Here is a 56,398-nt window from a genome sequence, read left to right on the forward strand (position 1 = left end):
CGCGGTGGAAAACGTGTTGAGGCAGATCTTCTGGCTGGTGCCGGCGGTGAGCCGCGTCGAGCCGGCGAGCGCCTCCGGCCCGGTGTCGAGCAGGACCGGACAGTCGGCCGCCTCCAGCAGCGGCGCGCCTGGATTGTTGGCGATGCCGATGGTGGTGGCGCCGGCCGCACGCGCGGTGGCCATCGCCTGCAAAACGAAGGGCGTGGTTCCGCTCGCGGCCAGCCCGATCACGACATCGCGCGCACTCACGTCGAGAGCGGCGAGTTCGCGCGCGGCCGCGGCGGCGTCGTCCTCCGCGCCTTCCTGCGCCTCGCCCAGGCTCTGCACGCCGCCGGCCAGGAGGACATGCACCCGCTCGTTCGGCCAGTTGAAGGTGGGATGCAGCTCGACCGCGTCGAGCAGGGCGACGCGGCCCGAGGTGCCGGCGCCGCAATAGATCAGGCGGGAGTCCGGCGCCCGCAACACGGCGAGGGCCGCGGCAATCGCGCGCTCCAGGTCGGGCAGCGCCTTGCGCATGGCGACGAGCGCGCCGGCCTGGCTGTCCACGAGCGCGGCAGCGAGGTCGCCGAGCGCGAGGTCTTCAAGATTGCGGAACGCGGCACCGAGCGCTTCCGTTTGCGGGCGCTGCGCCCCAGAGGCTTCCATTGATCGTGGACTCCCGAATTCCCAGTCTGTTATACAGACCAGAATACTACCAATCTTCACAGGCGTCTTTCAAGGACCCGCGCGAAACAACTTTGCCTTTCCACCAGCCCGTGCACTCAAAAGCCACAGCTTTGGCCTGCGCGGCGGCGCGAACCTTGCCATGACGACGCAAAGTGGACGATAATTGGCTTTATTGAGCCGGGATCGCCACACAGACCGACGGACGTGCCGATGGACAAGCTCGTTATCCAGGGCGGACACCCGTTTTCGGGCTCGGTGCAGATCGCCGGCGCGAAGAACGCCGCGCTGCCCATCCTCGCCGCCTCGCTGCTCGGCGGCGCGCAAGTGTCGCTCGCCAATGTGCCCCATGTGTCCGATGTGATGTCGATGCTGGAGCTCTTGCGCGGTCTTGGCGCGGAGGCCGGCCCCTTGCGCAACGGCCGGCTTTCGCTCTCCACGGCAGATGTCGTCAGCTCCGAGACCACCTATGACATCGTGCGGCGCATGCGCGCCTCCTTCCTGGTGCTGGCGCCGCTGGTCGGGCGGTTCGGCCATGCCCGGATCTCGCGGCCCGGCGGCTGCGCCATCGGCACCCGCCCGGTCGACCTGCATCTGGAGGCATTGCAGCAGCTCGGCGCCGAGGTGCGCACCGAGGGCGGGGTCATCGACGTGACCGCGCACGGCGGCCTCAGGGGCGAGCGCATCGTCTTTCCCGCCCCCTCCGTGGGGGCGACCCACACGGCGATGATGGCGGCGGCGAGCGCCAGCGGCGAGAGCGAGATCGTCAATTGCGCGCGCGAGCCGGAAATCGCCGACACAGCCGCCTTCCTGACCGCCATGGGCGCGACCATCGAGGGGGCCGGCACGCACCGCATGCTGGTACAGGGGCCGACGAGTTGGCGCGCGGCGCATCACACGATCCTGCCCGACCGCATCGAGGCGGCGAGCTATCTGGTCGCCGCCGGCCTGACCGGCGGGCGCCTCGAGGTGATCGGCGGGCGGCTGGAGCATCTGGGCGCGGCCTGCCACCTGCTTGAAGCCGCGGGCCTGTCGATCTTTCCAAGCGACCGCGGGCTGATCGCCGAGCGGCGCGGCGCGCTGCACAGCGTCGACATGGCGACCGAGGCCTTTCCCGGATTTCCGACCGACCTGCAGGCGCAATTCATGACGCTGATGTGCCTGGCGGACGGCGTCTCGGTCATCCGCGAGCGGATCTTCGAACAGCGCTTCATGCATGTGCCGGAATTGCAGCGCATGGGCGCCGACATCACCCTGTCCGGCGCCGCCGCCACGGTGCGCGGCGTGCCGCGGCTGCAGGGCGCGGAGGTGATGGCCACCGACCTCAGGGCCTCCATGTCGCTGGTCCTTGCCGGGCTGGTGGCGGAGGGGGAGACGGTGGTGCACCGGGTCTATCACCTCGACCGCGGCTATGAGGACATCGACGGCAAGCTGACGCGCTGCGGCGCCCATATCGAGCGGGTGCGGCAATGACGCAGGACGCGCTGTACCTTTCCGTCGACGGCGGCGGCACGGGCTGCCGCGCCCGGCTGGAGCAGGCCGACGGCACCATCCTGGGCCGCGGGCTTGCCGGCCCCGCCGCCACCCGTTTCGGCATTGACGCCTCCTGGGCCGCCATCGAGACCGCCTTTTCCAACGCGCTCGCAGAGGCCGGCATTTCCGATCCGCATGCGCAGCCGATCCGGGCCGGGGTCGGCGTTGCCGGCCTGTCGCGCGCCGGTGCGCTGGAGGCGCTTCAGGCGAAGCCGCATCCCTTCGCCTCCATCGTCTTTGCCAGCGACGGGACGATCGCCTGCCTCGGCGCGCATAATGGCGGCGACGGCGGCATCGTGATCGTCGGCACCGGCAGTTGCGGCATCGCGCGGGTTGCGGGAGCGGACATCAAGATCGGCGGCTACGGCTTTCCGATCTCCGACGAGGGGAGCGGTGCCTATCTCGGCCTCCGGGCGATCCGCCTCGCGATGCTCGCCCATGACGGACGCGCCGAACCGACGGCACTTCTCAACGAGATCCTCGTGCATTTCGGCCGCGATCCGCGCGAAGTTGTCGCCTGGATGGACAAGGCGACGGCGACCGACTACGCCACCTTCGCCCCCGCAGTGGTGCGCCATGCGGACGAAGGCGACACGGCCGCGCGCCGCCTCATGCAGGATGCCGCGGCCAAGATCGACGGCATCTGCCGCGCGCTGCGCGACAGGGGCGCGCCGCGCCTGACGCTGATCGGCGGCCTGGGCAGCGTCATGGAAAGCTGGCTGGCGCCGGATCTTCGAAAAAAGCTCAGTCCGCCGCTCGGCGACGCACTCGACGGCGCCGCGATCCTGGCGGGACGAAGACCGCTCGATCTGCAGCGCTGCTAGCCGGATGTCGCCATGATCTCCTCATTCCCATCCCGAACCCGACCGCCCGGCGCAAGACCGGGGTTCACGCCTCACAAGAAACACGGAAAAAGAAAATGAGCGCCACTGAAAGCCTGTTTCTCGATCAGGAGCCGATCGACACCAGCAACCCGACGCCGCGCTACATCCAGCTTGCCAACCGCCTGCGCGACATGATCCGCAACGGCTCGCTGAAACCGGGCGATGCGCTGCCGTCGGAACGCTCCATCGTCACGGCGACCAGCCTGTCGCGCGTCACCATCCGCAAGGCGCTGGAACTGCTGGTGCGCGAGGGGCTGCTGCACCAGAGGCACGGATCGGGCACTTATGTCAGCGAGGAGCCGGGGCGCATCGAACAGTCGCTCGGCGTCCTGACCGGCTTCAGCGAGGACATGGTGTCGCTCGGACATGTGCCCTCCGCCCGCTGGCTGCAGCGCAGCTACGCCCTGCCTTCTACCCAGGAGGCGATGACCCTCGGCCTGTCCCCGGGCGAGAAGGTGCTGCGCCTGCACCGGCTCAGGCTCGCCGACGACCTGCCGCTGGCGGTGGAGCTTGCGGTCGTCCCGGCCAGCCTGCTGCCCTCGATCGACCGGATCGGCGATTCGCTCTACGAGGCGCTCGCCGCCGCCGGAGCCCTGCCGGAAAAGGCCTTGCAACGCATGCACGCCTGCCGCCTGCCCGCCTTCGAGGCGGAGCTTCTCGGCGGCAAGGAAGGCGAGACCGCGCTCTACATCGAGCGCCTGTCGCGCACCGGCTCCGGCCGGACGGTGGAATTCACCCGCTCCTACTACAAGGGCGACCGCTACGACTTCGTCGTCGAGCTGACGCTTCCCAGACCGCAGATGGACATGTGATGACAGGCACCGCCACCACCCGGCTGAGACAGGAAACCGGCGAGATCCCGGACCGGGTCGCAGCACAGGTCGCGCAGCGCCGGGACGACTTCGCGCAGGCCGGCGCCGCCTTGAGGCGCCACGACCCGCAGATGCTGGTCACCGTGGCGCGGGGCTCCTCCGATCATGCCGCAACCTATTTCAAGTATCTCAGCGAGATGACGGCCGGGCGCCCCGTCGCCTCCATCGGCCCGTCGATCTCCTCGGTCTACAAACGGACCCTGCACCTCGGCGGCGCGGCCTGCCTCAGCGTCTCGCAATCGGGGCGCAGCCCGGATCTCACCGCGTTTCAGGACATGGCCCGCCACGCCGGCGCGCTGACCCTTGCGCTGGTGAACACCGTCCCCTCGCCGCTTTCGCAGGGCGCGGATCTCGCCATCGACATCGGCGCCGGCCCGGAGCAGGCGGTCGCCGCCTCCAAGTCCTACGTGTGTTCGCTGTCGGCGATGGCCGGGCTCGTCGGCGCCTGGACGCAAAGCCAGGCGCTGGAAACGGCCCTTTCCGCCACGCCGGACCGGCTCGGCGAGGCGCTTTCCTGCGACTGGTCGGCGCTGGTTCCCGCCGCCTGCCATGCCCGCTCGATCTATGTGATCGGCCGCGGTCCGGGCTTCGCGATTGCCCAGGAGGCAGCGCTGAAGTTCAAGGAAACCTGCCAGATCCATGCGGAAAGCTACAGTTCCGCCGAGGTGATGCACGGACCGATCCAGCTGGCCGCCAACGGCCTCGTCGCGCTTGTCTTTCTAAGTCGCGACGAAGCGCGCGCCGGGCTTCTGGACGCGGTGGCAAGGCTTGCCGCCTCCGGCGCGCGCGTCTTCGTCGCCGATCCGCTTGGCGAGGTGCAAGCCGAGCGCCAGGCGATCGCCCCGCTGCCCTGCGTCGCCGCACCCGATCCCCTGCTCGATCCGCTGTGCCAGATCACCTCGTTCTACCGCTTTGTCGAACATCTTGCCGGCGCGCTCGGCTTCGACCCGGATGCGCCGCAACTGCTGAAAAAGGTCACGGAAACACTATGACGGGGGCATCATGAGCGGAGGAACCGCGCTTCTCGCGCGCGCCATTTTCGACGGGGACCGACTGGTCCCCGACAGCGCCCTGCTGATCGAGGAGGGGCGCGTGCGCGCGATCGTTCCCGTTTCGGAAATCCCCTGCGACGCGGAGCGCATGGACACGCAGGCCGCGCTCCTGTGCCCGGGCTTCGTCGACTGGCAGGTCAACGGCGGCGGCGGCGTGCTGTTCAATGAAACCCCGACCCGGGAGGGCATTCGCGCAATCGCCGCCGCCCATGCCCGCTTCGGCACGACGACCCTCCTGCCCACGGTGATCACGGATGCGCCCGAGGTCTCGGCCGCCGCCGCGCAAGCCGTCGCCGAGGCGATCGCCGACGGCGACCCGGCGGTCGTCGGGGTCCATTTCGAGGGACCGCATATCTCGCTGGAGAAATGCGGCGTTCACGACCGAGGTTTCATCCGCCCGCTCACGCGCGAGGATCATGACCGGCTGGCCCGCGCCGATCTCGGCACCGTGGTTGCCACGGTCGCACCGGAAAACGCGTCGCTCGAGGACATTCGCACGCTGTCCCGGGCGGGCGTGCATGTCAGCCTGGGGCACAGCAACGCCGATTTTGCCACGGCGAACGCCGCTTTCAGGGCGGGCGCCCAGTCGGTCACCCATCTCTTCAATGCCATGAGCGGACTGCATCATCGCGATCCCGGACTGGCGGGCGCGGCGCTGTCCAGCGCGCATGTCTATTGCGGACTGATCCCGGACGGCCACCATGTGCATCCGGCAATGCTCGATCTCGCCCTGCGCGCGGCCGGGCACCGCCGGATCACGCTCGTCACCGACGCGATGTCGTCGGTCGGCCACGCGGACGACCGCTTCGAGCTGAACGGGCGCACCGTGGTCCGGGAGAACGGTCGCCTCACCATTGCCGACGGCACGCTCGCCGGCTCCGATCTCGATATGATGTCCGGCGTGCGGATCATGGCCGATGCCTGCGGCGCGCCGTTTCACGACGTGCTGCGCATGGCGTCGCGCTGTCCCGCCCAGATGCTCGGCCTGCACGATCGCGGCCACCTGCGCCCCGGCGCGCGCGCCGACATCCTCGCGCTCGACGCGGAGCGAACCCTGATATCGGTGTGGATTGCCGGCGACCGACAGGAGCGCTGACAGGCGGGCGTGCCTGGCGGGCTTTTTGCGGGGACTTGCCTGGCGGGGGCGCGGGTCAGCCCGCGCCGGACGCTTCGGTAAGGTCCTCGCCGGCGAAATGGCAGGCGCACAGCCGGCCATTGCCTTGCGCGCCCGTTCCTCCTGTTCCCGGCGCCGGCGCAAGCAGCGGCTCCTCATGGCGGCATTTGTCGCGCACGGCGTAGCAACGCGGATGAAACAGGCAGCCCTCGGGCCGGAAGGCGAGATTGGGCACATCGCCCGTGAGCACGATGCGCCGCGCGGAGCCCGGGGCGGCGGCCGCGCTGCCGGGGAGTTTCGGGATCGCCGACATCAGCGCGCGGGTATAGGGGTGCATCGGCGCGCGGAAGAGATCCTCGGCCGGAGCGGTTTCGACGAACTTGCCGAAATACATCACCGCGATACGGTCGCTGACATGGCGCACCACCGACAGGTCGTGGCTGATGAAGATCATCGACAGGCCGAGCTCGCGGCGCAGCTCCGCGAAGAGATTGATGATCTGCGACTGGATCGACACGTCGAGCGCGGAGACCGCCTCGTCGGCGACGAGAATGCGCGGCGACAGGGCGAGCGCGCGGGCGATGGCGATGCGCTGCCGCTGCCCGCCGGAGAATTCATGCGGAAGACGCGAGGCCGCCGTCTGCGGCAGGCCGACGAGATCGAGCAGCTCGCGCACCCGCGCCGCGCGGTCCGGCCGGCCATGCACGACCAGCGGCTCGCCGACGATGGTCGCCACGCTGTGGCGCGGGTTGAGCGAGCCGAAGGGATCCTGGAACACCATCTGGATCTCGGCGCGCGCGGCCTTGAGCGCCTTGCCCTTGAGCCCGGCGAGATCCGTGCCGCGAAAGCGGATTTCGCCGGACGTCGGGCGCGCAAGCCGCATGATGGTGCGCCCCAGCGTGCTCTTGCCGCAGCCCGATTCCCCGACAACGCCAAGCACCTCGCCCTCCGCCAGGTCGAAGCTGATGCCGTCGAGCGCCAGCACATTTCCGGCCGCACCCGCAGGGTAATGCTTGACCAGATCGACGACGGACAGAAGCGGGGTCATGAGGCCGGGTTCCAGCACATGGCGAAATGGTCTCCCGTGCCGGCGCGCGGCGGTTTTGCCCCGGCGCAATCGGGCAGCGCGGCCGAACAGCGTTTGGCGAAGGCACAGCCCGGCGGGCGCTCGCCGGGCGGCGGCACGGTGCCGGTGATCGCGGGAAGCAGCGCGCCCGGCGCGTTGGCGGCCGGGATCGTGCGCAAAAGCGCCTCGGTGTAGCGGTGACGCGGGGTGCGGAACACATCCGTGACCGGCCCCTGCTCGACGATGCGTCCGGCATACATCACCGCCACCGTGTCGCAGGTCTCGGCGACGACCCCGAGATCGTGGGTCACGAGAATGCAGGCCATGCCGAAGCGGGCGCGCATCTCGCCGATCAGGTCGAGGATCTGCGCCTGGATGGTGACGTCGAGCGCCGTGGTCGGCTCGTCCGCGATCAGAAGCGACGGCTCGCAGGCGAGCGCCATGGCGATCATCACCCGCTGGCGCTGCCCGCCCGACAACTGGTGCGGATACTTGCGGCGCTGGTCCCTGCCGCCCGCCAGACCCACGAGCGCAAGCAGTCGGTCGACCTCGTCGGCCTGCTCCGCGCCGTCCAGGCCGCGGTGAAGCGACAGGCCCTCGCCGATCTGGTCGCCGATGGTCATCACCGGATTGAGCGAGGTCATCGGCTCCTGAAAGATCATCGAGATGTCGTTGCCACGCACCGCGTTCATCTCGTCATCGCCGAGACGGGCGATGTCGCGGCCGTTGAACAGGATCCGCCCGCGGGTGACGCGCACGGCCTGGCTCGGCAGGAGACCCAGGACCGAAAGCGCGGTGATCGTCTTGCCGCAGCCGGATTCGCCCACAAGGCCCAGCATCTCGCCGTCGCCGACGGCAAGGTCGATGCCGTCGACCAGAACGCCGGCCCCCGCCTCCAGACACAAGTCCTCGATCCTCAGCACGCGCGCCCCCCGAAACGCCGGGGCCGCAGCCCACCACACGGCACAGCCTGCGCAGGCAATGGCGCGCTCCGCAACCGGAGTGTCACGCCCCGCGATTTTGTCTGATAGGATCGATTTGCTGCGATTGCCGACACGCCGGACTTGTCCTTTACTGGTACCCTCGAAACCGCGAACATCTTGTAAATGGTATTCAGGTGGACTAGCATAACAGCCTAAGCTCGACACCGGCAAGGCGGGCATTCCAGAATTGTATCTAGAGGGGAGTTTGGGGTTCATGGACAGTCTGCGCAAATCCTTCATCGCATCCAGCACCGCGCTCGCGTTCGGCCTGTCCGTCGCGGCGCACGCGGCCCCGCTGGAGGTCGCCGTCGACAGCTCGCCGTCCGGTCTCGATCCGCATATCGTGACCGCCTTCTCCTCCTTCCAGATCATCGATGGAACGATCTACGAGGGGCTGACGGCGCTCGACCCGGACCTCAACATCGTGCCCGGCCTTGCCAGCGCCTGGGAGATTTCCGAGGACAAGAAGACCTACACGTTCACCCTGCGCGAGGGCGTGACCTTCCACAGTGGCGGGGCGATGACCTCCGCCGACGTGGCCGCCAGCCTCAAACGCGTGATGGATGAAGCAACCGGCTCGCCGCTCGCAAGCCGCCTTGCCGCGATCGACACCATCGAGACACCGGACGACAAAACCGTCGTCGTCAAGCTGACGGCGCCGTCGGCACCGCTTCTGTCCTCGCTGACCACCATCGCCATCGTCCCGGCGAAATACGCCGGCGACACCGAGACGCTGCAGCGCGCGCCGGACGGAACCGGCGCGTTCAAATTCGTCGAATGGCAGCCGAATGTCGCCATCCGCCTGGAGGCGAACGACGGCTACTGGCAGGACGGCCTGCCGAAGCTCGAGGGCGTCAACTTCAACATCGTGCCGGAAGCGGCGACCCGCCAGGTCGGCCTGACGAGCGGGCAATACCACATGCTGCCCAACACCGACGCGGTGACGGCGCTGCAGATGCAGTCGCAGCCGAACATCAAACTGCAGGACACGCTGGAGCTGGCCTATTCGCTGACCGGCCTGAATGTCACCCGGCCGCCGCTCGACAATGCCAAGGTGCGCGAGGCGCTGAACTACGCGATCAACCGCGACGACCTGGTGCAGGCCGCGCTCTTCGGCGCGGGCGTGCCCGGCGGACCGCTGTCGCCGGCGCTCAAGGGCTTCGCGACCCCGACCAACGAGCTGGCCTGTTTCACCCCCGACCCGGAAAAGGCCAAGGCACTGCTCGCCGAGGCCGGGGTGACCACCCCGGTCGAGCTTGAGCTGCTGGTCCTGCCGCGCGACGACACCAAGGCGATGGCACAGGTCATCCAGCAGCAGCTCGCCGCGATCGGCGTCAACCTGACGCTGGACATTCCCGAGATCGGCCAGTTCGTGCAGGACTGGCGCAATTCCGAGTTCGACATGTTCGTGTCGCTGAACTCGGGAACGATCGAGCCGGACGACTATTTCTACCGCACCTTCCGCACCGGCGGCTCGACCAATGTGTTCAAATATTCCAACCCCGAGCTCGACGCGCTGCTCGACGCGGGACGCGAGGAAACCGCCGTCGAGGGACGTCGCGACATCTACAAGAAGGTGCAGGCGACGCTCGCCTGCGACGGGCCGGTGCTGTTCCTCGCCTACGGGCAGCTCTACACCGCGATGCGCGAGGCGGTGGAGGGATACCAGATCTATCCCAATCGCTCGCTCGGATCGCTGAAGTCCGTCACGCTCGGCAACTGACCGATCTGAAACCGCGGATCCGGCGGCGGCAGCCGCCGCCGGTCTCCCGCGCCGAACGGATTGCCCGGCCATGGTGTTTCTCAGACGGCTTCGCGGACGCCTCATCGACCTCGCCTTCGTGATCGCGGGCGTCTCGGTGCTGGTCTTCGGCTTCATCCGGATGATCCCGGGCGACGCCGTGGCGATCATGCTGGGCGCCAATGCGGAAGTGACGCCCGAGCGGATCGCGGCGGTGCGCACCCGCCTCGGGCTCGACCTTCCGATCCACGAACAATATGTCGCCTGGCTGTCGGACGTGCTGCGCGGCGACTTCGGCGTCTCGATCTGGACCGGCAAGCCGGTGATCGACGAGATCGCCGCCCATGTCTGGCCGACGCTTCAGCTGACGCTGCTGGCGCTTGCCACTGCCGTGATCCTCGCCATTCCGCTCGGCATCCTGATGGCCCGGCTGCGCGGACGGCGCGGCGAGGCGCTGGTGCAGGCCGGCTCTGTGGTCGGCCTCACCGTCCCGCCGTTCTGGCTCGGCATCATTATGATCCTGACGCTGTCGGCCGTCGCGCCGGGTGTGCAGATGCTCGGCTATGTGCCGTTCTCGCAGGATCCGCTCGGCAATCTGGCGCGGCTGATCCTGCCGGCCATCGCGCTCAGCCTGCCGATCATGGCGAACCTTGCCCGCCTGCTGCGCTCCACCCTGCTGGAGGCAATGCAGCAGGACTATATCCGCACCGCGCGGGCCAAGGGCGTGCCGGCCCGGCGGGTGCTCTACCGCCACGCCTTGCGCAATGCGCTGATCCCCTTCATCACCAGCGTCGGCATCATGGCCGGCTACCTGCTCGGCGGCGCCATCGTGATCGAGCAGGTCTTCGCCATTCCCGGCCTCGGCCGGCTGATCCTCGGCGCCATCGCGGAGCGCAACTATCCGCTGATCCAGGCGACGATCCTGCTGGTGACCTGCAGCTTCGTCTTCGTCAACTTCGCCGTCGACGTCGTCTATGCACTGATCGACCCGAGGATTTCGGAATGAGCGCCCCGGCAAGCCCCCCGCAAGCGCAGGCCCGCAGCAAACGCAGACCTCTCCTGTCGCTCTATTCCGTCGCGCTGACGATGATCGTCATCCTCGTTCTGGTCGCGCTCGCCGCACCGCTGATCGCGCCCTACGATCCGCTGGGGCAGGACATCCTGCAGCGGCTCAAGGGACCGTCTTCCGCCCATTGGCTCGGCACCGACCAACTCGGCCGCGACGTTCTCTCGCGGATCATCTACGGCTTGCGCTCCTCGCTCTCGATTTCGGCGAGCGCCGTCTTCGTCGCCTTTCTCGGCGGCAGCGTGCTCGGCCTGCTGGCGGCCTACTACCGGGGCTGGACCGAACGGATCATCATGCGGCTGATGGACGTGCTCTTCGCCTTTCCGGTGATGCTGCTCGCCATTGGCGTCATCGCGGTGATGGGCCCAGGCGCGGTGCCCACGGCGGCTGCCATCGCCATCGTCTACACGCCGATCTTCGCCCGCCTGTTGCGCGGTCCGGCGCTTGTCGTGGCCGAGAGCGATTTCGTTCTGAGCGCGCGTTCCATCGGCGCCTCGGACCTGCGCATCATCCTGCACCACATCCTGCCCAATCTGGTCAGCGTCATCCTGGTGCAGTTCAGCCTGCTGTTGTCGTCGGCGATCCTGGTGGAGGCGTCGCTGTCGTTTCTGGGCCTCGGCACCCAGCCGCCGACGCCGTCGCTCGGCATGATGCTGTCGGAAGGCCGCAATTTCCTGTTTCTCGCCCCCTGGGCTGCGATTTTTTCCGGCGTGGCAATCCTGATCGTCGCCTTCGCGCTGAACCTTTTCGGCGATGCGCTGCGCGACGATCTCGACCCGAGGCTGCGCCAATCCTGACCGACGCCCGAGCCTGCCCCGGGGCCGGACGAACAGGGAGAGCTTGCGATGGACGACAGACGCGAAATCACCATCAACCGCCGCCGCTTCGACCGGGACGACGGCGTCGAGCCGACGATGACCGCCGACGATCTCGCCGCACTTGCCGGGATCCCGGCGCAAAACGCCATCGTCGAGCGGGAGACCGGACCGCGCACCTATGAAGCGCTCGAGCGGGGCGCAGCACTTCCCATGCGCTCGGGCATGCATTTCCTCGTGACCCGCAAGTTCGTCATGGGCGGCTAGCCCGCCGCATCCGCACTGGAGGCCCGAATGCACCCCCGCGACGAGACCGCCAGGACCCTGCTGCGCCTTGGCAAGACCGAGTTCGACATGCTCAGCGCCGACGCGCTGCCCGATTCCCCGGCGCACGACTGGACGGCGACGCTTGCCGTGACGCGCGCGCAGGACGCAAGCGTGTGGACGCTGCGCCCGCTCCATCTTGGACTGCCCGACGCGGCAGAGGGGACCAGAGCCGAAATCCGCACACTGGCAATCGACAGCGAAGACGCCTTTCGCGCCGCCCTCGACGCGTGGAGCGATGCAGCGGATGCCGACGACGGCGGCGTCGGGGTTCGCCTGCTGATCGGCATCGCGCTGCAGGGGCCGCCGGAAATCGCCGCGCGCTGGCGCACGTCCGACGGCTGGCGCGCAATCGACCGCGTGTTCCTCGAGGGCCAGCCCGGCGCGCGCCTTTGGAAGGATGGCACGCCACCGCCGCCGGACGACCTGCCCCCCGAGCGGGTCGCGCGATTCACCAGTTCCTTCGGCGTCGAGGCCTATCAGCGCCTGCGGCGATCCACCGCTGTCGTGATCGGCGCCGGCGGCACCGGATCGGTCGCGATCCCGATGCTGGCGCGGGCCGGCGTCGGCAAGATCGTCATCGTCGATTCCGATCTGATCAGTCCGTCGAACCTGGAGCGCACCCACGCAAGCTTCCCAGAACACATCGAAACGCCGACGTTGAAGGCGGCCCTTGCCCGCGACCACGTGCGCCGCATCGATCCGGACATCGAGGTGATCGCCTTCGACGGACGGCTGCCGCAACGCGCCATCGTGGAGGAAGTCGCGCAGGCGGACGTGCTGCTCGGCTGCACCGACCAGCACACCAGCCGGCTGGTGGTCAGCGACATGGCGCGCCGCTATCTGGTGCCGGCCATCGACTGCGGCGGGCTGATCGAAGGGGCGAACGGCCTCGTCACCGGGCAGATCATCCAGCTGGTGCTGTTTCGTTCCCACGACCCCTGCCCGCGCTGCCGGGGCATGGTCGATGATATGCGCATGCGCCAGGAGCTGATGTCGCCCGAGGAGCGACAGGCACTGCTGGAGGCGGCCGGCGACCAAGCGCCGCCACCGGAAGCGCATGAGATCCCGCAGATCGACACGGTCGGCTATATCACCACGGTGAGCGGCACGCTGGCGGCGGGCTATGCCATCGGCTGGCTGACCGGGCGATTCGAGCCGCCGTTCGAACGCATGCAGATGAACCTCATCGCCGAGTGTCTCGACGTGACCGACCGGCCGCAGCCGGTGGACGAGGCCTGCAGTTGCCAGGACGAACGCGGGCTGGGAGATTCCGGAGAACTGCCCTTCGCCATCCCGGCGCATTGGGGCGCGGCGCGCCGCCTGTAAGCGGACCGCCGATCAGTCCGCCTCGAAGCAGCTGCGCAGATATTGCAGGGAGCGCGCCTGCGCCCGGTTGTCGCGATGGCTTTCGCCCGCGCCCGGCTCGACTTCGAGCACGAGGCCGGTGACGGCTGTGCTGCCCAGCGCATCGGGGAAGCGGTCCCAGGGCAAATTGCCGGTGCCGACCTCAAGGCCTTCGGTCACCAGCGCGTCGAGCGGGATTTCTGGCGGACATGCGGCGGCGTCGGGATAGAAAAGACTGTCGCTGACATGCAGCCACGGCATCTCGCCATCGACGAAATCGAAGGGATGAAGCCGCTCGCAGCGCTCAAGGTCCTCCTCAAGCACGGCGGAAAACCGGGGATCGTCCTTCGTCGCTGCCGGATGCGCCCGGCGCCAGTTGAACAGATTGGACGACAGCGTCGCATGGGCGGTGTCGACGAAGGGCGCGACATTGGCCAGCCCCTCTCGGGTGACAAAAGCGCGAAACTCCGCGATCTCCCAGGGGAAGAAATGATCGAGCGGGCCGGCGAGAAACGACCGGCCGTCGCGCGGCAGCAGCGAATAGTGGCCTACGTTTTCCACCAAAAGCAGGATGTCGGGGGCCAGACGGGCCAGACGCGCGATTTCCGCGTTGAAGCCGGCGGTTGCCTCGGGCCGGTTCGCCCGTTGCGGAGCGTCACCGTAGACAAGCCCCCAGTAGCGATGGATCACGACGCGGCCCGCCCCCGCCTCGGCGGCAAACCGCAGGGCATCCTCCACCTGATCGGCGTCGAAGTCCTGCTCCGTCACCCTTGCGACCTTCTGCAAGGGCACATGTACGGTGAGATCGAGCGGGCCGTGGACCTGGCGCAGCCGGTCGAGATTTTCCAAGCACACCCGCCTCGCCGCCGCGTCCTCCAGATCGCGCGGGCCGAAGGTGTGCAGTTCAAGCACGACCGGAAGTCCGGCCGCCCGCAGCGCAATCGCCCGGTCGGCAAGCTGGGCTGCGTCCATCACGGCGGCCTTCAAGGCGTAGTGCGGCATGAGGGCGGGTCTCCAGTGGGCGCGCCTCCCGCTTGGGCGGGGGGCCTCAGTCTCTCTATACTGAGGCACTGCGCGTCACAGACAATGCGTTTCCTGGATGGCGGCAAATTCCTCGTCGCCGATGCCGAGCCAGTCGCCCAGAACCTCGCGGGTATGCGCGCCCAGCGCCGGCGGGCCGCGATGAACGCCGGGCGGCGTTGCCGACATCTTGATCGCCGAGGCCGGCACGGGGACCGTGCCGCCGGCTGGATGGGGCACATCGACGATCTGTCCGCGGTGGGCGAGATGAGGATTTTCCACGACATCGGCAATGCTTGCCACCGGCTCGCAGGGGACGCCGACCGCATGCAGCACGGCGAGGATCGATTGCGCGTCATGTTCCAGGCCCCAGGCGTCGATGATCGCCTCGAGCTCGGCGACATTGGCGTTGCGGGCGAAGAAGGTCGAGAAGCGGTCGTCGCCCGAAAGCTCGGGCCTGCCCATCGCCTCGCAGAAGCGCACGAAATGATGATCGTTGCCGGCGACGACATAGACCCATTTGTCGTCGCGGCTCTTGAAGCAATGCGAGGGCGAGAGATAGCGGTCGCGGTTGCCGAGCCGCGTCTGCTCGGTCCCGAAGAGCTTCGATTCGCCGATGGCCGTCGTCAGCATCGACAAGGCACTGTCCATCAGCGTCGCCTCGACCACCTGCCCCTTGCCGGTTTCGTGCCGCGCCTGCAGAGCCGCGAGCGCCGCGATGCTCGCGTAAAGCGCGGTTGAATAATCCGACACGAAAACGCCGGCCATGGTCGGCGCGCCGTCGGCCGGGCCGGTCAGCGTCATGATGCCGCTATGCGCTTGGGCGGCCCCATCAAAACAGGGATGGGAGGCCATCGGCCCGTCCTGACCGAAGCCGGAAATGCGCACGAGGATGAGCCCCGGATTTTCCGCCGACAGGACATCGTAGCCGCAGCCCATCTTCTCCAGCGTGCCGGGGCGAAAATTCTCGATCAGGATGTCGGCCTTGGCCGCAAGCCGGCGCAATAGCGCCTGACCGTCGGGATTGCGGAAGTCGAGGGTCAGGCTGCGCTTGTTGCGATTCGCCCCCATGAAGAACAACGTCTCGCCGGCGACCATCTCGCCGACCCTGCGCCCCTCCTCGCCGCCGTCGGCACGCTCCACCTTCACAACATCCGCACCAAGATCTCCAAAGACCTGACCACAGAAAGGCCCAGCAATATACCTGGATAAATCAAGTACTTTTATATTATTCAGAGATTTATTTTGCATATCGCTGTTTTCTTTCATCGGACATTCAAGTACAATTCCCCGAAATTCAGGAGGATTTGCGATGAAGGTTAAATTCCATACGTGGCTCAAGACCAAGACCGGCTGTGCCGAGGAAGAGATCGACCCGCCCGCGCATGTGCGCACCATCGCGGACCTGACCGCGTTTCTCTCCGAACGCCATCGGGAAGCGGCGCCGCTCTTCGCGATGCCGCAGGCGCTGCGCTATGTGGTCGACCGGCGCTATGTCGATGCGGACCATGAGCTGTCCCCCTCGCAGGTCGTTGAAATCTATCCGCCGGTGACCGGCGGCTGAGCCATGGCGCCTTCGTCCGGCACGGGTGCCGCCCCGCCGCAGCAGGGACAGCCCGCGCGGCGGGCGAGCGGTATTTCGCTGAATCCGGCGGACAGGCCGTCGTAGAGGACGATCCGCCCGCTGAGACCGTCTCCGACGCCGAGGATCTCCTTCACCACCTCCATCGCCTGCAGGCCGCCGATCACCGTAAGCACCGGACCGGCCACACCCACCATCGAACAGGTCGGCGTCACCTCCGGCGGGAGCGGGCTGGGGTAGAGACAGCGGAAGCACGGGTTGGCGCCGCCCCGGAAGGCAGCGAAAGTGGTGACCGTGCCCTCCGTCATTTGCGCCGCGCCGCTCACCAGGGTCCGGCCCAGCGCGAAACAGGCCGCGTGCAGGACATCGCGGGTGGCGAAATTGTCGGTGCAATCGGCGACGATGTCGTAGCCGGCGACAAGATCCGCCGCATTCGCCTCGGTGACGGGAAACATGTGCTCCACCACCTCGATATGCGGATTGCCGCGCCGCAGCCGTGCTGCCGCACTCGCGGTCTTCGGCATGTCGAGATCGTCCATGGTGTGAATGACCTGGCGGTGCAGGTTGGAGACCTCGACGAAATCGCCGTCCGCCACGCCGATAAGGCCAACGCCCGCCGCCCCAAGATACTGCAGGACCGGCGCGCCGAGGCCGCCGGCGCCGACAACGAGCACGCGCGCCGCCTTGAGGCGAAGCTGGCCGGCCTCCCCCCATTCGGGCAGCACCATCTGGCGCTGGTAGTAGGCCTGTTCCTCGATTTCCAGGGCGGTCGCGCTCATGACAGCTCCGCCCGCTCCGCGGCGAGCGCCGCGCCATAGCCGTGTATGTGCTTCAGGAGGCGGTGAAAGCCGTTGGCGCGGCTTGGCGCCAACAGCTCGATCAGCCCCGCCTCGCGCAGCCGGTCCGGCGGGGTCGCGGCGACCTCGCCAAAACTTCGCCCGTCGTAGAGACTGACGGCGATCGACAGAAGGCCGCGCATGATGCGGGCGTCGGAATCAGCGGCGACGCGAACCGTCCCGGTGTCTTGGTCGGCCCTCAGGTCCAGCCAGACACGGGACTGACAGCCGTGAAACAGCGTATCATCGGTCTTGAGCGCCGGGTCCATGGCCGGCAGATCGCCGGCCATCTCCATCAGGGCAATCACCGGTCCGCCGGATCCGCTCCCCGGCCGGAGCCGGTCTGCAAGGCTTGCCATATAGTCCTCGATCGAGGTCATCCTGCGTGTCCATCTGCCGTGCCAGTCGGGGCGAACGGTCAGGCCGTCGCGCGCGCCTGCGCGAGGACCCCGCCGCCAAGCGGCGCCTTCACGCCCGTGGTGAGCGGAAAGCTGAGCGGCAGGCCGCGCTTGGAGCGCATTGCCAGAAAGGCGAAACACTCCGCCTCCACCGCATCGCCGCGGAAGCCGACGCTTTCGGCCGGCACCACCTCCGCGCCGGTGCGTTTCGCGATCTCGCGCATCATCACCGGGTTCTTGCGTCCGCCGCCGCATACGACGATGCGCCGCGGGCGCGACGGCAACAGGTCGAGCGCCTTTCCGACCGACCCGGCCGTGAAGGCGGTGAGAAGGGCCGCCCCGTCCTCCAGGCTCTCCCCGTCCGCCATGGAGGCGGAGAAATCGAAGCGGTCGAGCGACTTGGGATAGGGCGCGGCGAGGAAGGGGTGCTCGAGCAGCGTGCGAAGCTTCGCCTCGTCGACGGTGCCGCGCGCGGCAATCGCGCCGTCCTCGTCCATGTCGCCGCCACTGTGCGCGAAGATCCAGTCGTTCACCGGCGCGTTCGCCGGACCGGTGTCGAAGGCGACCATGTGATCGCCGTCGCACCAGGTGAGATTGGCGACGCCGCCGAGATTGAGCACCGCCGTGTCGCTGCCGGCGTTGATCTTCCTCAGCGCCGCCTTGTGATAGATCGCCGACAGCGGCGCGCCGTGTCCGCCCGCGTCCATGTCGGCGGAGCGGAAGTCGTAGACGACATCGGTGCCGACGATGTCCGCCATCATCGCGCCGTCGCCGAGCTGCCGCGTGTACCCGCGCCGCCCGCCCTCAGGCGCCTGATGCAGGACCGTCTGCCCGTGGAAGCCGACGGCGGAGATGTCGGAAGCCGCATAGCCGTGCCTCTCGAGAAAGCCCTTGACCGCAAGCGATTGCGCCTCGGTGAGAGCCTGTTCCGCCTCGCGGAAGATCTCCGGTTCCGGCCCCTTGAACTGCCACGCGAGCGCCGCCTGGAAGGTGCGTCCGAGAAGCTCGCGGATGTCGACCGGATAGGGCGCGAGCTCCCACGGCCCGAAGGCATCGATCGTCTCGCCGTCGGTCTTGATCATGGCGATGTCGATGTATCCGTCGAGGACGGTTCCGGTCATCAGTCCGATTGCCCAGGCAGGCTTCATGTCGTCATGCTCCTTGTGCGCCGCCTCAGGCTGCGGCCGCGCGTTTGTTCTGGATGTGCTGCGGGAAGATGCGGCCCGCCGGCTTGCGGCAGTCCTTGCAGTGGGACACGGCGGCGCGCCCGTGGTCGGCAAGCCGGCAGCGGAAGGCGAGCGCGCCGGCAAGCACCCGGTCGACGCCGTCGCGCAGGAGATTGCCGACGATCCCGGCCTGGCCGTGGCTGATCACGCAGATCGAGACGTCGCCGTTGGGCGCGACGCAAAAGACGTGGCCCGCCCAGAAGCAGGGCAGCTGCGGAACGGGAAGATGCGGCAGCACCTCCTCCGACAGCATGCGGTCGAGCGTGCCGTCGCTTTCCAGGCTCTCGATCTTGTCGATGGCCTGTTCCGCGCCGCCGGGCAGGAGCGGCTTGACCTTCTCGTACTGGTCGACGCGTTCAAGCAGCTTGAGAAAGCGCGGATCATAGTCCTCGATCGGCTCGTCCAGATCGATCTGGTAGACGCCGACGCGCAAGCCCGGCCGATCCCTGGCGCGGTCGAGCAGGATTTCCAGCCCGCGCAGGGACTTCTCGAAGTTGCCCTCGCCCCGGTTGAGGTCGTGCGACAGGCGGTTGCCGCCATCGAGCGAGACGAAGATCTTGTGGTCGAAATCGACCGAGACGATCTCCTCGACCCGCTTCTCGGTCAGCATCGTGCCGTTGGTGTGCCACTGAAGCGGAATGGTCGGCATGACCTCGCCGACGGTCGCGAGCAGCTCCGCGAAACGCGGGTTCATCAAGGGCTCGCCGCGCCAGTTGAGATGGATGGTCTGCACATCGACCGAGGCGCTGTCGCGCAGGTCGCAGAGCATGCGCCGGAGATCCTCCGGCGTCATGTCGTCCTTGCCGTGGCTAAGCTTGGTGTAGCACAGCCGGCAGGCGAGATTGCAGCGGGTGGTGGGGTCGAGCCAGAGCCAGACGGGCGATCCGTCGATGGCGGAACTCTCGGCGCGCGGAGTGTGATCGGTCATGCAAGCTCCCTGGTCACCTACCGCCAGGGCGCCCCTGGCCGGGCAAAATCAGTTGATCATACAATATCCGACAAGACAATACCTTTTAAGGACCATTATAAGGCCAGATTAAGACGATGCACGCGGATAATGGATCGGCACGCACCAATGGTTGGCGGCCACCCAATCGGTGTTCGGCAGCTCCACCGGGTGCTTCATGATGCGGTGGCAGGGCAGCTCGTAGACCTTGCCGGCCCCGCCCTCGATCGGATCGAACACGATGTATTTGTAGAAGCCGCTCTCCATGCCGTCGGGCAGGCGCAGCCGGTTTGGGTAGGCGGGATCGAGAGTGTCGCGCGCATAGGCGCGCTTCCAGGACACGATGTCCTTCAGTCGCCGGGTCTGCACCACCCCCATGGCAGCGGTGAATTCGTCGATCCGGTGGTTCATCCCTTCGATCCGGTAGCCGGACCCGCGACCGTAATCGCGGAACGAGCGGGCGTGGCGGGCAAGCTCCGGGTTCGCGGTGACCAGCATGCCGCCTTCGCCCGTGGAGATCGTCTTGGTGGGATAGAAGGAATAGATGCCGGCATCGCCGAAACTGCCGGCGGCGCGCCCGTTCCAGCGGGCGCCATGGGCATGGGCGCAATCCTCGATCAGCCAGATGCCCTTGTCCCGGCAATAGGCCGCGATCTTCTCGATGTCGAAGGCGATATGCCCGCCGACATGAACGATCCAGGCCGCCTTGGGCCGATGGCGCTCGGCCGTCTCCACAAAGTCGGCGAAAGACCCACAAAGATCCTCCCGGTTGCAGTCGTAGAAGATGACGGACGCGCCGGACCATTGCGCCGAGCGCGGCGTGGCCAGAAAGGTGTTGGAGGGCGACAGCACCGTCTCGCCGGTCACGCCGATGAAGTCGAGGGCCGCCAGCGCGCCGCCGGCCCAATTGTTGAAGGCCACCGCCTCGAGCCCGGTTTCATCCGCCCAGGCCGCCTCGAAGGCCCGCGTGTGCACGCCGTCGCTCCAGCGGTTGGAGCGCAGGATATCGCGCCACAGACCGAGGAGTTCCTCCTCGTCGCGCGGATCGAAGGCGATGGAAAACGGCAACGGCGCAGGCCGTTCGATCCCGGTGTCCACAGCCTGTGCCTGCGGCTCGCTCATAGCAGCATGTCCTCCTGGCCTTGCCCGAAAAGCGCAGCGCCGTCGTTTCGGGCGTGAAGTTCGTACTGGTTGGCCGCATGCTGGCGCGCCGCGAGCATGTCGTTGAAAAACCGAAGCAAGGGCGATCCGCGATAAAGCGCGGACGCCCCGGCGGCGCGCAGAAGATCGGCCGCGTGCTGGAAGCAGCGGTCCGCGACGCGGGTCGCGTTCAGGCGAAACACGCGCCGCCGCGACACGGCCACCGCCTCGCCGCGCTCGGCGGCCTCGGTCATCTCGGCCAGATCGCCCTCGAGCACGCGCCACATCGCCGCGACGTCGGCATCGACCGTCGCGCAGAGATCCTGCACATGCGGGTCCTCGGCGATGCGCTGCGCCATCATCGAGGTGCGGCCGGCGTTTGCCGCGAGATACGCCGACAGCATGCCGCGCAGCCCGCCGAGCGATGCGGTCGAGATCGAGCGGAACAGCAATTGCGGCAGCGGCAGGCGATAGAGCGGTCCGGTGTTGACCTGCGTTCCCGGCGTGCGGCCGTGGAAGCGGTCTTCATGGGCCAGAAAACGGTGGGCGGGGACAGAGGCCTCCGCGACCTCCACCGCATGGCTGCCGGTTCCGCGCAGGCCGGCGACGTCCCAGTCGGCCACAATCTGCACATCGGTGCGCGGCACGACGCAGGCGCCGGCCTGAGGCGCGCCATCCCCCTCCCGCAAGGCGCCAAGCATGAGCCAGTCGGCGTGGTCGACGCCACTGGAGAAGCGCCAGCGCCCCGACAGCCGATAGCCGCCGCCCGGCTCCGGCCGCAGGCGGCCGCCCGGCATGTTGCTCGACGACAGGATGGCGTCGGCATCCGCCCCCCACACATCCGCCTGCGCCTGGGGGGAAAACAGCGCCAGATGAAAGGAAACAACCCCCATGTTGGCCAGCACCCAGCCGGCCGACATATCCGCCTCGGCAAGAACCGCCTGCAAGCGAAAGAGGGTGATCGCCGGACGTTCGAGACCGCCGAAGCCCCGCGGCTGCAGCACCCGGAAGAACCCGTTCTCGCGAAAGGACGCCACGGTCTCCGCGCTCAGGCGACAGGTTTCGTCACCTGCCTCCGCCCGCGTCCGCAACACGTCCTGAAGCGCTCGCCCGGCCGCCAGAACATCGTCTGCGCAAGGCAGGGGCGCAACGGCAGGACCAACCCCGGAAAGAGACGCGGACAGGGACACAGGCGGACCTCCAGTCTCGGTGGTGTTAGACTGGTAGGATATTTCAGGTGGCGATTTTTGCAAGGACACGCTGAGAAACAATGCCCGCGCACCGTTTCCCCGCGTATCCGAAGGCGTCGGGGAAGGCGGCCAGACGGAACCAACCGGCCATGAGCCGATGGGGCACCGAGTGTTCACCCGATCAGGTCCCTCAGCGGCACTGACGGATCGGCGATCCGCACGCGGTCGGGGCTGCGCCCCTGCGCCAGCGCGCGTTTTCCGGTCATATAGGCCTGCGGTGACCCCAGCGCATCGACGGCGACCAGCCTGTCCTTGCGGAAATACCAATGGGACAGGCCTTCCCGATCCGAGCGCCGCACCACGACTTCATCGCCGGGCAACGACTGGCCCGCGATCTGAAGCTTGAGATCATATTGATCGGACCAGAACCACGGCTGCGGCTGATAGGGCTTGCCTTGCCCGAGAATGCTTCGGGCAACAACCGCGCCGCTGTCGCAGGCATTGCCGACGCTTTCCAGCCGCAGCGCAGCGCCCGGCAGCACGAAGCGCGCGCAATCGCCCGCAGCCCATATCCCGGCCACATTGGTCCGGCCTTCTCCGTCAACGAGAATTCCGTCATCGACCGCAATTCCCGCCGCTGCGGCCAGGTCCGCATTCGGCCTTGCGCCAATTCCCACAACAACGCAGTCGGCGGCCAACCGCTCGCCGCTGGCGAGCACCGCCGCGCGCACATGGCCTTCCCCCTCGAGCGCGGCAAGCTGAGCGCGAAAGCGGAAGTCGACGCCCTTGTCCTGGTGAAGACGGACGACATGCTCCGCCGTTTCCTTGCACGCCACGCGGCCGAGCACGCGCGGCCCGGCCTCGACCACGGTTACCCGCAGTCCGAGCTTGCGCGCGACTGCCGCCATTTCCAGGCCGATATATCCACCGCCAACAATCAGGAGCGCCTTGCCGGGGGACAGCTCCCGGCGCAGACGATCGATATCGTCGAGCCCCCGGACGACGTGAACCCCGGCGAGATTCCCGTCCACCGACGGCGGCAGCCGGCGCGGCGCGGCCCCGGTCGCCAGGACGAGATGCCGGTAGCCGATGCGGGCGCCATCCGCCAGCACCAGCGCCTTGCTGGCGTGATCGATCTGGCGAACCGCACGCCCCAGATGCAGGCCTATGCGGTGCTGCGCGTACCAGGCTTGCGGTTTCAGGCTGAGACGGTCGGCCTCCAGATCGCCGAGCAGATAGGCTTTCGACAGGGGCGGGCGCTGATACGGCAGATAAGGCTCGGCCCCGACGAGATGGATGTCTCCTTCGAAGGAGAGCTTGCGCAGCGTTTCGGCGGTCGCGACCGCCGCCTGCCCCGCGCCGACGACAACCACGGGACCTGATTGATGTTGCTCGGACATGAACGCGTCCTCAATAGACCACGACGGAGCGGATGCTTTCGCCCCGGTGCATCAAGTCGAAAGCCTCGTTGATCCGCTCCAGAGGGAAGGTATGCGTGATCATCGGGTCGATCTCGATCGTCCCGTCCATGTACCAGTCGACGAATTTCGGCACATCGGTCCGCCCCCTCGCCCCGCCAAACGCCGTGCCCTTCCAGACGCGGCCGGTGACCAATTGGAACGGACGGGTCGAGATTTCGGCCCCCGCAGGCGCAACGCCGATGATCACCGACACGCCCCAGCCACGGTGCGAACACTCCAGCGCATCGCGCATCACCTGAACGTTGCCGGTCGCATCGAAGGAATAGTCGACACCGCCAATCCGGTCGTCTCCGGTTCGGGTCATCTCCACGATCTCCTGAACAACCGGACGGTCGATCTTCGAGGGATTGACGAAATGGGTCATGCCGAACCTCTTCGCCATGGCCGCCTTGTCGTCATTGACGTCGACACCGATGATGGTCGCGCAACCGGCCATCCGCAGCCCCTGGATCACATTCAGGCCGATGCCGCCCAAGCCGAACACCGCCGCACTGGCACCAGGCTCGACACCGGCGGTGTTGATCACCGCCCCGATGCCCGTGGTTACGCCGCAGCCGATGTAGCAGATCTTGTCGAAGGGCGCGTCCTTGCGCACTTTGGCGAGAGCGATTTCGGGCATCACCGTGTGGTTGGCGAAAGTCGAGCAGCCCATGTAGTGATAGATCGGCGTGCCATCGAGCATGGAAAACCGCGTGGTGCCGTCGGGCATCAGCCCCTGCCCCTGGGTGTTTCGGATCGCCGTGCAGAGATTGGTCTTGCCAGACCGGCAGGAATGGCAGTCTCCGCATTCGGGGGTATACAAGGGGATCACATGATCGCCCGGCTCCAGCGTTGTCACCCCCTCGCCGATCTCGAGAACGATGCCCGCGCCCTCGTGACCCAGGATCGACGGAAACAGCCCTTCCGGGTCAGACCCCGAACGGGTGAATTCGTCGGTATGACAGATCCCGGTGGCCTTCATCTCGACGAGCACCTCGCCGGCTTTCGGGCTCTGGAGATTGACATCCATGACGACGAGCGGTTTGCCCGCTTCCAATGCGACTGCCGCACGCGTGCGCATGAAAAGTGCCTCCGATTTCAGTTGAGCAGATTGGGAAGGAAAAGCGTGAGCGAGGGGAGCAGAACGATCAGCGCCAGGCGAAAGATATCGGCAACCCAGAAAGGCGTGACGCCCCGAAAGATCGTGCTTGTGGCCACGTCAGGCACCACCGACTTCATGATGAAGACGTTCAGCCCGACAGGCGGCGTGATCAGACTGATTTCGGTCACCACCACCACGACAATGCCGAACCAGACCGGGTCGAACCCCAGCGCGACGACGATCGGGAAAAACACCGGCACCGTCAGCACCATCATCGACAGGCTCTCGAAGACACAGCCAAGTGCGATGTAGATCAGCAAGATGACGAGAATGACCGTCATCGGATGGAGATCGTTCTCCGTCACGAAGCCGACCAGTGCTTCGGGGAGGCCGACGAGATTCACGAAATTCGAAAAGATCCAGGCGCCGATAAGGATCGAGAAAAGCCCGGCCGTCGTGATTGCCGTCTCGGTGAGTGCCGCCAGGGTGTTTCGCCAGGTCAGGCGCCGGCGCCAGAGCGCGATGGCAAAGGTGCCCATGGCGCCCATGCCCGCCGCTTCCGTGGGCGAGAAGGTCAGGTTGATCGGGTGCCAGTTGAAGAGGCCGTACAGACCACCGATGACGAAAGCGAACAGGCCGATCACGGCACCTATGCCGGACAGGGAGCGCAGGCGTTGCGCCCAGGAGCTGCGGTCGCCGGGAGGACCGGCCGCGGGGCGGCGCCAGACGACGAACAGGACCGCGCCGAGGTAGAACAAGACGCCGAGGGCGCCGGGCACGATCCCGGCCAGAAACAGCGCTGCGATCGAGCTTTGGGTCAACAGTCCGTAGATCACCAGCACCACGGAAGGCGGGATCAGGATCCCGAGCGTTCCGCCCGCCGCGATCGCAGCGGTCGACAGCGCGTCATCATAGCCGAACCGTCGCATCTCGGGCATGGCGACACGGCTCATGGTCGAGGCCGTGGCCAGCGACGATCCGGAAATGGCCGCAAACAGTCCGCATGCCGAGATTGTCGCCATCGCAAGCCCGCCACGCAAATGCCCGAGAAAGGCATGCGCGGCGCGGTAGATATCGCGGCTCATGCCGGACTGATTGACGAAGAGCCCCATCAGAACGAACAAGGGCACCACCGACAGGCCGTAGTCCCGGGCCGCATCGGTGATCAGGCGCGCCGACATGGACAGCGATGCACGCATGCTCGTTTCCATGGCATAGCCGAAGATCCCGACCGCCCCCATGGCTAGGGCAATGGGCACGCGCAACAGGATAAGGCCAAGCACGGCGGCAAAGCCGAGAAGTGCAGCAGTCATATGAAGATCCCCGAAAGGCTCATGCGTCGCCGCGCCGCGGCTCCATGGATCCGACCAGGGCCGGATTGACGATCAGAAAGACGCCGCGCAGAACCATCGCCGCCGCGCCAGCCGCCAGACCGGCCGTAATGAAGAGAATGATCCCGCCGACCGAAAGCCGGAGGTAGAGCGTGACCTCGCCATACCCCAGGGTGCGAAGGCCGCTCGTCCAGCACGCCATGACGGGCCAGACCAGAAGCACGCCGAACAGCAGGTTCATCGCCGCATCACGCCATCGGATCAGAAAGCGCGGCAGAAACCCGTCCAGCAGGTCGACGGAGATATGCCGCTCGAAAAGGCAGGTCGCGGGCATGGCGAGAAACACCACGGCGGCAAGCAGCAGCTCCGTCAGTTCGGCCGCCCCCGGAATCGGTGACGACAGAACGCTCCGCCCGATCACGTCGCCGAACGTCAGCACCATCATCACGAACAGGCAACCCGCGGCCAGCCGCAAAGGCAGGCTGGCCGCGAGACGGAGTATCGACGCCATCATTCGCCGATCTCTTGCATCACCCTTTCCGACTGCGCACGGAACATTTCGAGCGCCCTGGCCGCGTTGACGCCCGTGCCGTCAACCTTTTCGAGGATCTGTTCCTCGACATCCCGTGCGACCGCATCGAAGACCTCCAGATCGGCCTGGGATGCGACCACCCTTGGATGTCCCAGATCGGTGGCCGACTGCAACGCGGCCCGGTCTCCGCCGTCCCAATGGCGACCGAACAGGCGAGACAACGGCTCGCCGAAAAGCTCGTCATCCAGCTTTTGCCGAAGCTGCGGATCCAGGCTGTCCCAAACCTCCCGGTTCATCAAGACGGCAAAGGAACCGCGATACAGCCCGCCGGGAACCTCGAACATGGCCGGCGCCACTTCGTTCATCCGAAATCCGGTGCGGCTGTCCAGGTTCATCACCACACCGTCCGCCGCCCCGGATGACAGCGTCTCATAAACCTTGGTGGCCGGGACCTGGATGCCGACGGCACCCAACCCCTCGATCACCATCGAGCCGACCCCTCCCGGCGCACGCAGCTTCATGCCTTCGATCTCGGTGATGCTGTCGACCGGACGCACAAGGTGAAACTGAGCGGCCCCGTGCATGAACATCGCGGCCGTCTTGAACTCGTCTTGTTCGCCGGCCGCCTTGAGCATCTCGTTCCAGACCCGCCAGTAGGCGGTGGAGGTTGCCTCCGCGCCGCCCATGGTGCCCGGCAGTTCGACAAGCTCGCTGGTAACGAAACGCCCCGGATTGTAGCCATGGAAAATGTAGGTGATGTCCGCCGCGCCATCGAGGACCAGGTCCGCCATGCCCGGCGGCGGCGCAAGCCCGAGTTTCACCGTGGCGGTCAACGCGCCGTCCGAGACGGTCTCGAGGCGGCGGATGAACTCCGGCCAGACCTCGGAGTTGATCACATGCGTGGGCGGAGCCCATGAAGCGATCGTGAGGGTCTGCTTTGCCTCCACGGGCAGCGCACTGATTGCCGCAAACGACAAGGCGCACAAAACTGCCTTCCTGAATGTCATTCTGTCTCCTCCCTTTCAATGAACGGCCATGGCCGTAGCAACGACTGTCAGACCTGTGTTTCGGGAACGGTGATCGTGGCTCCGTCCATCCAGTCCTCGATCTTCACCTGGCACCCGAGCCGGCTCAGCGGCCGGCGCTCCACCGCGGCGAAATCCAGCATCTCGTCTTCCGCGCCTTCGGGACCTCCAAGCCGGCTCGCAATCGCCTCGTCGACAAAAACGTGGCATGTGGCACAGGCGAGAGAGCCTGCGCACTCCGCGACAATTCCAGGCACACCGTTGCTTATCGCGGTCTCCATGAGGGAATGGCCGGGCGTGGCCGGCACATCGCGGCTCGATCCGTCGGGCAAGACAAAGTGAAGGGTCGTCATGGGGTCCTCCTCCCGGCGTGGCGACGCGTGCGACGCGTCCTTCAGGGTCTGATCTGTTCGGATCTGGCGCGCACCGCTCAGCCGCGCAGGCGCACTCGCAACTGGCTCGGGCCGCGAAACGAAATGGTCTTCGTCCAGTCGATTTCCTGGCCGGGCATAAGCGCCATATCCGGAAACCGGGCCGAGAGCTCCTCAAGCAGGACCTTCAGCTCAAGCCGGGCCAGCGGAGCACCCAGGCAGGTGTGGATCCCGCTCCCGAAAGCGAGGTGCTCGCGCGGATTGCGACGTTCCACATCGAATGTTTCCGGGTCATCGAAACAGGCGCCGTCATGATTGGCGGAGGCCAGGGCCACGAGGATCCTGTCGCCCTTGGGGATATCCTGCCCCGCGATGGTGACATCGACCTTCGCGGTGCGCCGCCATGCGACCACGGAGGAGGCATATCGCAATCCCTCTTCAACCGCATTTGCAACGAGCTCCGGCCTTCGGACGATTTTCGCCCATTCCTCCGGACGCTTCATCAGTTCGAGAAACAGGTTGCCGGCGGCATTCGTGGTGGTTTCGTGCCCCGCAATCAGCAGGCCGAACACCAGGCTCTTGATTTCATTTTCCGTCAACACGGCGTCATCGCCGTCACGCCGAGCGAGCAGGAAACTCGGGTAGTCGTCCCCCGGAGCCACCTTGCGCGCCTCAACCAGTTCGCAGGCATAATCCCAGAAATCCGCGAGATCGTGGACGGCAAGCTCAAGCTCGGACTCGCTCGGCTTGCCCCACACCATGTTCAAGCGGAGATCGCCCCATTTCTTGATCTTGCGCGGATCGAAATCCGTCTCGCCAAGCAGCAGGAACACGACCTGGGCCGGGAACTCGTAGAATATCGCATCGACGAGATCGACCTCATCCAGCCCTGTGATCCGGTCGATGTAAACTCTGACCAGTTTGCGCAGCGCGTCCTCGTAGAAGGAAAACCGGCGAACGTTGAGGAAGCGCGACGCGATCATGCGAATGCGCGTGTGCCGTGGCGGGTCGCAGGCCACCTGAACGGCCTCGTTGGTGAAGTTCCGCTCTTTCAGATAGTCCAGCACCTTCTGCGGCCAGGGCGTGATTGGCTGGGTGGCAATTTCCGCGGAAAAACTCTCGTGGTCGCGCAGCGTTGCAAGAACATCTTCGCGCCGGGTCACAACCCAATAGCCGATCTGCGGAGAATAGAAGACCGGCACATCGTCCCGAACGCTCGCAAAGAATTCGTACATTCCCTCGTGCCGAAACGGCTCGTGGTTCGCTCCCGCGGCGTGAAACGGACAAGCCGCAGGCTGTCCGCCCGGCACCGAAAAGTCAGACATCGGATATTCCTCCCAAGAAATCGAACGGCTCCTCTCCGCGATCTCCGACCGAGGTTTATGATGCGATATGTTGTCTTGTCAACATCAATATTGTCATGTCAACAAATCGACCTATCCCGGGACTGACAGCCTTGAACCCCTCCCCGAATTCTCATATTCAGTGCTATGCCCGATCAAAAAGACCTTGAGCCTCGCCGGTCGCAGGAGACCGATCTGCCGGACGAGTTGTTTCTCGTGACCATGGAGGACGACGACCAGGCGGCGCGGAGCACGCTGAGCTTTTCGAGGTCGCCGACGGTCCTGCTCACCTTTGCAGCGAACCGCTTTGGCCGGGCCGCGTCGCGGATTTATCAAGAGCGATACGGCGTCGGCGTCATGGACTGGCGGATGCTGGTGATGCTGACGCGTGAACCCGGCGCGACGGTCACCCTGTCGTCCGAGACGATCGGGATCGACAAGGCCGCCGTCAGCCGGTGCCTGCAACGCCTTCACGAGAAGGGGCTTGTCAGCCAGGGGCCCGTGCACGCCAACGGTCGCAGCCGGGGATGGAGCCTGACAGAGAAGGGTCACGCCCTTCACGCGACCATCCTTGCCGAAGCGCTGGAGCGCCAGCGCCACCTGTTTGCCGGGTTTTCGCCGGAGGAGATCGCCACGCTGTGCGGGATGCTCACCCGGTTTCTGGAAAACCTCTCCGCCCTTCAGGCAAAACCGCCCGAAGAGATCAAGGCACCGGCCACTTCGCAAGAGCCCACGCCCTGACACGCAAGGCCGCATCCGTTTCGCAGCCTTGGCGGAATTGGCCAAGCGCTTCCCTTGATCTGGCGCCGCGCGCCGACCGGCAGCAACGAACGCAACCGCGCGGGTGTTTGACAGGTCACGCCCGCCTGTCGGCTCGCCGCCCTTCCGCCGCCTGAAGCGCGGATTCGCCTGCCGCGCTTTGGCTCGCCCGTTGCACGATCGCAGCCCGGCACTGCCCAGACGACAGCCCGAATCCATCAACTAAGTCACTTGCTCAAAACTATTGACTTAGATATTCGGTTCGCGCCATGCTCGGCCAACAGGCGCTGGCGTCCGCTTTTTTCGGGGAGGAATTCGGAAAAAGCGCAAGAACAAGCAACATCAAGCCAGCACATCAGGTCCGCGCGGGAGGAAAACATGTACGAGGTACAAGACAGCGTTCTGTCCAGGGAAACCACCGATCCGCGGATTCCCGCGCGTCAGGACGTGGTCACCCGCTACCTGATCGACCGGCAGGCGCGGGAGCGCCCCGACGCCGTCTTTGCCAAGTTCGACGACACCGGCGAGGAATGGACCTACGCGACGTTTCGCAACCTGGTTCTGCAGACGGCCATCGGCCTCCAGACCCAGGGCGTGCGGCAGGGCGATCACGTTCTCGTCTGGATGCCGAACTGCCGGGAACAGATCCGGATCTTCTTCGCGCTCAACTATCTCGGGGCGATCTACGTTCCCATCAACACCGCCTACAAGGGCCGGCTGCTGGAACATGTCATCGACATCTCCGACGCCACGCTCGCCATCGTCGAAGCCGCCCTGGTCGAGCGGATGGAGGGCGTCGACCTCGGGCGGCTGGAGCGGCTGATCGTCACCGGCACGGCCGGGAAAGAGATCGCGGCGCCGCTTCCCGCGACCCTTTATCAGGAGGTGCTGCTGCCCGAGAGCGGCTCGCTGGCCCCGCTCCAGCGCAGCATCGAGCCCTGGAACCCGATGACCATCATCTTCACCTCCGGCACGACCGGGCCGTCGAAGGGGGTGCTGATGTCCTATCTGCACCTCTTCTCGAACGCGGGTCCGGAATCCTGGCCCTTCGTCACCGCAAACGACCGCTATCTGATCAATGCGCCGATGTTCCATATCGGCGGCTCCGGCCCGATGTTCTGCATGCTGGCGCGCGGGGGCTCGATCGCGGTTGTGGAACGCTTCGAAACCGCGACCTACTGGGATCAGGTGCGCCGCACCGGGAGCACGGTCGCCTTCCTGCTGGGCGTGATGGCGAGCTTCCTGGAAAAGCAGCCGCCGAAGCCCGACGATGCGGACAATCCCTTGCGGCTGGTGCTGATGGTGCCCTTGGCGTCGAATGCGGAAAGCTTCGCCACCCGCTTCGGCCTCGATGTCTACACGATCTTCAACATGACCGAGGTGTCGAGCCCGATCGTGTCCGAGCCAAACCCGAAGGTCCGGGGCACCTGCGGAAAGCCGAGGCCGGGGGTGGAGGTCCGGCTTGTCGACGAGAACGACTGCGAGGTCCCGGTCGGCACCATGGGGGAAATGATCGTCCGCACCGACCGCCCCTGGGCAATGAACAGCGGCTACTACAAGATGCCGGAGGCGACGGCCAAGGCCTGGCGCAACGGCTGGTTCCACACCGGCGACGCCTTCGTGCAGGACGCGGACGGCAACTTCTTCTTCGCCGACCGGGTGAAGGACGCCATCCGGCGCAGGGGCGAGAACATTTCCTCCTTCGAGGTGGAATCCGAGGTTCTGGCCCACCCCGACGTGTTCGAGGCGGCCGCCGTGGCCGTCGACAGCGAACATAGCGAGGACGAGGTGATGATCTGCGTCTCGCCGGTCGCCGGGCGCACGATCGACCCGGCCGAACTGATCGCGTTCCTGCAGGAGCGCATGGCCTACTTCATGGTGCCCCGCTACGTGCGCATCCTGGACAGCCTTCCCAAGACGCCGACCGCGAAGGTGCTGAAACACCAGTTGCGCAGCGAGGGCGTGACGCCGGACACCTGCGACCGCAACGCCGCAGGCATTTCCATCAAGGGAGAGAGGTTTCGCACGCCTGTCTGACCTCCGGGTCGTCAGGCGCGCGCCCGCCCCTGCCATGAGGCGGGACACAATTCCGTTTGGTCATTTTCTGGGGAGGAAACAATGACACATCCAGCAGCCGGCATGGTGGTGATGACATCGACCGAGCGCATTCGCTTCGGGGAACCCGCCGCCAAAGCGCTGGCGGCCGAGGTCGAGATGCTCGGTGCCAGGCGCGTCGTCCTGATCGCCAGCAAGTCGCTTGCCGACCACACCGACGAGATCGCGAAGATCGAGGCCGCCCTTGGCACACGCCATACGGAGACATTCACCGGCGTGGAGCCGCATGTGCCGCGCGACAACGTGATCGCGGCGACCGCCGTGGCCCGGGAGGCAAACGCCGACCTGATCGTCTCCATCGGCGGCGGATCCGTCACCGATTGCGCCAAGATCGTGCCGGTGATGCTGAAGCACGACGTGCGCACGGCACAGGGCATGGCCCCCTACCACATCACGGTGGACGACGCCGGTGCCATGGTCGTGCCGGCCTTCGCCCCCCAGGACATTCGCACGATCTGCATTCCCACGACCCTGTCGGGCGGCGACTTCAATCCGCTTTCGGGCGCGACCGACCCGCTCAGCAAGCACAAGCAAGCCTATCTGGAGCGGATGATGGCGCCGGTTGCGGTGATCCTCGATCCGGCACTGACCGTTCACACGCCCGAATGGCTCTGGCTGTCGACCGGCGTGCGGGCGCTGGACCACGCAATCGAAACCCTGCAATCCTTCCAGTCCAACGACTTCTGCGACGGTCTGGCGAAAAGCGCCCTCGATCTGCTGATCGCGGGACTGCCGCGGGTCAAGGCCGACCCCGGCGATCTCGAGGCGCGGCTGAAGTGCCAGATCGGCGTCTGGCAGTCCATGCTGCCGATCATTGCCGGCGTCCCGATGGGCGCAAGCCACTCGATCGGCCATGTGCTGGGCGGGCTGTGCGACGTGCCCCACGGTCACACCTCCTGCGTGATGTCGCCTTTCGTCCTGCAATGGAACGAGCCGGTGAACGCCGCGCGCCAGGCGCCGATCCGCGCCGCATTCGGCAAGCCCGACGTGCCGGCCGCCGAACTGGTGGACCGTTTCATCTCGGATCTGGGAATGCCCCGCTCGCTGGCCGCCGTCGGCGTGCATGCCGACAAGATGCCGAAAATTGCCGAATACACGATGGACGACATCTGGGGGAAGACCAATCCGCGGCCGATTAGCGGGCCTGCGGATGTGATGGAGATCCTGGAACTGGCCAAATAGGCAAGGCCGCGACCCGACCGCAGAGCGCCGCTCCCACGGGAGCGGCGCGAACCCTTGCTGCCGTCGCGCTCTTTCGCCTCAGCGCGGCGGGGCGCCAACAATGCTGGCCGTGAGGCTGTCGATCAGGCTCTCCAGCGCGGTCGGATCTCCCCACAGGCGGCCGCCATCCTCGTTCAGGACAAAGGCCGCCTCGCGCGCCGACAGGCTGGCCTGCGCGAACTGGTAGAAAAACACCAGCTTCCGGTTCAGCGCGGCGCGCGGGACATCCGGCAGCGCCGCCGCGATATGGTCGATGCAGCGCTGAAAGCTGTCATCGCCCTCCGCCTCGACCGCAGCGGAGAAAATGGCGCGGTGGTTCAGCTGCATCACCGAAATGAACCGCATGTGGCCGAAGCCTATCGGCAGGTCGCTGCGCTGTTCTGGATCACCCGTTCCCACCGTCTCGACCTTGACGATCAGTTCGACGATGTCGCGCACCCCGATCGGGGCACCGGAGGCCTCGAGCGCGTCCAGCGCGGCGTTTCGCGCCCGGCGCGTGCGCATCAGGGCGTCGCGAACCAGCTCGCGGATCAGGTCGTCCTTGGTGCGGAAGTAATAGTGGATTCCGGCGGAATTCTTGACGGACGCCTGGTTCAAAATGGCGCGGACCGACACGCCCTCGATGCCGTGCCGGGAAAACAGCTGAATGGCCGCGATCTTGATCCGCTGACGGGTGTCGTCTTCGTCGCTCCGGTTCACCATGCTCGTTTCCTTTGTCATTCCGGTTGTCGATACTGCACCATCGGGGCAAAGGTCAAAGCGGCATGTGTGGAACAGCCATATTTCCTCGCGCTTTCGTTGCGGAAGCGGGGGACATCCCCCGCCTCTCAGCTTCCAAAGACATAATCCTGCGGATCCGCGTCGCGCGTCAGGAGCCAGAACTGGTCGTTGCGCCAGGGGGAAATCGCCACCACCCGGCCAAGCCGGTTGCGATACCAGTTTTCCGTCCCCTGATGGGTCCAGACCATGCGGTCATGCGCCTCGTCGATCCGGCGATTGTAGTCCTCGTAGACCTCGGGGCGCACCTCGACGGTGGACATGCCCTTCTCGGCCATGCGGGTGATGACGCTGAGGATGTAGGAGGTCTGCAGCTCGATCGCCTTGATCATGCTGCCGCCGTGCCCCAGCCCGACATTCGGCCCGAGAATGGTGAAGAAGTTCGGGAAACCGGGAACGGTCGACCCGATGTAGGCGCGCGGATTGTCGGTTTCCCAGACATCGGCCAGACGCTGGCCGTTGCACCCGACGATGTCGTAGGACGACTGCATTTCCGCCGCCTTGAAGCCCGTCGCATAGATCAGCACGTCGGCCTCGTAGCTCTCGCCGTTCGCCGCCGTCAACCGACGCCCGTCGATCCGTGACAGACGGTCGGGGACGAGCTCCACATTCGGCCTGGTGATGGTCCTGTACCAGCCGTTGTCGAGCAGGATGCGCTTTCCGTAAGGCGGAAAATCCGGCAACACATGCGGGAGCAGGTCCTGGCGGTCGCCGAGCTCGGACTTGACGTATTTCGTGAAGATCCGGCGATGCCGGTCGTTTGTCGCGTTGAGGGCCTTGTCCGGCTCGGGCCAGTTCGGATCCTTCTGCAGGGATTCGTGAATGCGATCGTTGAAGGTCCAGAACTGCCGGATCCGGTACCACTGCTGGTACAGCGGAACGCCCATCAGCAGGTGCCGCACGGGATCGGGCACCTTCTTCTGAAACTGCGGAAATGGCGCCGCCCATTGCTTGGAGCGGGCGAAGATGGTCAGCGAGGCGACCTTGTCGGCGATGGCGGGAGCGACCTGCATCCCCGAGGCGCCATTGCCGACCAGGGCGACATGCTTGCCCGTCACGTCCAGATCCTCCGGCCATTGCGCCGTATGGGTTCTGATACCGGGGAATGTGTCCGCACCGGGAATGTCGGGAACCTGCGGCGTGTTGAGGACGCCGACCGCGCTCATCAGGATGTCGCAGCGTTCGGTGGTCAGCGTGCCCTTGGCGTCGCGCAGCCGCAGCACCCATTTCCGGCTGTCGCCGTCCCAGCGCGCCTCCTCGACCCGGGTCGAGAAGCGGGTTTTTTCCCGCAGGCCGACGCGGTCGGCGACGCTGCGGAAATAGCTCAGCAGCTCGCCCTGCAGCGCGAAATACCGCGACCAGTCGTTCGGGGCGAAGGAAAAGGAATAGATGTGGTTGGGCGTATCGACGCCTGCGCCGGGGTAGCGGTTTTCCCACCAGGTGCCGCCGAACTCCTCGTTTTTCTCGATGATCTCGAAATCGACGCCCAGCCGTTTTAGGTTGGCGCCGACGCAGATGCCGGAGACGCCCGCGCCGACGACGAGAACCCGCAGGCCCGACGGCCAGGGAGTTTCCGGCGTCTTGCTATGTGCCGCCAGCCCCAGATCGGAGGCGATGACCTCGCCGTAGCTTTCGGGAACCGGCTCGTTCATCGAGACCGAGAGCATGCGCGCCAATGTCGCGTTCGACGGGTGCGGAATCGCAAGCCGCGCGCCGTCGATCCAGTCGAAGATCGCCTTTTCCGCAGCGTCGCGGATTTCCTGCTGAATATCCTCGGGAAGGCCGCCGTCGTCATTGTCGTCGAGACCGCGGGCCCGGCCGGGCGTGTAGGGCGGCTGCAGCCAGCGCTCTTCGCCCGTCATCTGGTACAGCACGCACAGCAAGGTTGGGATGTTGCCCTGCCGGATGCCATCGCGCAGCAGCGCGGCATCCAACCGGGGCATCTGGGTCAGATCCGGACCTGTCATTGAACTCTCCTTGCCTTCCCGATTGACGGGGCAGCCCACATTGGGTATGCGATGAAGTCAATTGGCTCAAGCAAACGACTTAACGATAACAAACACGCATTGCAACAGCCTGATCGCGCTTTTCGGCAAATCAGGCCGCAGCGCCAGACAGGTCGGCCGGAGCCAAACGGGAGGAGGACACGCGATGGCGAAAGACGCCGCGCCCTGGACGCGCACGCTTGAAACACAGGACGGGCCCGTTTCGGTGTCGGGCCGGGTCGCGCCAGGATTCGAAGCCGTCGCCGAGGCGTTTTGCGCGAATTTCACGATCCGGGCGGAAGCCGGGGCCGCGGTTCATGCGCAGCATCGCGGCCGCGAGGTCGTCAGCCTGTCCGGCGGACGCATTGCCTCGCCCGCGGATGCGGCTCCCCGCTTCTGGAGCGACGACACCATTTGCGTGATCTTTTCCGCCACCAAGCCGGCGACGGCACTGTGCATGCACTTGCTTAGCCAACGCGGGCAGGTCGATCTGGATGCGCCGGTTGGCGCGGTCTGGCCGGCGTTCGCGGCGCAGGGCAAGGAGCAGATCACGCTGCGCATGGTGCTCGACCACAGCGCCGGCATCCCGGTTCTCTGCGAGCCGCTGAAGACGGACTGCCTGTGCGATCACGCCTACATGGCCGAGCGGCTGGCGGCCGCGACGCCGGTCTTCGCGCCGGGACGCACGACAGCCTACCACCCGGTGACGGGTGGCTTCATCCTTGCCGAGGTGATGCGACGCGTCGACGGACGCAGCCTCGGGCGGTTCTTCGCGGAAGAGATCGCGGAGCCGCTCGGGCTCGATTTCTGGATCGGCCTGCCCGACGCGCTCGAGGCGCGGGTCGCGCACATCCGCCACTTCGTTCCGCAAAAAGGCGGCGGCTCGACGCCCTTCGGCGAGGCGTTGCGCGATCCCGGATCGCCCCAGAGCCGGTTCTTCTTCAATCACGGCGACTGGATGGCGAAAGGGGTCAACACACGCGCCGGCCGCAGGGCCGAGATCGGCGCAGCCTCGGGCGTCACCAATGCCCGCAACCTTGCCGCACTCTTCGAGGCGATGCGGCCGGACGGCCTTCTGGGCCTCGACGTCGAAACGGTCGCAAGCTTCGCGCAGGCCACATCCGCCACGCACCGGGACGGGATGCTCCTGCAGCCGACGCGGTTCGGACCGGGCTTCATGCTGCGGATGGACAACCGCGGCGGACCGGGACGCGCGCCGCGCGGCGACAGTTTCCTCATCCCCCCGCAGGCCTTCGGACATGTCGGCGCGGGCGGGTCCTTCGGATTTCGCGATCCCGTGGCGGATCTCTCCATGGCCTACACCATGACGCAGATGGGACCCGGCTTCCTGCTGAATCCGCGCGGACAGACGCTCATCGATGCCGCCTATCGCTGCATTTCGGCCGCGGCACCCCAGCCGTGACGCGACCCGACACAGGAGGACGACACATGCGCAAGGAGCCAGGTCCGGGGGCGCGGACGCCCGAGGCAACGCCCGGTTTCTGGGAGCGGGCGGAGCGGCTTCTCGCCCGGGGGATCAAGGCGGTCTCCATCGCCGCGGGCCTGTCGATCGTCGCGATGATGCTTCAGGTCACGGCCGATGTCGCCCTCAGGTATCTGACCGGAACGGGGCTGCCCGGGACGCTGACCATCGTCAGCTACTACTACATGGTGATCGTGGCCTTCGTGCCGCTGGCCTTCGCCGAGCTGCAGCGCGCGCATATCCAGATGGAGCTGGTCACCGACCTGCTGCCGCGGCGCCTGTCCCGGCAGATCGGCGGATGGGGCCTCCTGTTCACCGGCCTCGTCACCGGCGCCCTCACCGTGCGCGGTTTCGAGGAAGCGCTGAACCAGATGCGGATCGGCGCGTCGCAGGTCCAGGGCACCACGTCGATCGACACATGGCCGGCCCATTTCGCGCTTCCGCTGGGAGCCGGCCTGATGACGCTGCTGGTGGCGCTGCGCTTCCTGCAGTTCCTGGCAGGCTGTCTGCCCCGCTCCGCGGCGGCGCGCGATGCGAGAGGCGTTTGAGATGACCGACATTCAAATCGGCCTCGGCGGACTTGCGCTCCTCTTCGTGCTGATCGCCATGCGCCTGCCGATCGGGCTTGTGATGATCGGCGTGTCCTTCGGCGGACTCTATCTGCTGGCGGGCTGGAACGTGGCATGGAGCAGCCTCGGCCTGCTGCCCTTCAACTTCGCGGCAAGCTGGGTGCTGAGCGCGGTTCCGATGTTCCTGCTGCTCGGGTTTCTGTGTCATCACGCCAAGCTGACCGAGGGCCTGTTTCGGGCGGCGCGGGTCTGGCTGCAGGGCCTGCCCGGCGGCCTCGCCATCGCTTCCGTGCTCGGCTCCGCCGGCTTCGCGGCGGTCTCCGGATCCTCCATCGCCTGCTCGGCGACGATGGGGCGCATCGCCGTGCCCGAAATGACCAAGGCCGGCTACGATCCGGAACTCGCCACGGGAACCGTCGCGGTCGCCGGCACGATCGGCGCGCTGATCCCGCCTTCCGTGATCATGCTGATCTTCGCCGTGATCGCTCAGGTTCCCGTCACCAGCCTGTTCATCGCGGGCATCACCGCCGGCCTGCTGACCGCGCTTGGCTATATCGTGGTGATCTGGATCCGCGTCGCGCTCAATCCGGCGCTCGCCCCGCGCGGCGGCGACCCCCTGCCGCTGCGCCAGCGGATCATCATGACACGCGACAGCTGGCCGATCGTCCTGATCATGCTCGGCGTGTTCACCGGGCTGTTCGGCGGCGCCTTCACCGCAACCGAAGCCGGCGCCGTTGGCGCGTTTCTGGCTGCGGCGGTGGCCCTTGCCAAGGGAACCCTGTCGCCGCGGGTCTTCCTGCGGGCGATCTCGGACACGGTGCTCACCACCTCGACGATGATCATCATCGGCGTCGGCGCCACCGTGCTGACCCGCTTCCTGGTATTTTCCGGCGCCGGCGACTACCTCAGCGACCTGGTCATCTCGACGACCTCCGACCCGCTGGTCATCATGCTGGGGCTGGTCGTTCTGTACCTCTTTCTCGGCCTGTTCCTGGAACCGGTCGGCGCCATGCTGCTCACGCTTCCCCTGGTGCTGCCGATCATCGGGGAAGCCAATTTCGACCTGATCTGGTTCGGCATCATCCTGACCAAGCTTCTCGAAATCGGGATGGTCACGCCGCCGGTCGGAATGAACGTTTTCGTCATCAAGAGCGTCGTCGGCAACCTCGTCACGACCAGCCAGATCTTCCGGGGCATCGGCTGGTTCCTGCTCATGGACCTGGTCGTTCTCGGTCTCCTGATCGCCTTTCCCGATCTCGTCCTGTTTCCCCTGACGCTGTTCGACGGCTGACGGCGCGGGCCTGCCCTTCCCTTCCAGACACGAAAAGGAAAACAGACCATGACGATGTTGCAAGAGAGGCCGCCGCTGGACGGGCAGATGATGCAAGGCGCATTGTCTATCCCGGCGATCATGGACTACGCGGCGGACGTCCACGGCGACACGCGGATCCTTTCCGCGACCGTCGAAGGCGGCCTGCACGACTACAGCCTGCTTGATGCATCGAAGCGCATCGCCCGCCTTGCCCATGCCTTGCGGGCGATGGGCATTGGCCCTGGCGACCGCGTCGCGACCCTCGCCTGGAACGGCTACCGCCACTTCGAGCTTTATTATGCCATCGCCGGCATCGGCGCGGTCTGCCACACGATCAACCCGCGCCTGTTCCCGGAGCAGATCGCCTGGATCGTCAACCATGCCGAGGACCGGGCGCTGTTCTTCGACCTGACGTTCGCGCCTCTGGTCGACGGGCTGGCTGAGCACCTCCCGCGCCGGATGCAGCGGGTCTTCCTGTCCGATGAGGCGCACCGGCCGGAGACCTGCGCAGAGGACGTGCTGGCCTATGAAAGCCTGATCGAAGGACATCCCGACAGCATCGACTGGCCGGACTTGCCGGAAACGGCGGCCGCCGGCCTGTGCTACACGTCAGGAACAACTGGCGACCCGAAAGGCGCGCTCTACTCGCATCGCTCCACGGTGCTGCACGCGATGTCCGCCATTTTGGGGATTCCGCAGGCGTTCGGCAGCGGAAAGCGCATCTTGCCCGTCGTGCCGCTGTTTCACGTCAACGCCTGGGGCCTGCCCTATGCCTGCCCGCTGTCGGGCACCGACCTGGTGTTTCCCGGCCCGCATCTCGACGGAAAAAGCCTCTTCGACCTGATGGAGACGACCAGCACGACCGGGGCATGGGGCGTTCCCACCGTCTGGGCCGGCCTGATCGAGGAAATCAGGCAGCGCGGTCGCAAGCCGAAGGCTCTGGAGATGCTGCTGATCGGCGGCTCCGCCGTGCCGCCGGCGATGATTTCCACGCTGGAAGACTTCGACATCCGCACGATCCATGGCTGGGGCATGACAGAAATGAGCCCGATCGGCACCTGCACCCGTCCGATTGCAGGCGCAAGCCGGGAGGACCGCATCGCCAATGCCATTCCCCAGGGCAAGCGGCTGTTCGGCCTGGAGATGAAAATCGTCGGCGAAGACGGCACGCCGCAGCCGCATGACGGGACGGCCCAAGGCGAATTGCTGGTGCGAGGGCCGGCCGTGGTCAACGGATATTTCAATGCGCCGGACGCCTCGAAGGCTGCTTTCGACGCCGAGGGCTGGTTCCGCACCGGCGACGTCGCGCGCATCGACAGCGCCGGCCGCCTGCAGATCGTCGACCGGACCAAGGACCTGATCAAATCCGGCGGCGAATGGATTTCCTCGCTCGATCTGGAAAATCTGGCAACGGCCCACCCGTCTGTCGCCCAGGCGGCGGCGATTGCCGTGCCGCATCCCAAATGGGACGAACGCCCGGTTCTGGCCGTCGTGCCCGCCGACAAGGAAAAGGGCATCGACGAGGCCGACCTCCTGGCGCAGATGGCACGGCATCTGGCCAAATGGCAAATGCCCGATGCCGTCATCACCATGGACAGCCTGCCCATGACGGCCACCGGCAAGATCTCGAAGAAAGACCTGCGCAGCCGGATCAACGTGGATTTCGGCGACATGAACTGAAATCGACATCCCGATGCTCCGCCCACGCTCTGGAAAACGCGCCCCGAACGGGGCGCGTGAGAGTGATGACAAATTCTGAAGAATCGTCAACCCGGCCGAATGCAATGAGAGCCGGGATCGGGGAGGCACTACCTGTCGGCTTCTTTTGGCTTGAAATTATAGGCCTTTAGCTCTCCGATACCGGGTCGCGCTGACGCTTGCCCGGTATGACGCTTGGAGCAACTCCACCTTTGTCAGCAGCCTGACGCGCCCCGAACGGGACGCGTTTTTTCAGTCCTGCGGCGCGACACCTGCACGCAGCTCGAACTTCTTGACCTTGCCGGAGGGATTGCGCGGCAGCGCGTCGACGACGACAACCCGCCTGGGCTTCTTGTAGGACGCAAGATGCGCCTTGCAAAAGCCGATGACCTGCGCGGGATCGAGCTCCTCGCCCGGCCTGGGCACGACGAAGGCCATCGGCGTTTCGCCCCACCGTTCGTCGGGAAGGCCGACAACCGCGCTTTCGGCGATCGCCGGGTGCGTGTTCAAGAGCTGCTCGATCTCGGCGGGATAAATATTTTCGCCGCCGGAAATGATCATCTCCTTCAGCCGGCCCTTGATATAGACGAAGCCGTCCTCGTCGACCGTCGCGAGATCTCCGGTGTGGAGCCAGCCGTCGCGAATGGTCTGCCGCGTGGCCGCCTCGTCCTTGTAGTAGCCCAGCATGACGGTGTCGTCGCTCTGGATGATTTCGCCGACTTCGCCCGGCGCGATGTCGCGGCCATCCGGGTGCACGATGCGCAGCCGGTTGGTCATCATCGGCTTGCCGACAGACCCCAGCCGCGCCTCGGCATCCTCGGCGCGCAGCACGGTCGACGTGGAGGAACATTCCGACAGGCCATACCCCTGCATCAGGGCAACGCCGAACATTTTCCGAAACAGCCGCATCGACCGTTCCGTCTCCGCCGCGCCACCCGACAGGCAAAGCCGCAGGGCAGGCGCCGTGGCGCCCCGCTCCTCCAGCGCGCCGATCAGCGCCTGCCACATCGCCGGCGCTGCAAACATGCAGGTCACCCCGTCCTCGACGAGATGGCGGGCGACCTCGGCCGGATCGAAATGCTTCTGCAGGATGACGGTTCCGCCGATCAGCAACAGCGGCAAGGTGCAGATCAGCGATCCGCCGGCATGGAAGATCGGCGCGCAGGTCAGGGTGATGTCGTCCCGCGTCAACGGAAAGTCCGCGATCTGGTTTTGCGCCGTCGCCAGAAGGTTGCGCTCCGAGAGCATCGCAGCCTTGGGGCGCCCGGTCGTGCCCGAGGTGTGGATCATCAGCAAACAGGCGTCCGGCGCCCGCCGTTCGATCCCCTGCCGGGGGTGCGGCGCGGCCCCGGGCGCCAATCCCTGCGGGCCGCTTTCCACCCAGTGGCGAACGGCATCCGCGCGCCCCTTCACGGCCTCGATCGTGTCGCGGAAATCAGCGGAGTAAACAACGACCTCGGCTTCCGAGTTGGCGAGCTGATAGACGATCTCGTCGGCAACCAGGCGGAAATTGACCGGCACCAGGACCGCGCCCAGACGGGAGCAGGCGAACAACAGCTCGAAGAACGCAATGTCGTTGAAGCTCAGATGCGCGACCTTGCCGCCCTCGGCGATCCCCATTGCGCTCAGGCGGTCGGCGGTGGCCGCGATCCGGGCGTTCAGCTCGCCATAGGTGACGGTCAGCGGGCCGCAGCGAATGGCGGTCTTGTCAGCGAAACGGTCGCCCTGGCGCGCCAGAATGGATGCGATCATGTGGCGGTGTCCTCCCTCAATGCCTGCGATTGCGTGTGGTCGTCCTCGCCCGGAACCGGCGCGGCGCGGCGCACCGCAGTCGGCGTGAGCGACAATGCGATCGGATTGGCCAGATGGCGTTCGGTCCCGTAGACGTCGTGGCGTGTCTCGGCGACCATGCCGCGCGCGCCGGCATGGTCGCTCCCGAGCATGGCGGCCAGCGACTGCACGGCGGTCACGCACACGCTCTTGGGACCGAGCGTTTCTTCCCAATAATCGGCGGTCCGGGTGGCCAGCACGGCGGCGACATCGGCTTTGACACGCTCGGTGGTGGCGGCGTCCAGGAGATCCGCGTCGCCGTGATCGGGCAGGCCGATTTCCGCGCAGAACCGTTTCCACAGCCAGGGTTCGAAACTGGCGACGGCGACATAGCGACCGTCACTGGCGCGATACAGCGCGTAATGGGGATAGCAGCCCGAATAGAGCAGTTTGCCGCGACGCAAGTCCGCGCCGCCGTTCAACAGATGAAAGGCGAGCGGATTGGCAAGGCCCAGCGCAGTATCGAGAAAGGAGATATCGACGAACTGGCCCGTGCCGACCCGGTCGCGCGCCAGGAGGGCCAACAGGATCCCGCTGACCGCATGCAGGGCGGCACCTCCGAAGTCCGACAGGAAAAACAACGGGATGACCGGCGGGGCGTCTTCGCCGGTGCCGATCAGGTCCAGAAGTCCCGCCTTGGCGATGAAGTTCAGGTCGTGGCCGCCCTGGTCCCCCATGGGGCTGCTCTGCCCGTAGCCAGACAGCGCGCAATAGACGAGGCGGTCGTTGACCTTGCGAAGGGTTTCATAGCCAATCCCGAGCCGCTGCGCGGTGCCGGGACGGAAATCCTCGATCACGACATCGGCTTCAGCGGCCAGCGCCAGGAAGATGTCGCGGTCTCCCGGATCGCGCAGGTTGAGCACCAGGCTGTGCTTGTTGCGGTTCAACGCGCGCGCGATCAGATGCATCTGGGCGTCAAAGCTCCAGATATCCGCGTCGGAACCGGGATCAGGACCGGCCGGGGCGGCGGAGATCGATGTCACCTCGGCCCCGAAATCGGCCAGATACATCGAGGCCATGGCGGACGGACCAAGCCGTCCAAGGTCGAGGACACGCAGTCCTTCCAGGGCTGTCGTCATCGGTTCGGTTTCCAGCTGAGAGGGCGAGATTAGTCGGCCAGCGCCGCGGCCGTCGCGGGATGGGGATCCGGATAGGCGGCCAGAACGATCTGAAGCCCGTGCGCCCTGGCCGGATGAAACGCGACCTCCCGCAAGGCCCCGAACGTCACGTCGTTCACCGGCTCAAGGCCTTTTTCGCGAAAGTGGCGGACGGCCGCGTCCATGTCGGAGACCTTGAAGACGACGCAGAAGACGCCCTCGCCGCGGCTGCTGGTGAATTTATCGACGACCGACCCGGGATGCCCGGCCACGAGTTCCAGGCCCTCGCGCGAGTAGCGGGCCTCCATCCCCAGCTTGTCGTCGCTCAGCGGCGCATCGAAGCGGATGCCCAGCAACCCCTCGAAAAACGCCGCCGTTTCGTCGAGATCGCGCACGCCGAGCGCGATCCTGTCCAGCCGTTCAATCTTCATCGTCCGCTCCGCCGCCTTGTCCGCTTCGCCGTCATCAACGGGGGTCACCGGCGTGACGCAGGCGCCCCCCCCGGACATCGATTACTGCCCGTAGGTCGCCAGATCGACGTCGGACAGGATCTCGTCCAAATAGAGCTGCGCCAGGTCGTCCGCGGTCGAAACGCCGTCCAGATGGCCGCGCCATTCGGACACCCGCGCGCGCATCGCCGCGACGGTTTCCTCGCCGTTGGCGACACCGAAGGTTTCCCTGTAGTAGGCAACCAGCGTGTCGATATCGGTGTCGACAAACGTCCGCGTCGCCTCCACCAGACTGGGAGCGGCGTCATGGAACCGGGCCTTGATCTCGCCCTTGCGGGATTTTTCCCTCAGCTCCTGCAGGCCGTTTTCATATTTCATCGAGATCTCGGCCGCGGCCCTTGCGGCCCCGCGCAGCAGGGCCTCGCGCTTTTTCAGGCTCAGGCCGGCCCAGGTGGCCCGGTTGACCTGTGCAAGCGACGCGACATAGATGCCGCCCGGAACGCCGGTGGTGATGTCGGTCACCAGATCGCCCATGCCGAAATTATAGACATCGGGAACCGACAGGATGACGCAATCGATCACGCCCTGGCTCAGGGCCTCCAGCATCTCGTTGCCGGACACGGTGACCGGCGCGGCCTCCATGGCCTCGGACCAGCGCGCCCAATAGGACCCGGAAATGCGCATGCGGGCGTTCTTGAGGTCCGACAGCTCGACATGCGGCTCCGTGCAGTTCAGCGAATAGGGCGTGGAGGCCGTTCCCACCGTGAAGACGTTGTTGCGGGCGGCGAACTCGCGATTGCAGTCGGGACAGTCGTTGATGATGAAATCCGTCATTGCGGCGCCATAGAGGACGCCCTGCATGTCCTGCGACAGGCCCTCCTCCTGCAGCAGGATCATCGCGGTTTCCATCGCCAGATTGGTATGGGGATACTCCCTGGGAAACAGCGTGGTCATCAGCGCGCCGATATCGGCCAGCCCCGATGCAATGCCGTCGGACGTCTCCATGAGATTGAGCAGGGAGAGCGGGAAGGTGCGCACCTTCAGCTCGCCGCCGGAGTTTTCCCGGACCGCCTCGGCAAACACGTTTGCCCCGATGTCGAAATAGGATCCCGGCGGATGCCCATAGGCAAAGCGCAGGGTTTCCGCGTTCGCCATCGCCGTGCCGGCGAGCCATACGGCCCCCGCCATCGCCGCGAGCCTGTTGATCTTCTTCATGGTCCCCTCCCTCATTGCCGTCAACCGCGCCTCGCGGCGACAAAGTCATCTGCTTTATACAATTGACTTAGACAAATTTGCAATGGGCAACGGCACGATCCGCGCCGGTTGCGGGCGCGTCGGGGAGAGATCCGGTGCATTGAATGAAAGACACTCTGCTGCTGCACGCGGCGCAGGGCTGTCACGCGGCAGCGCGGCGCTCACACGAAAGGCGAGGACACGGCCCAGAGGCCGAAGCCGATCAGCATGATCCCGGACAGGCGGGAGATCCACTGCGCAAAGGCGGGCGGAAGGCGATGGCGGGCAAGCGCCACGCCGCCGCTCAGCAGGCACCACCAGAGCATCGACCCGAAGAACACGCCGGCCACGACCAGCGCGGCATCGGCCGCCGTCGCGGTCGATGCAAGTCCCAATCCGGCAAAGAGTGCCGCAAAGGACAACACCGTCATCGGGTTCGTGATCGTCAGGAGGAAGGTGGCCGCGGTGGTCCCGACCAGGTCTCGGGAGGAGACACGTGCCGCGGTCCCGGGCACTTTCGGCGCGAAACTGTGCCAGCCGAGCCAGAGCATGAAGGCCCCGCCCAGGAGACGAAGCGGCGTGTCGATCGCCCCCAGCACGGAGGCGAAAGCGGCGAACCCGGCGGCCGCGAGGGTGGCATAGACGCCGTCTGCCAGGGCCGTTCCCAGCCCCCCGGCCGCGCCCGCGGCAAAGCCCCTTTCCAGCGTGCGGTTGATGCAAAGCGCGCCGATCGGCCCGAGCGGCGCGGCAATCGCCAGCCCGAGAAACAGGCTTTTGAAGAACAGCATCCCATCCATCATGCACCGTCTTTTCTGACAAGGGCGCCGGGCACAGGCGACGACAGAGCGATGACCGTCTCGCTGCGGCCGACGAAGCGGCGGGCCTTGAGGTCGGCCAGAAACGGCTCGATCCGTGTCGTGTCGCCCACGCGCAGCTTGATCAGGTAGGACCAGGCACCGGTGACGTGGTGACACTCGAGAATGAGGGGATGCGCGGCCGCATAGGCGCGAAACGCCTCTTCATCCGCATCGTCGCGAAGCGCGATCCAGACGAAGACCAGGGTCTGCATGCCGGTCTGGACAGGATCCAGATCGACGGTGAAGCGGCGAATGACCCCGGAGGCCGTCAGACGCCGCACACGCTCGTTCACACTGGAGGGCGAGAGCCCGACAGACGCGCCGATATCGGCCAGCGACCGCTTGGCGTCGGCGGAAAGGAGATCGATTATTTTCGCGTCAATCGCATCCATACCCGCAAATTATGCGGATTATTTGAAAATGAAAACGATATTTTTCGGCCATTTCGCCGAACGCAGCATTTTCAGCGGAATTCCGGCGATGCCTGTCCCGCGACTGGATCGCGGGCGCTCAGCCGGCCACGGCGGCATCAACCGCAAGGCCGAGACGCTCGACGATGAGGTCGATTGTCTCGGCATCCACGGTGTAGGGAGGCGCCAGGAGCACGTGATCGCCGGACACGCCGTCGATGGTGCCGGCGCCCGGATAGACCATCAGCCCGAGCGCCATGGCTTCCCGCTTGATCCGCGCGCCGATGCGCTGCTCCGGCGAAAAGGGCGTCTTGTCGTCGCGATGCTCGACCAGCTCGATGGCCTGGAGAAGCCCGCGTCCGCGGACATCGCCGACATGGGGGTGGTTGCCGAAGCGGGCCGCGAGCCGGTCGCAGAGCTGCGCGCCGCGCGCGACGACATTGTCGAGCAAACGGTCGTCGCGGATGACCTGCTGCACCGCCAGCGCGGCGGCACAGGCGAGCGGATGGGCAGAATAGGTGTGGCCGTGCACGAAGCCGCCGCTGCCCTCGACGATGGTGCGATAGACCTCCGCCTTGCACATGACGGCGGCGATCGGCTGATAGCCGCCGCCCAGCCCCTTGGCGAGCGTGACAATGTCGGGGGCCACGCCCTCCTGCTCGCAGGCGAGAAAGCTGCCGGTCCGGCCCGCGCCGCACATCACCTCGTCGAGGATGAGAAGAACGCCATAGCGGTCGCAGATCTCGCGGATGCGGCGAAAATAACCGGCCTCGGCCGGAACGGCACCGGCCGTGGCGCCGACCACGGTCTCGGCCAGGAAGGCAACGACGCTCTCCGGCCCGAGCTCAAGGATCTTCTCCTCAAGAGCGTTGGCGGCGCGCGCCGCATAGTCTTGCGCGCTTTCGCCGTCGCGCGCGTAGCGATAGGCGAAGCACGGCTCGATCTTGGGTTCATCGAGCAGGAACGGGCCATAGGGCTTGCGGCGGGGCGGATTTCCCCCGACCGAGAGCGCGCCCAGCGTGTTGCCATGATAGCTCTGGTGCCGGGAGATCACCAGTTTCCGCGACGGCTCGCCGCGCTCCAGGTGATACTGGCGCGCCATCTTGATCGCCGCCTCGACGGCCTCGGAGCCGCTTCCGACGAAATAGACCTTGTCGAGCGGAACCGGGGTCGCCTCGCACAGGTGGTCGGCCAGCGCCTCGGCCGCGGGCGAGGTGAAGAAGCTCGTATGCGCGTAGCTGATGTCGGCCATCTGGCGCTGGACGGCCTCCCGAACCCTGCCGTCGCCATGACCGATGCAGGAGACGGCCGCGCCGCCGCAGGCGTCGATATAGCGCTTGCCGCTGTCGTCGGTGACATAGGCGCCGCTTCCAGAGACAGCAACAGGAAGGGGATTGCTCGGCGAGCGATGAAACACGTGGGTCATTCGGGAGGTCTCTGTTAGCGGGTGCGCCGGTGCGCGTGATAGGAGCCTGACGCGTAGAGCTGCTCTTCGATGCGGCCGATCCGCTCCATCGCGGTTTCCTGCAGCTCCGTCAGCATGGCGGCGGCAAGCCCCTCGACCACGCCGACCGCGGAAATGACGGAGGGAAAGAACGACGGGCTTTCGGCGGAAAAGAGCAGGCTTGTATCGGCATGCGGTTGCAGCGGCGTGGCCCGGCTGTCGCTGAGACTGATGAGCTTTGACCCGGAGGCGCTGACCGCGTCGGCGATCAGGTCGATCTCGCGCGCATAGGGCTGGAAGTTGATCGACAGCACCGCGTCGCGCTCCGTCAGCATCGCCAGATCGGCGATCAGCGACGACCCCTCGGTTCCGAGCAGTTCCACATTCGGGCGCAGCATCTTGCACAGATAGGTGAAGGTGAGCCCCGGCCCCCGGCAGCTCATGAAGGCAGCGACATAGATGCGCTCGGCATGCGCGAGGGTCCTTGCCGCGGCTGCAATGTCCTGCGGCGCATTGCTCTGAACCGCATAGGCAAGGCTTGCCTCCTGCGCGCGGAACGTCTCGCCAAGGAGCCCCGCCCCCTTGTCCTGCTGCACGGCGGCGACCGCCTTGTCCGCGTAGCGCGCCGGACCGGAGCGGAAACTGTCGGCGTAAAGCGCCCGCAGCTCCGACCAGTCCGAATAGCCCAGCGTGCGGGCGAGCCGCACGAGGGTCGCCGGCGCCACCCCGGCGCGGTTGGCGATCTCGCGCATCGACAGAAGCACCACGTCGTCCGGGTGATCGACCAGATAGCGCGCGCCGTCCGCCAGCCGGCGCGGCAGGCTGTCGATCCTGCCGATCATCAGCTGGGTCAGGGCTTCAGGGGTCGGGGCCTTCGCCATGGTCTCACCCGCTTATCAGGCCGGGCAACCACAGAACGGTCGCCGGGAAGGCTATGAGTATGGCGACCGTCACCACATCGGCAAGCAGGAACCAGCCAACGCCGCGGAACACGTCGCTGATCGACACCTTGTCGGCGACGACGTTCTTGATGACGAAGACGTTGAGGCCGACCGGGGGCGTGATCAGGCCGATCTCCAGATATTTGGTGATCATGACGCCGGCGTAGATGAGGCTGATGTCGGCGGTCTCGAAGATCGGCAGCAGCACCGGCAGCGTCAGAAGCATCACCCCGATCGGGTCGAGGAACATGCCGAGCACGAGATAGATCAGCGAGACGGCGATGATGATCAGCAGCGGCGACATGTCCTCGCCGATCAGGCCCTGCACGTAGTCGGGAAAGCCGGCAAAGGCGAAGAGCCGCGTCAGCAACGCCGCCGCGACCGCGATCAGGAAGATGGCGGAGGTGGAGCGGATCGTCTCGAAGCCGGCATCGCGCAGCGCCTCCCAGGACAGGGTCCGCTTGGCGAAGCCGATCGCCATGGACGCCAGCGCGCCGATGGCACCGGCCTCCGTCGCGGAGAACAGGCCGGCGAAGATGCCGCCGAAGACCGTCACCACCAAAAGAAACAGCGGCCAGGTATCGGCAAGCGACAAGAAGCGCTCGCGCCAGTCGACCTCGGCCTCGCGCGGGGCAAGCGCCGGGTTGTACTTCACCCGTGCCAGGATCATCAGCGCATACATCAGGGCCGTGAGCAGGCCGGGAATGATCGCGCCGATGAAGAGCTGGCTGACCGGGACCTCGGCAAAGACGGCATAGAGCAGAAGGATGGTGCTTGGCGGGATCAGCGAGCCCATGGTGCCGGCGGCGGCGATGGTGCCGACAGCGAGTTTCGGATCATAGCCGCGGTCGAGCATGGCCGGCACGGCGATCTTGCCCATGGCGGCGGCACAGGCGACGGAGGATCCGGTCACCGAGGAAAACAGCGCGGCACCGCCGACCGAGGAGATCGCCAGGCCGCCCGGCAGGAAGTTGAGCCAGGCGCGCGCGACGCGGAACAACCCGTCGGTCAGCCCGGCGGCGAAGCAGATATAGCCCATGAACAGGAACATGGGGATGGCGCTCAGGCTCCAGTGCGCGGCAAAGGCATGCGGCACCGAGCGCAGGACACCCCAGGTCGCGCGTTCGCCCACCAGCAGATACATGCCGACAATGGCGACGAGACCGAGCGCCGCGGCGACGGGAACCCGCAACGCCAGAAGGACCATGAGCGCAGCCAGCGCCCAATAGACGAGTGTAATGCTATCCACGGTAAGGCCCCTGATCGTCGCGGGTGGGTGCTTGGGTCGATGCGGCGCGGGCGAGCGCGCCCAGGGCCCGCACGAAACACAGAAGCGCTGTCAGCCCACCGGCCACCGGCAGGAAGAACCGGGGCGGCCAGGTGATGACCGGGATCATGCCGACGATGAATTCGCCCTGGCGGAAGGCGCGCATGGCCTGCTCGAAGCCGGCATAGGCGATCAGCGCCATGAAAACGCCGAAGCAGACATAGGCGACCGCATCCATGACGGCCTGCGCCCGTGCCCCGCGGCTCTGGTAGAAAAGGTCGACGGCGATGTTTTCGTTGCGCCATTCGACGTTCAGCAGCGGCAGGAAGATGAGCGCCGGCATCCACCAGTCGGACACGATCTCGAGCGTCGAGGGCATCGGCGCACCGAACAGGTAGCGCCCGCCCACATCAAGACAGATCTGGAGCATCATGACGACGAGGCAGAGGCTGGCGGCCAGAGCGAGGAGACGCCCCAGCCTGCCCAGAAAGATATCGATGTGTTGCATGGAGGTTCCGGCGGCTCAGGGGAGGAAGGCGGCGCCCGACAGGCGCCGCCGCGACCGGTCTAGAGGCCGTATTCGGTTTCCGACAGCTTGTCGAAGATCTCCGACTTCATCCGTTCGGCCAGCGCATCCCCGCTCAGGCCGGAGGCGGTGATCTCTTCCCACTTGGCAAGCGAGGCCTGATAGCTGTCGATCAGCGCCTGCGCATCCGTGACGCCATAGACCTCTTTGGCCTTGTCGACGATGGCGGAGACGTCGTCGCTGTTGAACGCGGCGATCTCCGCTTCCAGCGTCTCCGGCCGGTCCATGACCGTCATGCCGTGACCGGCGGCTTCGGCCTTGGCCTCCTCGTTCTGCGCGACATAGGCCTCGGTGGTGGCGACGATGGCCTCGGCCATCTTGTCGAGCATGACGCGGCGGTTCTCCGCGCTCAGCTCAGCCCAGCTATCCTTGTTGAAGGCAAGCAGCGGACCGGAATTGTAGACGCCGAAGCTGCCAAGCGTGATCGAACTGGCGACATCCCACAGCGAGTGCGTCTTGAGGGCTGCGGCCGGCTGCATGGCGATGTCGATCACGCCCTTGTCGAGCGCCTCGTACATTTCCGAGCTGGAGGTGTGCACCACGGTGCCGCCGGCCTCGGTGATCCAGCGATCCCAGGCGCCGCCGGGCGAGCGGATCCGCTTGCCCGCGACATTCGCCGTTTCGGAAATGCCGTCCTTGCTGATCAACGCATAGGGCGCGGTTGCGTAGCTGCCCGTGTAAACGACGTTCTGCTTGGAGAACTCCGCAATGCAGGGCGCGCAATTGAGAAGCGTGAACTCGGTGACGGCCGCCGCAACCGCCAGCGAATTGCCGCTCAGCATCGCCAGTTCCGCAACGAGCTGGCTGGTGGGCAGCTGGGCGGGATTGTAGGTGAGCGCCAGAACCGAGGCGTCGACAACGCCATCGCCAAGACCGGTCAGCGTCTCCTTGCCGCCGAGCAGCGCGCCACCCGAAACCAGATTGAACGTCACTTCGCCGTTCGAGGCTTTGGTCACCGCCGGGAAGTAGGTTTCATAGCCGGCAAAAATCGTGGGATGCGACGGGGCGACCCAGGAGCTGACGGTGAGCTCGAGCGCCGAGGCGCTGACGGAGGTCGCGGCGAGGCCGATGAGAGCGGCGCTGACGATTTTTTTCATGAATCCCTCTGGTTTTTCAGGTTGAAGCGCTCCCGAGGCACGTTTCGGAAGGGCAGTCTTGAGACGTCAGCCATGGCTGGGCCCAGCGTTTCGCAGGACCGGATGACGTCGAACCGGCCGCCGAAGGCAGCGCGGAAATGGTTCTTCGCCTTGGCGAGCAACACCGGCACCTCGTCGATGTCGATGCCGTGCAGGCGGAAATAGCCGGCGTCATTGGGCGACTGGCAGCCCGTCGTGACGATCACCCGCAGTCGCGCGACGCGCAGCAGCGCCGTGCGGCCGAGATCGACAGGCATGCCGCGCTCCATTGCGTCTTCATTGCGGAACCGGCCATCGGTCAGGCGCAGCACTTCGGCGTGGACACGAAGCGGCGCTCCGAACCGCGCATCGAGCCGCCCGCCAAGGAAGAGATCGAGCGTGGCGCCGACCCCCGCCTCATGGGCCCGCGCCACCGTCTCCGGATCGCAGAAGAACGCGAAGACACTGCCGTCCGGCAGGCCGGCCGTCAGGGCGGCGGCGAACAGGCCCGGCGTGTCGCCGATGCCGCCGGACAGCGGATTGTCGGACGGCTCGAGGATCGCGACCCGGCTGCCATCGGCCCAGGGCCGGCCGGCAAGCACCGCATCAGCCGTCGCCAGATCCGGCTGGAACCGCGTCTGGTTCAAATGCATGTAGTCGGCGACATGGTCGGCAAGCGCGGCACCACGCGCCGCGTCTTCGCATGTGACCAGAACGCCGGCGTTTGCCTGGGGCACATCGGCATAGGCAAAGCTCGCAAAGGGATAGGCCGCAAGAATCGACGCCTCGCCCGCGTCCCGCGACGCGGCGGCGACCGCCTCGGTCTCGATGTCGCGCATCGGGCCCGGGCAATCGGTACGCATGTTGAAGCTCGGCAGGATCTTGTCGATCACCCGCAGCAGCACACGGGTTTTGCGTTTGCCCTCGATGATTGCCGCCAGCATGTCGAGCGCGGCGATGGCCGCCTCCACCATATCGACATGCGGGTAGGTGCGATAGACGGTCGCTGCATCGAGCCTGTCGGCCAATGCCTCTGCGATGCAGGCGTGCATGTCGAAGGACGCCGCGATCGGAAGGTCGGGAAAGCGCGCGCGCAGCGCGGTCACAAGCGTGGTCTCGGGATCCGGATCGATCGTTCCGATACAGGCGCCATGAAGCGACAGATAGAGACCGTCAACGCCTTCAAGCGCGGGGTCCTCGGCTATCTCGCGGGTGATGCGGTCGAGCACCGTCTGGTCGACCGGACCGGCGGGCGCGGCGGAGGCACATCGGGAAAAGACCAGCTCGACATCGCCGCGCCGCTCGGCCCAGGCCAGCGCGCCGCCCGCTTCCGTCGCGGTGCCGCGATAGAGATCGACGGCCGCACCGCCACGACACCATTCCCGGACCTGGAACTGCTCCAGCGTCGTTTCGCAGACAGAGAAGGAATTTGCCTCGTGCCAAAGCCGGGCGACGCCTATGCGCATATCGGTCCAAACCATCGTTTTGGATCAAGTGTTTCATCACTGTAAAAATAATCTATTTGTTTTGTCAAGCGACGCAAGATCTCTCCGCCGCCCGGCAGGGGTCGACCGGGCCGCTCTCGCAGACACCGCAGGCCACAACCGAGGTGGCACAGGAAAGGCGCAGGGACCGGCCACCGACGGCCGCAAGCCAACACCGGCGTCGTCCGGGATTGCATCCAACCCGGCAAACCGATGCAGACCGGCTGTCCGAATGAAGCGTCGTCTTCGTCACGTATCGGGCAATGCGCCAACTGAGCGCGTGGACGGAGGACTTGCCCGCAACAGGCGCCATTCATCCCCGGGCGCGTTCTCACCCTACGGTTTTGCCCTGAAAGCGAATTGCAGACAGGGGCTGCATGACGCCGAAGATCGACCGGACGCCGCCGCGCGGAAGGCGATGGCAACAGGAGCCCGGGTCAAGAAATCCAGGCATTTCCAAAGGTCCGCGCGTCGATCAGGAAAATCCGGTCCCAACCCCCGACAAGGTTCACGTTCTGGCCTTCTCGAAGGCGCTCCAGGCTGTCTCGAAGCGGGTAAAGTCGAACCCGGGTGCGCGCGCGGCATCGAGCACGATGTGCTCGGTAGCGAGCAGCTTGTCGATCGCCGCTTCCAGCTCCGGGAGCACCGCTTCGGGAATTGCGACCGCGCCATGGCGGTCGGCGTGGATCAACGCGCCCGGCCGGACCGTCAACCCGTGAATGGTCACCGGCACGTCGATCTCCGTGACATGCACAAATCCATGACTCACGCCGACGGAGCCGGCAACGACGGGAAACCCGTCCGGCAGATCGCCCAGATCGCGCATCACCCCATTGGTCAGCGCCCCGGCAAGACCGAAGCCCTTGTGAACGGTGGTGTTGATCTCGCCCCAATAGGCGCCGATGCAATCGGGGAAATCCATATCCTCGATCACGGCAACGGCCGGCATCGCCCCTTCGGCCATATAGCGGTAGTACGCCATGCGGCGCGCGCGCACGACCTCGGGCGGCTCCTGCGACGGTGCCAGAGCCGCAATGCGGGCGGTGCGCGCAAAGCCCACCATGGGCGGCGCGTCTGGCGCGGAAGACAGCATCGTGCCGCGGGTGAAATCGTTGAAGCCGCGCCGTCCTTCAGCCACCTCGATGGCATTGCACACGGTGGGCGTATCGACGCGCCGCAGCACGTCCAGAAGCGAAGAAGACAAATTGCTCATGCTGTATCCTCCAGCCAGCGAACGAGGGCCGCTGTCGTCTGTTCGGGGCGTTCGAGGGTGGGCAGATGCCCCGCCCCGTCGATGATTTCCAACGTGCTTTGCGGCATCAACTCGTGCATCAGCTTGTGCCGGGACAGCGGACACAGCCGGTCGTGTCGCCCGCACAGAACCAGCGACGGACCGCAATAGGCCCGCAAGGTCTCTGTCTGGTCGGGCCGGTCACGCAGCGCCTTCGACTGGGTCACGAAGACATCGGGTCCGAGGACGCGCGCCATCTCCAGACACAGCGCGGAAATACCTTTCGGATCAGTGGCGTCATGCAGATAGTTCGGGATCATCACATCGCGCATGACGGCGTCGAGCCCGCCCGCCTGAACCGCCGCGATCTGCGGACCGCGCCGCGCCTTGACGTCTCCCGCCTCCGCCAGCGGATTGGTGTCAAGAAGCGCCAGCCGCTCAACCCGCTCCGGAGCCTGTCGGACGACTTCCATAGCGAGAATGCCGCCCATGGACAGGCCAGCGAGCGCAAAACGCGGCGGCGCACTGGCCAGAATGCCGGCGGCCAGCTCCGCCATCGTGTCGCGCCCGGCAACGGGCATGGACATCACCGGAATGCGGCCGGACAAGGTGGCGATCTGCGGCGCGAAGAGACGCGCGTCGCACATCATGCCGGGCACCAGAACGAGGGGCGTCATCGGACCTCCAGTGGGTTTGCAACGGCCACGCGGCGAAACCGACGCCGCGTGGCGCATATGGCCGTCAGCCAACCCAGGTCGATCCGGCCGGATCATCCGTGGCAGTGACGCGGTAAAGGCTCGCCTCGCCCGTCATCGACGGCGCGATGGCATGGCTCTCGCCCGGATTGAGCAGGCAGGTGTCGCCCGGATTGAGCACGGTCTCGCCGCCCTCATGACGCAGCTTCCAGTGTCCCCGCACGGGCATGAGAACGGTGTGCTTGTCACGCGCCGCCATCTCGTCGGCGACCGAGCCGCGCGTCAGGAACTCGACCTCGAAGCCGGGCCGGTCCTTCAGGAGCGCATCGGGGCCGATCACCCGGGCCGGCTTGTCTGCGGCAAGAGCCATCAGGTCCCAGTAGCGCGCCACATAATCGCGCACGACCTTTTCCACCGGCACGTCCGGAAAGGCGGTCAGCTCATCTTCGCTGAGCAGCGGCATCGGCGCCACGGCGTCCGGCAGGGTCTCGCCCTTCTTGCTGTCGTAGAGCACGCCATTGCTGCCGAGAACGAGGCCATGCGCCCGCGCTTCCTCGATCACCTGCGGCGCCCAGGTCACGCCACCGCCGGCATCGTCTCCCCCCAGGATCGCCATGATCATTCCATAGTCGGTCCCGACATTCTCGAAACCGCGAAAGATCCCGGTCGGAATGTTGAAGATGTCGCCTTCCTCGGCAATGAACTCGCCGGCGGTGCCGTGACGCCCCCAGAAGAACCGCCACCGCCCCTTGAGAACGAAGAACACTTCCGCCGTGGTGTGACTGTGCAGCGAGTTCCGGCAGTTCGGCGGCTGCCCCGCCGCCCCGATGTTGAAGCCAGGCGTCTCGCGGATATGAACGTGCTGGTCCGGACTTTCC

At 66.2% G+C, this 56,398-nt stretch carries 53 protein-coding genes (2 of these 53 cut by a window edge); 18 read left to right on the forward strand and 35 right to left on the reverse strand.

The window, feature by feature from the left end; all coding sequences use genetic code 11:
- Positions 1–645: the 5' portion of an N-acetylmuramic acid 6-phosphate etherase gene (locus tag LC092_RS12580; protein WP_224806884.1), read on the reverse strand. It extends 279 nt beyond the left edge of the window; only the first 645 of its 924 coding nucleotides appear in the window; its start codon is at positions 643–645; its stop codon lies off the left edge, out of view.
- A gap of 231 nt (positions 646–876) precedes the next feature.
- On the opposite strand from LC092_RS12580, the gene murA reads away from it, so the two are divergent.
- From murA to nagA, 5 genes are all read left to right on the forward strand, one after another.
- Positions 877–2,136 (forward strand): UDP-N-acetylglucosamine 1-carboxyvinyltransferase, encoded by a 1,260-nt coding sequence (gene murA / locus LC092_RS12585; RefSeq protein WP_224806885.1) that lies wholly within the window; start codon positions 877–879, stop codon positions 2,134–2,136.
- The gene (locus LC092_RS12590; RefSeq protein WP_224806886.1) at positions 2,133–3,020 is read left to right on the forward strand and encodes a BadF/BadG/BcrA/BcrD ATPase family protein; all 888 of its coding nucleotides are present in this window, start codon (positions 2,133–2,135) and stop codon (positions 3,018–3,020) included. The genes murA and LC092_RS12590 overlap by 4 nt, the downstream gene beginning before the upstream one ends.
- 95 nt (positions 3,021–3,115) lie before the next feature.
- A complete protein-coding gene (locus LC092_RS12595) occupies positions 3,116–3,892 on the forward strand; it encodes a GntR family transcriptional regulator (RefSeq protein ID WP_224806887.1) in 777 nt (258 codons plus the stop codon).
- On the forward strand, positions 3,892–4,944 hold the full coding sequence (locus tag LC092_RS12600) for an SIS domain-containing protein (RefSeq protein WP_224806888.1): 1,053 nt from the start codon (positions 3,892–3,894) through the stop codon (positions 4,942–4,944). The genes LC092_RS12595 and LC092_RS12600 overlap by 1 nt, the downstream gene beginning before the upstream one ends.
- 10 nt (positions 4,945–4,954) lie before the next feature.
- Complete coding sequence (nagA, locus tag LC092_RS12605) at positions 4,955–6,100, forward strand: N-acetylglucosamine-6-phosphate deacetylase (protein ID WP_224806889.1); 1,146 nt, start codon at positions 4,955–4,957, stop codon at positions 6,098–6,100.
- A gap of 55 nt (positions 6,101–6,155) precedes the next feature.
- On the opposite strand, the gene LC092_RS12610 is transcribed toward nagA, so the two are convergent.
- Both LC092_RS12610 and LC092_RS12615 read right to left on the reverse strand, forming a co-directional pair.
- Positions 6,156–7,166 carry an ABC transporter ATP-binding protein gene (locus LC092_RS12610; RefSeq protein ID WP_224806890.1) on the reverse strand — a complete coding sequence of 337 codons (1,011 nt, stop codon included), beginning with the start codon at positions 7,164–7,166 and terminating at the stop codon, positions 6,156–6,158.
- Positions 7,163–8,107, reverse strand: coding sequence for an ABC transporter ATP-binding protein (locus LC092_RS12615; RefSeq protein ID WP_224806891.1), 945 nt, complete (start codon positions 8,105–8,107; stop codon positions 7,163–7,165). Before LC092_RS12615 ends, LC092_RS12610 begins: the two co-directional genes overlap by 4 nt.
- A gap of 274 nt (positions 8,108–8,381) precedes the next feature.
- Between LC092_RS12615 and LC092_RS12620 the strand changes: the two genes are divergently transcribed.
- From LC092_RS12620 to LC092_RS12640, 5 genes are all read left to right on the forward strand, one after another.
- On the forward strand, positions 8,382–9,890 hold the full coding sequence (locus LC092_RS12620) for an ABC transporter substrate-binding protein (protein WP_224806892.1): 1,509 nt from the start codon (positions 8,382–8,384) through the stop codon (positions 9,888–9,890).
- Between the two features lie 70 nt (positions 9,891–9,960).
- Complete coding sequence (locus LC092_RS12625; protein WP_224806893.1) at positions 9,961–10,914, forward strand: ABC transporter permease; 954 nt, start codon at positions 9,961–9,963, stop codon at positions 10,912–10,914.
- A complete protein-coding gene (locus tag LC092_RS12630; protein WP_224806894.1) occupies positions 10,911–11,771 on the forward strand; it encodes an ABC transporter permease in 861 nt (286 codons plus the stop codon). The genes LC092_RS12625 and LC092_RS12630 overlap by 4 nt, the downstream gene beginning before the upstream one ends.
- A 48-nt stretch (positions 11,772–11,819) precedes the next feature.
- On the forward strand, positions 11,820–12,056 hold the full coding sequence (locus tag LC092_RS12635) for a hypothetical protein (protein ID WP_224806895.1): 237 nt from the start codon (positions 11,820–11,822) through the stop codon (positions 12,054–12,056).
- A 27-nt stretch (positions 12,057–12,083) separates the two neighbouring features.
- The gene (locus LC092_RS12640; protein ID WP_224806896.1) at positions 12,084–13,442 is read left to right on the forward strand and encodes a HesA/MoeB/ThiF family protein; all 1,359 of its coding nucleotides are present in this window, start codon (positions 12,084–12,086) and stop codon (positions 13,440–13,442) included.
- 12 nt (positions 13,443–13,454) lie between these two features.
- Here the strand turns inward: LC092_RS12640 and LC092_RS12645 are convergent, their stop codons facing one another.
- Both LC092_RS12645 and LC092_RS12650 read right to left on the reverse strand, forming a co-directional pair.
- A complete protein-coding gene (locus tag LC092_RS12645) occupies positions 13,455–14,462 on the reverse strand; it encodes a TIM barrel protein (protein WP_224806897.1) in 1,008 nt (335 codons plus the stop codon).
- Positions 14,463–14,537: 75 nt separating this feature from the next.
- Positions 14,538–15,878, reverse strand: a complete 1,341-nt coding sequence (locus tag LC092_RS12650) for a CoA transferase (RefSeq protein WP_318245926.1) — start codon at positions 15,876–15,878, stop codon at positions 14,538–14,540.
- On the opposite strand from LC092_RS12650, the gene LC092_RS12655 reads away from it, so the two are divergent.
- Positions 15,793–16,044, forward strand: coding sequence for a MoaD/ThiS family protein (locus LC092_RS12655; RefSeq protein ID WP_224806899.1), 252 nt, complete (start codon positions 15,793–15,795; stop codon positions 16,042–16,044). The genes LC092_RS12650 and LC092_RS12655 overlap by 86 nt on opposite strands.
- Here LC092_RS12655 and LC092_RS12660 read toward each other — a convergent pair.
- The 13 genes from LC092_RS12660 to LC092_RS12720 form a co-directional block, all read right to left on the reverse strand.
- Positions 16,020–16,841 (reverse strand): HesA/MoeB/ThiF family protein, encoded by an 822-nt coding sequence (locus tag LC092_RS12660; protein ID WP_224806900.1) that lies wholly within the window; start codon positions 16,839–16,841, stop codon positions 16,020–16,022. The genes LC092_RS12655 and LC092_RS12660 overlap by 25 nt on opposite strands.
- Complete coding sequence (locus LC092_RS12665; RefSeq protein ID WP_224806901.1) at positions 16,838–17,278, reverse strand: SufE family protein; 441 nt, start codon at positions 17,276–17,278, stop codon at positions 16,838–16,840. The genes LC092_RS12660 and LC092_RS12665 overlap by 4 nt, the downstream gene beginning before the upstream one ends.
- A gap of 38 nt (positions 17,279–17,316) precedes the next feature.
- Positions 17,317–18,444 carry an anhydro-N-acetylmuramic acid kinase gene (locus LC092_RS12670; RefSeq protein WP_224806902.1) on the reverse strand — a complete coding sequence of 376 codons (1,128 nt, stop codon included), beginning with the start codon at positions 18,442–18,444 and terminating at the stop codon, positions 17,317–17,319.
- 25 nt (positions 18,445–18,469) lie between these two features.
- Entirely contained in the window at positions 18,470–19,450 is a 981-nt protein-coding gene (locus LC092_RS12675) for a radical SAM/SPASM domain-containing protein (RefSeq protein WP_224806903.1), read from the reverse strand.
- A gap of 108 nt (positions 19,451–19,558) precedes the next feature.
- Positions 19,559–20,590: an aminotransferase class I/II-fold pyridoxal phosphate-dependent enzyme gene (locus tag LC092_RS12680; protein ID WP_224806904.1), complete on the reverse strand. Its 1,032-nt coding sequence runs from the start codon at positions 20,588–20,590 to the stop codon at positions 19,559–19,561.
- A complete protein-coding gene (locus LC092_RS12685; RefSeq protein ID WP_224806905.1) occupies positions 20,587–21,645 on the reverse strand; it encodes a hypothetical protein in 1,059 nt (352 codons plus the stop codon). The genes LC092_RS12680 and LC092_RS12685 overlap by 4 nt, the downstream gene beginning before the upstream one ends.
- 326 nt (positions 21,646–21,971) lie before the next feature.
- The gene (locus LC092_RS12690) at positions 21,972–23,198 is read right to left on the reverse strand and encodes an NAD(P)/FAD-dependent oxidoreductase (RefSeq protein WP_224806906.1); all 1,227 of its coding nucleotides are present in this window, start codon (positions 23,196–23,198) and stop codon (positions 21,972–21,974) included.
- Positions 23,199–23,208: 10 nt separating this feature from the next.
- Entirely contained in the window at positions 23,209–24,339 is a 1,131-nt protein-coding gene (locus LC092_RS12695) for an S-(hydroxymethyl)glutathione dehydrogenase/class III alcohol dehydrogenase (protein WP_224806907.1), read from the reverse strand.
- 17 nt (positions 24,340–24,356) lie between these two features.
- Positions 24,357–25,673 (reverse strand): TRAP transporter large permease, encoded by a 1,317-nt coding sequence (locus tag LC092_RS12700; RefSeq protein WP_224806908.1) that lies wholly within the window; start codon positions 25,671–25,673, stop codon positions 24,357–24,359.
- Between the two features lie 19 nt (positions 25,674–25,692).
- Positions 25,693–26,205, reverse strand: coding sequence for a TRAP transporter small permease (locus tag LC092_RS12705; protein WP_224806909.1), 513 nt, complete (start codon positions 26,203–26,205; stop codon positions 25,693–25,695).
- Positions 26,202–27,230, reverse strand: a complete 1,029-nt coding sequence (locus tag LC092_RS12710; protein ID WP_224806910.1) for a TRAP transporter substrate-binding protein — start codon at positions 27,228–27,230, stop codon at positions 26,202–26,204. Before LC092_RS12710 ends, LC092_RS12705 begins: the two co-directional genes overlap by 4 nt.
- A 47-nt stretch (positions 27,231–27,277) precedes the next feature.
- Positions 27,278–27,601, reverse strand: a complete 324-nt coding sequence (locus LC092_RS12715; RefSeq protein WP_224806911.1) for a 2Fe-2S iron-sulfur cluster-binding protein — start codon at positions 27,599–27,601, stop codon at positions 27,278–27,280.
- 77 nt (positions 27,602–27,678) lie between these two features.
- Positions 27,679–28,944 carry a cytochrome P450 gene (locus tag LC092_RS12720; protein ID WP_224806912.1) on the reverse strand — a complete coding sequence of 422 codons (1,266 nt, stop codon included), beginning with the start codon at positions 28,942–28,944 and terminating at the stop codon, positions 27,679–27,681.
- Between the two features lie 165 nt (positions 28,945–29,109).
- On the opposite strand from LC092_RS12720, the gene LC092_RS12725 reads away from it, so the two are divergent.
- From LC092_RS12725 to LC092_RS12735, 3 genes are all read left to right on the forward strand, one after another.
- Complete coding sequence (locus LC092_RS12725) at positions 29,110–29,703, forward strand: MarR family winged helix-turn-helix transcriptional regulator (RefSeq protein ID WP_224806913.1); 594 nt, start codon at positions 29,110–29,112, stop codon at positions 29,701–29,703.
- A gap of 396 nt (positions 29,704–30,099) precedes the next feature.
- Entirely contained in the window at positions 30,100–31,758 is a 1,659-nt protein-coding gene (locus tag LC092_RS12730) for an AMP-binding protein (protein WP_224806914.1), read from the forward strand.
- A gap of 81 nt (positions 31,759–31,839) precedes the next feature.
- Positions 31,840–33,018 (forward strand): iron-containing alcohol dehydrogenase, encoded by a 1,179-nt coding sequence (locus LC092_RS12735; protein WP_224806915.1) that lies wholly within the window; start codon positions 31,840–31,842, stop codon positions 33,016–33,018.
- A 78-nt stretch (positions 33,019–33,096) separates the two neighbouring features.
- On the opposite strand, the gene LC092_RS12740 is transcribed toward LC092_RS12735, so the two are convergent.
- Together LC092_RS12740 and LC092_RS12745 are read right to left on the reverse strand one after the other, a co-directional pair.
- Positions 33,097–33,759 (reverse strand): TetR/AcrR family transcriptional regulator, encoded by a 663-nt coding sequence (locus LC092_RS12740; protein ID WP_224806916.1) that lies wholly within the window; start codon positions 33,757–33,759, stop codon positions 33,097–33,099.
- Positions 33,760–33,884: 125 nt separating this feature from the next.
- Positions 33,885–35,801: a flavin-containing monooxygenase gene (locus tag LC092_RS12745; RefSeq protein WP_224806917.1), complete on the reverse strand. Its 1,917-nt coding sequence runs from the start codon at positions 35,799–35,801 to the stop codon at positions 33,885–33,887.
- Positions 35,802–35,985: 184 nt separating this feature from the next.
- On the opposite strand from LC092_RS12745, the gene LC092_RS12750 reads away from it, so the two are divergent.
- From LC092_RS12750 to LC092_RS12765, 4 genes are read left to right on the forward strand one after another with little or no spacing between them, the layout of a single operon-like run.
- Complete coding sequence (locus LC092_RS12750; protein ID WP_224806918.1) at positions 35,986–37,242, forward strand: serine hydrolase domain-containing protein; 1,257 nt, start codon at positions 35,986–35,988, stop codon at positions 37,240–37,242.
- A 26-nt stretch (positions 37,243–37,268) separates the two neighbouring features.
- Positions 37,269–37,850 (forward strand): TRAP transporter small permease, encoded by a 582-nt coding sequence (locus LC092_RS12755; RefSeq protein WP_224806919.1) that lies wholly within the window; start codon positions 37,269–37,271, stop codon positions 37,848–37,850.
- A 1-nt stretch (position 37,851) separates the two neighbouring features.
- Positions 37,852–39,162 carry a TRAP transporter large permease gene (locus tag LC092_RS12760; RefSeq protein WP_224806920.1) on the forward strand — a complete coding sequence of 437 codons (1,311 nt, stop codon included), beginning with the start codon at positions 37,852–37,854 and terminating at the stop codon, positions 39,160–39,162.
- Positions 39,163–39,210: 48 nt separating this feature from the next.
- Positions 39,211–40,863 carry a long-chain fatty acid--CoA ligase gene (locus tag LC092_RS12765; RefSeq protein ID WP_224806921.1) on the forward strand — a complete coding sequence of 551 codons (1,653 nt, stop codon included), beginning with the start codon at positions 39,211–39,213 and terminating at the stop codon, positions 40,861–40,863.
- Between the two features lie 270 nt (positions 40,864–41,133).
- Here LC092_RS12765 and LC092_RS12770 read toward each other — a convergent pair whose 3' ends face one another.
- The 15 genes from LC092_RS12770 to LC092_RS12840 form a co-directional block, all read right to left on the reverse strand.
- Positions 41,134–42,633 (reverse strand): class I adenylate-forming enzyme family protein, encoded by a 1,500-nt coding sequence (locus LC092_RS12770; protein WP_224806922.1) that lies wholly within the window; start codon positions 42,631–42,633, stop codon positions 41,134–41,136.
- Complete coding sequence (locus LC092_RS12775) at positions 42,630–43,790, reverse strand: CaiB/BaiF CoA transferase family protein (protein WP_224806923.1); 1,161 nt, start codon at positions 43,788–43,790, stop codon at positions 42,630–42,632. Before LC092_RS12775 ends, LC092_RS12770 begins: the two co-directional genes overlap by 4 nt.
- 29 nt (positions 43,791–43,819) lie before the next feature.
- The gene (locus tag LC092_RS12780) at positions 43,820–44,239 is read right to left on the reverse strand and encodes a VOC family protein (RefSeq protein WP_224806924.1); all 420 of its coding nucleotides are present in this window, start codon (positions 44,237–44,239) and stop codon (positions 43,820–43,822) included.
- Between the two features lie 81 nt (positions 44,240–44,320).
- On the reverse strand, positions 44,321–45,472 hold the full coding sequence (gene dctP, locus LC092_RS12785) for a TRAP transporter substrate-binding protein DctP (protein ID WP_224806925.1): 1,152 nt from the start codon (positions 45,470–45,472) through the stop codon (positions 44,321–44,323).
- Positions 45,473–45,672: 200 nt separating this feature from the next.
- Positions 45,673–46,287 carry a LysE family translocator gene (locus LC092_RS12790; RefSeq protein WP_224806947.1) on the reverse strand — a complete coding sequence of 205 codons (615 nt, stop codon included), beginning with the start codon at positions 46,285–46,287 and terminating at the stop codon, positions 45,673–45,675.
- Entirely contained in the window at positions 46,287–46,739 is a 453-nt protein-coding gene (locus tag LC092_RS12795) for an Lrp/AsnC family transcriptional regulator (protein WP_224806926.1), read from the reverse strand. The genes LC092_RS12790 and LC092_RS12795 overlap by 1 nt, the downstream gene beginning before the upstream one ends.
- Before the next feature lie 118 nt (positions 46,740–46,857).
- Positions 46,858–48,183, reverse strand: a complete 1,326-nt coding sequence (locus LC092_RS12800; RefSeq protein WP_224806927.1) for an aspartate aminotransferase family protein — start codon at positions 48,181–48,183, stop codon at positions 46,858–46,860.
- Between the two features lie 14 nt (positions 48,184–48,197).
- Complete coding sequence (locus tag LC092_RS12805) at positions 48,198–49,082, reverse strand: MurR/RpiR family transcriptional regulator (protein WP_224806928.1); 885 nt, start codon at positions 49,080–49,082, stop codon at positions 48,198–48,200.
- A gap of 4 nt (positions 49,083–49,086) precedes the next feature.
- A complete protein-coding gene (locus LC092_RS12810; protein ID WP_224806929.1) occupies positions 49,087–50,391 on the reverse strand; it encodes a TRAP transporter large permease in 1,305 nt (434 codons plus the stop codon).
- Complete coding sequence (locus LC092_RS12815) at positions 50,384–50,917, reverse strand: TRAP transporter small permease subunit (RefSeq protein ID WP_224806930.1); 534 nt, start codon at positions 50,915–50,917, stop codon at positions 50,384–50,386. Before LC092_RS12815 ends, LC092_RS12810 begins: the two co-directional genes overlap by 8 nt.
- A gap of 59 nt (positions 50,918–50,976) precedes the next feature.
- Entirely contained in the window at positions 50,977–52,092 is a 1,116-nt protein-coding gene (locus LC092_RS12820; protein ID WP_224806931.1) for a C4-dicarboxylate TRAP transporter substrate-binding protein, read from the reverse strand.
- Positions 52,089–53,591 (reverse strand): M81 family metallopeptidase, encoded by a 1,503-nt coding sequence (locus LC092_RS12825; RefSeq protein WP_224806932.1) that lies wholly within the window; start codon positions 53,589–53,591, stop codon positions 52,089–52,091. Before LC092_RS12825 ends, LC092_RS12820 begins: the two co-directional genes overlap by 4 nt.
- 511 nt (positions 53,592–54,102) lie before the next feature.
- Positions 54,103–54,807 carry an RraA family protein gene (locus LC092_RS12830; RefSeq protein WP_224806933.1) on the reverse strand — a complete coding sequence of 235 codons (705 nt, stop codon included), beginning with the start codon at positions 54,805–54,807 and terminating at the stop codon, positions 54,103–54,105.
- Entirely contained in the window at positions 54,804–55,502 is a 699-nt protein-coding gene (locus LC092_RS12835; protein WP_224806934.1) for an alpha/beta fold hydrolase, read from the reverse strand. The genes LC092_RS12830 and LC092_RS12835 overlap by 4 nt, the downstream gene beginning before the upstream one ends.
- Positions 55,503–55,566: 64 nt before the next feature.
- Positions 55,567–56,398: the 3' portion of a cupin domain-containing protein gene (locus LC092_RS12840; RefSeq protein WP_224806935.1), read on the reverse strand. 128 nt of this gene lie beyond the right edge of the window; only the last 832 of its 960 coding nucleotides appear in the window; its start codon lies beyond the right edge, outside the window — the gene reads right to left on this strand; the stop codon is at positions 55,567–55,569.

This window comes from Stappia stellulata (assembly GCF_020176715.1).
GTDB lineage: Bacteria > Pseudomonadota > Alphaproteobacteria > Rhizobiales > Stappiaceae > Stappia.

Excerpts from the sequence above, each read along its gene's own strand:
- LC092_RS12745 (WP_224806917.1), bottom strand. The coding sequence starts at position 35,801 with ATGACAGGTCCGGATCTGACCCAGATGCCCCGGTTGGATGCCGCGCTG.
- LC092_RS12755 (WP_224806919.1), top strand. The coding sequence starts at position 37,269 with ATGCGCAAGGAGCCAGGTCCGGGGGCGCGGACGCCCGAGGCAACGCCC.
- LC092_RS12830 (WP_224806933.1), bottom strand. The coding sequence starts at position 54,807 with ATGAGCAATTTGTCTTCTTCGCTTCTGGACGTGCTGCGGCGCGTCGAT.
- LC092_RS12635 (WP_224806895.1), top strand. The coding sequence starts at position 11,820 with ATGGACGACAGACGCGAAATCACCATCAACCGCCGCCGCTTCGACCGG.
- LC092_RS12775 (WP_224806923.1), bottom strand. The coding sequence starts at position 43,790 with ATGACGACAGCCCTGGAAGGACTGCGTGTCCTCGACCTTGGACGGCTT.
- LC092_RS12715 (WP_224806911.1), bottom strand. The coding sequence starts at position 27,601 with ATGACGACCCTTCACTTTGTCTTGCCCGACGGATCGAGCCGCGATGTG.
- LC092_RS12665 (WP_224806901.1), bottom strand. The coding sequence starts at position 17,278 with ATGACCTCGATCGAGGACTATATGGCAAGCCTTGCAGACCGGCTCCGG.
- LC092_RS12595 (WP_224806887.1), top strand. The coding sequence starts at position 3,116 with ATGAGCGCCACTGAAAGCCTGTTTCTCGATCAGGAGCCGATCGACACC.
- LC092_RS12835 (WP_224806934.1), bottom strand. The coding sequence starts at position 55,502 with ATGACGCCCCTCGTTCTGGTGCCCGGCATGATGTGCGACGCGCGTCTC.
- murA (WP_224806885.1), top strand. The coding sequence starts at position 877 with ATGGACAAGCTCGTTATCCAGGGCGGACACCCGTTTTCGGGCTCGGTG.
- LC092_RS12820 (WP_224806931.1), bottom strand. The coding sequence starts at position 52,092 with ATGAAAAAAATCGTCAGCGCCGCTCTCATCGGCCTCGCCGCGACCTCC.
- LC092_RS12735 (WP_224806915.1), top strand. The coding sequence starts at position 31,840 with ATGACACATCCAGCAGCCGGCATGGTGGTGATGACATCGACCGAGCGC.
- LC092_RS12825 (WP_224806932.1), bottom strand. The coding sequence starts at position 53,591 with ATGGTTTGGACCGATATGCGCATAGGCGTCGCCCGGCTTTGGCACGAG.
- LC092_RS12610 (WP_224806890.1), bottom strand. The coding sequence starts at position 7,166 with ATGACCCCGCTTCTGTCCGTCGTCGATCTGGTCAAGCATTACCCTGCG.
- LC092_RS12815 (WP_224806930.1), bottom strand. The coding sequence starts at position 50,917 with ATGCAACACATCGATATCTTTCTGGGCAGGCTGGGGCGTCTCCTCGCT.
- LC092_RS12640 (WP_224806896.1), top strand. The coding sequence starts at position 12,084 with ATGCACCCCCGCGACGAGACCGCCAGGACCCTGCTGCGCCTTGGCAAG.
- LC092_RS12670 (WP_224806902.1), bottom strand. The coding sequence starts at position 18,444 with ATGAAGCCTGCCTGGGCAATCGGACTGATGACCGGAACCGTCCTCGAC.
- LC092_RS12720 (WP_224806912.1), bottom strand. The coding sequence starts at position 28,944 with ATGTCTGACTTTTCGGTGCCGGGCGGACAGCCTGCGGCTTGTCCGTTT.
- LC092_RS12730 (WP_224806914.1), top strand. The coding sequence starts at position 30,100 with ATGTACGAGGTACAAGACAGCGTTCTGTCCAGGGAAACCACCGATCCG.
- LC092_RS12625 (WP_224806893.1), top strand. The coding sequence starts at position 9,961 with ATGGTGTTTCTCAGACGGCTTCGCGGACGCCTCATCGACCTCGCCTTC.
- LC092_RS12700 (WP_224806908.1), bottom strand. The coding sequence starts at position 25,673 with ATGACTGCTGCACTTCTCGGCTTTGCCGCCGTGCTTGGCCTTATCCTG.
- LC092_RS12600 (WP_224806888.1), top strand. The coding sequence starts at position 3,892 with ATGACAGGCACCGCCACCACCCGGCTGAGACAGGAAACCGGCGAGATC.
- LC092_RS12760 (WP_224806920.1), top strand. The coding sequence starts at position 37,852 with ATGACCGACATTCAAATCGGCCTCGGCGGACTTGCGCTCCTCTTCGTG.
- LC092_RS12705 (WP_224806909.1), bottom strand. The coding sequence starts at position 26,205 with ATGATGGCGTCGATACTCCGTCTCGCGGCCAGCCTGCCTTTGCGGCTG.
- LC092_RS12750 (WP_224806918.1), top strand. The coding sequence starts at position 35,986 with ATGGCGAAAGACGCCGCGCCCTGGACGCGCACGCTTGAAACACAGGAC.
- LC092_RS12655 (WP_224806899.1), top strand. The coding sequence starts at position 15,793 with ATGAAGGTTAAATTCCATACGTGGCTCAAGACCAAGACCGGCTGTGCC.
- LC092_RS12660 (WP_224806900.1), bottom strand. The coding sequence starts at position 16,841 with ATGAGCGCGACCGCCCTGGAAATCGAGGAACAGGCCTACTACCAGCGC.
- LC092_RS12680 (WP_224806904.1), bottom strand. The coding sequence starts at position 20,590 with ATGAGCGAGCCGCAGGCACAGGCTGTGGACACCGGGATCGAACGGCCT.
- LC092_RS12780 (WP_224806924.1), bottom strand. The coding sequence starts at position 44,239 with ATGAAGATTGAACGGCTGGACAGGATCGCGCTCGGCGTGCGCGATCTC.
- LC092_RS12710 (WP_224806910.1), bottom strand. The coding sequence starts at position 27,230 with ATGACATTCAGGAAGGCAGTTTTGTGCGCCTTGTCGTTTGCGGCAATC.
- LC092_RS12725 (WP_224806913.1), top strand. The coding sequence starts at position 29,110 with ATGCCCGATCAAAAAGACCTTGAGCCTCGCCGGTCGCAGGAGACCGAT.
- LC092_RS12630 (WP_224806894.1), top strand. The coding sequence starts at position 10,911 with ATGAGCGCCCCGGCAAGCCCCCCGCAAGCGCAGGCCCGCAGCAAACGC.
- LC092_RS12675 (WP_224806903.1), bottom strand. The coding sequence starts at position 19,450 with ATGACCGATCACACTCCGCGCGCCGAGAGTTCCGCCATCGACGGATCG.
- nagA (WP_224806889.1), top strand. The coding sequence starts at position 4,955 with ATGAGCGGAGGAACCGCGCTTCTCGCGCGCGCCATTTTCGACGGGGAC.
- LC092_RS12800 (WP_224806927.1), bottom strand. The coding sequence starts at position 48,183 with ATGACCCACGTGTTTCATCGCTCGCCGAGCAATCCCCTTCCTGTTGCT.
- LC092_RS12790 (WP_224806947.1), bottom strand. The coding sequence starts at position 46,287 with ATGGATGGGATGCTGTTCTTCAAAAGCCTGTTTCTCGGGCTGGCGATT.
- LC092_RS12590 (WP_224806886.1), top strand. The coding sequence starts at position 2,133 with ATGACGCAGGACGCGCTGTACCTTTCCGTCGACGGCGGCGGCACGGGC.
- LC092_RS12740 (WP_224806916.1), bottom strand. The coding sequence starts at position 33,759 with ATGGTGAACCGGAGCGACGAAGACGACACCCGTCAGCGGATCAAGATC.
- LC092_RS12805 (WP_224806928.1), bottom strand. The coding sequence starts at position 49,082 with ATGGCGAAGGCCCCGACCCCTGAAGCCCTGACCCAGCTGATGATCGGC.
- LC092_RS12695 (WP_224806907.1), bottom strand. The coding sequence starts at position 24,339 with ATGCGCACGCGTGCGGCAGTCGCATTGGAAGCGGGCAAACCGCTCGTC.
- LC092_RS12770 (WP_224806922.1), bottom strand. The coding sequence starts at position 42,633 with ATGATCGCATCCATTCTGGCGCGCCAGGGCGACCGTTTCGCTGACAAG.
- LC092_RS12795 (WP_224806926.1), bottom strand. The coding sequence starts at position 46,739 with ATGGATGCGATTGACGCGAAAATAATCGATCTCCTTTCCGCCGACGCC.
- LC092_RS12650 (WP_318245926.1), bottom strand. The coding sequence starts at position 15,878 with ATGGTGCGCACATGCGCGGGCGGGTCGATCTCTTCCTCGGCACAGCCG.
- LC092_RS12765 (WP_224806921.1), top strand. The coding sequence starts at position 39,211 with ATGACGATGTTGCAAGAGAGGCCGCCGCTGGACGGGCAGATGATGCAA.
- LC092_RS12620 (WP_224806892.1), top strand. The coding sequence starts at position 8,382 with ATGGACAGTCTGCGCAAATCCTTCATCGCATCCAGCACCGCGCTCGCG.
- dctP (WP_224806925.1), bottom strand. The coding sequence starts at position 45,472 with ATGAAGAAGATCAACAGGCTCGCGGCGATGGCGGGGGCCGTATGGCTC.
- LC092_RS12645 (WP_224806897.1), bottom strand. The coding sequence starts at position 14,462 with ATGCCGCACTACGCCTTGAAGGCCGCCGTGATGGACGCAGCCCAGCTT.
- LC092_RS12690 (WP_224806906.1), bottom strand. The coding sequence starts at position 23,198 with ATGTCCGAGCAACATCAATCAGGTCCCGTGGTTGTCGTCGGCGCGGGG.